This window comes from Actinomycetospora lutea, from assembly GCF_028737205.1.
Lineage (GTDB): Bacteria > Actinomycetota > Actinomycetes > Mycobacteriales > Pseudonocardiaceae > Actinomycetospora > Actinomycetospora lutea.
This window is the reverse complement of sequence record NZ_JAQZAL010000008.1, coordinates 1-55831: the sequence shown is the minus strand read 5'-3', so window position 1 is coordinate 55831 and position 55831 is coordinate 1. Positions and strand designations below refer to the sequence as shown.

Here is a 55831-nt window from a genome sequence, read left to right as displayed (position 1 = left end):
CCGACACCGCCGCCCGCCGGCCGCGCCTCGTGCTCGGCGCCGTCGACGTGCGCAGCGGCGCGTTCCGGGCGTTCGACAGCCGCCGCGACGTGATCACCGCCGACACCGTGCTCGCCTCGGCCGCGATCCCCACCCTGTTCCGCGCCGTCCACGTCGACGGCGGCGCCTACTGGGACGGGCTGTTCTCGCAGAACCCGCCGGTGGCCCCGCTGCTCGACGACGACCCCGACGAGCTGTGGGTCGTGCAGATCAACCCGACGCGGCGCGACGACGAGCCCCGCACCACCCTCGACATCGCCGACCGGCGCAACGAGCTCGCCGGCAACCTGTCCCTCTACCAGGAGCTCGCCTCGATCGAGAAGATCGACCAGCTCCTCGCGGCCGGCACGCTGACCGCGGCCAGCGGGTACCGGCAGGTCGCGGTCCGGGTGCTCGAGCTCTCGCGCTCGGTCGTCACCGGCCTGCTCGGCGCCGCGTCCAAGGTCAACCGCGACGTCGCGTTCCTGCGCGACCTGCGCCGCCGCGGCGGGGAGCAGGCCGACGTCTTCCTGGCGGGGCTGCGGTTCGAGCGCGCGTGGTCGTCGGACGTCGAGGAGCTGCGCGCGCTGCTCGCGGGCGCCCGGCTCGAGGTCGAGGCGCCGTTCGGCCGCGTGACCGACGACGTCGCGGTCCTGCTCGCGACCGCCGTGACCCGCGACGTGACGCGCAAGGAGCTGGTCGGCGAGGACGTCACCTGGCGGGTGGACGTGCGCGACGCCGGGCCGGCCCTCCTGTCCGCGTCGTTCGCCGGCGCACGCCTGGTCGCGCTGCACCTGGGCGCGGTGCCCGAGGACGAGCGGTGAGCGATCGCGCGGGGTCCGCGTGAGCCCCGAGGCCCTGATCCTCGGGCTGCTCAGCGCCGTGCGCGGGGTGACGCTCGCGATCGTCTACGCGCTCCTGCTCTCCGATCGCGCGCGGCGCCTGCTCGTCGCCTACGTCCTGGCCGGTGCCGTGGTCACCCTCGCCGTCGGGATCGTCGTGGTGACCTGGCTGCACACGAGCACCCGGGCGTCGGAGACCACCGCCGGGCGCCTGTGGGTCGACCTCGTGCTCGGTGTCGTCGCGGTGGTGTGGGCGATCCTGCGCCTCGCCGGGCGCCGGCTGCGGCTGCGCCGCCCCGGGCGGGGGCGGCGGGGGCGCCGCGAGCGCAGCACCGTCCTGCCCGAGGCCCTCGACCGCCGGCTGCGGGCGCCCACGGTGCCGATGGCGATCGCGGCCGGGTTCGTGACGAACCTGCCCGGGCTCTACTACCTGGCCGCGCTCGTCGCGATCCTGCAGACCCACCCGAGCGCGGTGGACGGGATCGCGCAGGTCACGGTGTACACGCTGCTGCGCTTCGCCGCGCCGGTCGCCGCCCTCGTCCTGCTGGTGCTGCGGCCCGACCGCACGCTCGAGCTCGTGCGGTCGGCGCACGCGTGGGGCCGGGCCAACTCCCGGGTGCTGCTCGGACTGCTCGTCGGCGCGGTGGGCCTCTACCTCGTGGGCAAGGCGCTCAACGGCCTCCTGGGGTGAGGCTGTCGCCGTCGGGCGGTGGGCCCGGTGGCTCGCGACCGACCAGGCGCTCGCGCCCGGGGAGGACTCCTGGCCGACCCTGCGGCACCTTGCCGTAGGGCCTAGCGCCGGTTCTGGAACCACCAGCGCAGGAGCACCACGAGCGCCGCGACCAGGCCGAGCAGCGCCACGATCGTGCCGAGCGTCCCGCCGGTGGGGTCGAGCGACGCGGCGGCCAGGGGGTCCACGGGTCCGAGGTTACGCCCGGTTCGTCCGGGTCGGCCCGCAGCGATCCGGCGGGGGAGCGGCGACCTATCGTGGGCGGCGTGCGGCTGACCCACTTCCGCCGGCTGATGGACGACGAGTTCGGTGCCGTGCGCGCCGGCTCCCTCTCCCGCGACCACGTGTTCGGTGGCCTCGGGGGACGCACCGTCGAGCAGGCCCTCGAGGACGGCGACGAGCCGCGCGACGTCTGGCGCGCGGTCTGCGTGGAGTTCGAGGTGCCGGTCGAGCGCCGGTGACGACGACCCGGTGACGACGACCCGGTGACGACGACCCGGTGACGACGACCCGACACGCCCGGGCCCGCCCGGGCTCCCCGATCGAACACGTGTTCGTCTACCCTGCTCCGTACGGTCGTCCTGCGACGTCAGCGTCGCCGCCGTCCGTCCACAACCGTTCCGTCCGTCCCCAGGGCGGCCGGCTCCGGCACCGCGATGTCGGACCCTCCGCCTACCGTCGGCGCCCGAGAGTCAGACCCCTGGCACCCCACGATCGAGCAAGGTGGCAATCCCATGGCACAGGCACCGGATCGCGACAAGGCGCTCGAGCTCGCCCTCGCCCAGATCGACAAGCAGTTCGGCAAGGGCTCGGTCATGCGCCTGGGCGACGAGGGCCGGGCGCCGGTCAACGTCATCCCCACCGGTTCGATCGCGCTCGACGTGGCGCTCGGGGTGGGCGGCCTGCCCCGCGGGCGCGTGGTGGAGATCTACGGCCCGGAGTCCTCGGGCAAGACGACGGTGACGCTGCACGCGGTCGCCAACGCCCAGGCCCAGGGCGGCATCGCGGCGTTCATCGACGCCGAGCACGCGCTCGACCCCGAGTACGCCAAAGCCCTCGGCGTCGACACCGACGCGCTGCTGGTCTCGCAGCCCGACACCGGCGAGCAGGCGCTCGAGATCATGGACATGCTGATCCGCTCGAACGCGCTGGACGTCATCGTGGTCGACTCGGTGGCCGCGCTCGTGCCGCGCGCCGAGATCGAGGGCGACATGGGCGACAGCCACGTCGGCCTGCAGGCCCGCCTGATGAGCCAGGCGCTGCGCAAGATCACCGGCGCGCTGCACGCCTCGGGCACCACGGCGATCTTCATCAACCAGCTGCGCGAGAAGGTCGGGGTCATGTTCGGCTCGCCGGAGACCACCACCGGTGGCAAGGCGCTGAAGTTCTACTCCTCGGTCCGGCTCGACATCCGCCGCATCGAGACGCTCAAGGACGGCGCCGACGCGGTCGGCAACCGCACGCGGGTCAAGGTCGTGAAGAACAAGGTGGCCCCGCCGTTCAAGCAGGCCGAGTTCGACATGATCTACGGACAGGGCATCTCCAAGGAGGGCTCGCTGATCGACATGGGCGTCGAGCAGGCGCTCGTGCGCAAGTCGGGCGCCTGGTACACCTACGAGGGCGACCAGCTGGGGCAGGGCAAGGAGAACGCCCGCAAGTTCCTCCGGGACAACCCCGACGTCGCGCTCGAGATCGAGAAGCGCATCAAGGAGAAGCTCGGCATCGGCCCCAAGCTCGACGCCGACGAGAGCGCCCCCGCCCCGGTCGACTTCTGAGCCGATGGCCGGTCACCAGGGGGGCGACCGCGAGGCCGATCCCCCCGCCGACCCCGAGTCGGTCGCGCGCACGATCTGCCTGAACCTGCTCACCACGCGCGCCCGCTCCCGCGCGGAGCTCGCCGTCTCCCTCGCCCGCAAGGGTGTCGAGGACGACGTCGCCCGCCGGGTGCTCGACCGGCTCGCCGCGGCCAAGCTCGTCGACGACGCCGCGTTCGCCGAGCAGTGGGTGTCGTCGCGGCACCGCCACCAGGGCCTGGGCAAGCGCGCGCTGGCCGGCGAGCTGCACCGCAAGGGCGTCGAGCGCGAGACGGCCACCACGGCGGTCGACGAGATCAGCCGCGACGACGAGCATGCGCGCGCCCGGGCCCTGGTCGACCGGCGCCTGCCCTCGCTCGCCCGCCACGACGACGCGGTGGCGGCGCGGCGGCTGGTCGGGATGCTCGCCCGCAAGGGCTACGACGCCGGCGTCGCGTACACGGTCGTCCGGGAGGCGCTGGCCGAGCGCCCGGTCCTGGAGGGGTCGGTTCCGGAGGGGTCGGTTCCGGAGGGTGAGGACGCCGCCGTGTCGGTCGACGACCTGCTGGCCGGCGCGGAGGCCGCCGCGGACGACCGCTGACGGTCGACGCCGGGCGGGCCCGCTGCGGCCCTCCGCGCCGCCGTGCGCTGCGCGGACGCCGGTGGTGGATCGGTCAGGAGGGGCGACGTGGCCATCGTCACGCCGCGGCACCGGGGTGACCCGGGCGACACGGGTGTTTGACGCGTCGTAGTGTGCGGCGCACCACAGAGCGTCGCGTCCGCGGGGATCCGCACCGTCGCCGGCCGGAGAGGCCGGCGCCGCGACCCCCGGCGCGAGCGCGTCACCGCAGGACGAGGACCACCCAGACGAGGACCGGTGCCGTGACCACCACACACGACTCCGGGACGTACCGGCCACCGGCGCCGGGACGACCCGACATCCGACAGCGCACCCTGCGCACCGACCGCTGGTGGCTGCCGCCGCTGGCGAACGCGCTGGGGCTCGCGACCTTCGTGGTCTACGCGACGATCCGGTCGCTGTGGGGCTCGGCGTACTACGTCGCCGAGTACCACTACCTGTCGCCGTTCTACTCGCCGTGCGTCAGCGCCTCGTGCATCCCTGAGGCCAGCCACCTGGGCCAGTGGTTCGGCGAGATGCCGTGGTTCCTGCCCTACGCGCTGGTGTCGCTGCCGTTCCTGCTCGGCTTCCGGCTCACGTGCTACTACTACCGCAAGTCGTACTACCGGGCGTTCTGGTCGTCCCCGCCGGCGTGCGCCGTGGCCGAGCCGCACAAGAAGTACACCGGCGAGACGCGGTTCCCGCTGATCCTGCAGAACGCGCACCGGTACTTCTTCTACGTCGCGTTCGCGATCTCGATCCTCAACACCTACGACATGCTCCTGGCCTTCCAGAGCACCGACCCGGCCACGGGACGGACGTCGTTCGGGCTGGGGCTCGGCACGCTCATCCTGCTGATCAACGTGATCGGCCTCTGGCTCTACACGCTGTCCTGCCACTCCTGTCGGCACATCACCGGCGGGCGCCTCAAGCACTTCTCGAAGCACCCGGTGCGCTACAAGGTCTGGACGGGCATCTCGAAGCTCAACACGCGCCACATGCTGTTCGCCTGGCTGACGATCGGGACGCTGATCCTCACGGACTTCTACGTCATGCTCGTGGCGAGCGGGACCATCTCCGACCTGCGGATCGTGAACTGATGACCGACCCCGGAACCACCACAGCATTCGAGGCGGCAGGCGAGGGCGCGACCGATGTCGCCGCCGTCACCCACCACACCTACGACGTCCTCGTCATCGGCGCCGGCGGCGCCGGGCTGCGGGCCGCCATCGAGGCCCGCCTGCGCGGCAAGCGGGTCGCGATCATCTGCAAGTCGCTGTTCGGCAAGGCCCACACGGTCATGGCCGAGGGCGGGATCGCCGCGTCCATGGGCAACGCGAACCCCCGCGACAACTGGGAGGTCCACTTCCGCGACACCATGCGCGGGGGGAAGTTCCTCAACAACTGGCGCATGGCCGAGCTGCACGCCAAGGAGGCGCCGCAGCGGGTCTGGGAGCTCGAGACCTACGGCGCGCTGTTCGACCGCACGCCCGACGGCAAGATCAGCCAGCGGAACTTCGGCGGGCACAACTTCCCGCGCCTGGCCCACGTGGGCGACCGCACGGGCCTGGAGCTGATCCGCACCCTGCAGCAGAAGATCGTCTCGCTGCAGCAGGAGGACTTCGCCCGCACCGGCGACTACGAGTCCGACCTGGCGGTCTTCCACGAGTACACGATCACCGAGCTGCTCAAGGACGGCGACCGGATCGCGGGCGCCTTCGGCTACCGGCGCCCCACCGGCGAGCTGGTCTGCTTCCACTCGGCGGCGGTGGTGCTCGCGACCGGGGGCGTCGGCAAGTCGTTCAAGGTCACGAGCAACTCGTGGGAGTACACCGGCGACGGTCACGCGCTGGCCATGCGCGCCGGCGCGAAGCTGCTGAACATGGAGTTCGTCCAGTTCCACCCCACGGGGATGGTCTGGCCGCCCAGCGTCAAGGGCATCCTCGTCACCGAGTCCGTGCGTGGCGACGGCGGCGTCCTCAAGAACTCCGAGGGCGAGCGCTTCATGTTCAACTACATCCCCGAGGTGTTCCGCGAGCAGTACGCCACGAGCGAGGACGAGGGCGACCGCTGGTACACCGACGCGGACAACAACCGGCGCCCGCCGGAGCTCCTGCCCCGTGACGAGGTCGCCCGCGCGATCAACAACGAGGTCAAGGAGGGCCGCGGCTCGCCGGCCGGCGGCGTCTACCTCGACGTCTCCAGCCGCATGCCCGCCGCCGAGATCACCCGGCGCCTGCCGTCGATGTACCACCAGTTCAAGGAGCTGGCCGACGTCGACATCACCGCCGGTCCGATGGAGGTCGGCCCGACCTGCCACTACGTCATGGGCGGGGTCGAGGTCGACCCCGACACGGCGGCCTCGGCGGTGCCCGGGCTCTTCGCCGCGGGCGAGGTCGCGGGTGGCATGCACGGCTCCAACCGGCTCGGCGGGAACTCGCTGTCCGACCTGCTGGTGTTCGGCTGTCGCGCCGGCGCCGGGGCGGCGGCCTACCTCGACGGCCTGGCCGAGGTGCCGACCGTGTCCGACGCGTCGGTCACGTCGGCCCGCGAGGACGTCGAGCGCCCGATCCACAACTCGGGCGGCGAGAACGCCTACACGGTGCACCAGGAACTGCAGCAGACGATGAACGACCTCGTCGGCATCATCCGCAAGGCCGACGAGATGGAGCTGGCGCTCAAGAAGCTCCACGAGCTCCGCGACCGGATCCCGCGCGTCGCGGTCGACGGGCGGCGGGCCTACAACCCGGGCTGGCACCTCGCGCTCGACCTGCGCAACATGCTCATGGTCAGCGAGTGCATCGCGATGGCCGCGCTCGAGCGGCAGGAGAGCCGCGGCGGCCACACCCGCGACGACTACCCGACGATGGACGAGAACTGGCGCCAGGAGCTGCTGGTCTGCTCCCTGCAGGACGGCCCCGATGGTCCGACCGTGCAGCTCGAGCACCAGGGCCAGCCCGCGATGCGCGAGGACCTGTTCGACCTCTTCGAGCTCGACGAGCTCAAGAAGTACTACACCGGCGACGAGCTGGGCGGACACCGCTCGGACGCGCCGCCCCGGCAGACGCGGGGCACCGAGGGCGCCGGAGACGAAGCGGAGCGGAGCTCCTCGACCACCGAGACCGGCGGCGACCCGGGCGGCGAGCTGACCGGAGGGGGAGCGTAGGCATGGGTTACCAGGCGAAGTTCAAGGTCTGGCGGGGAGACGCGGAGGGCGGCGACTTCGTCGACTACCGCGTCGACGTCGAGGAGGGCGAGGTCGTCCTCGACATCATGCACCGGCTCCAGGCCACGCAGGCCGGGGACATGGCCGTGCGCTGGAACTGCAAGGCCGGCAAGTGCGGGTCGTGCAGCGCCGAGGTCAACGGGCGTCCGCGCCTGATGTGCATGACCCGGATGTCGACGTTCGGCGAGGACGAGGAGATCTCGGTCGCGCCGATCCGGACGTTCCCGGTGATCCGCGACCTCGTCACCGACGTCGACTTCAACTACGCCAAGGCGCGCGAGGTCCCCGCCTTCGCGCCGCCCGAGGGCGTGGCGCCGGGCGAGTACCGGATGGCGCAGGCGGACGTCGAGCGCTCGCAGGAGTTCCGCAAGTGCATCGAGTGCTTCCTGTGCCAGAACGTCTGCCACGTGGTACGTGACCACGAGGAGAACAAGGAGCCGTTCTCCGGCCCGCGCTTCCTCATGCGCTACGCCGAGCTGGACATGCACCCGCTCGACGTGCGCAACCGCAAGGAGGACGCGCAGGAGGACGGGGGCCTCGGCTACTGCAACATCACCAAGTGCTGCACCGAGGTCTGCCCCGAGCACATCAAGATCACTGACAACGCGCTCATCCCGATGAAGGAGCGCGTCGTCGACCGGAAGTACGACCCGCTGGTCTGGCTCGGCAAGAAGATCTTCAAGCGGCAGGAGCTCGAGCAGCGCGGCGCCACCGGTGCCCAGTCGCTCGAGAACCCGGGCCCGGACAACGGCTCGGCGCTCGACGCCGACCGGATCGGCCCGGTCGGCACCAGCTGAGTGCCCCACGACGGACCCGTGTCCCGGGGACACGGGTCTGTCGTGTTCCGGGGGCCGGAGGGCGGGTCAGGAGCTCTCGGCGTCCTGGTCCGGCGCCGCGTCGTCCTCGCCGGGCTCGTCGGTCCCGTCGGTCTCGTCGGGTGGTGGCAGGCCCAGCGCCGCGCTCAGGGTGAGGAGCGCCGAGACCCCGCAGACGAACGCGAGGAACAGCGGCATGACCGTGGCCAGCCAGGGCCAGCCGTCGCTGGCGAGGTCGGCGCGCGTCGGGTCGTCGGGGTCGACGACGACGTCGACCACCGCGCCGACCCCGAGGTCCTCGCGGTGCGTGCTCACCGTGGCGGCGACGTCGCTGCCGGCGGGCACGACGACGAGGTCGTCGGCCATGCCCAGCTTCGTGTGCAGCTGGGCGTCGATCACGCGGGCCGAGACGACCTCGCCGCGCAGGGCCAGCACCGCGGCGTCCCACGTGGCGGTGCCCGCCTGCCAGAGCAGCCACAGGGTGAGGCCGACGAGCCCCAGCGTGGCCACGGACCACCACGCGCGCGATCGCGCCCGGGGCCGTTCCTCGACGTCGGCCACGGCGCCACCTCCCCCCGGTGATGCGTACGGAGAGTAGCAGAAACGTGGCGACGGTCACCCGGTGAGTCGCTGCTAGGAGTCACCCGCCGTGAGATCGCGGCGCATGGCGGCCCGCGGCCACCGGTCGAGCCCCCGCGCGGTCTCGGCGCGGCGGACCGCCCGCAGGCCCGGCCCCAGCTCGTCGTCGGCGAGCGTGCGGAAGCCCAGCCGGGCGTAGTACGGCCCGTTCCACGGCACGTCGACGTAGGTGGTCAGCGTGACCGCGGGGCGCCCGGCCGCCCGGGTGCGATCGACGAGGTGCTCCACGAGCCGCGCCCCGATCCCGCGGCGGGCGTGGGTGGGGTGCACCGAGACCTGGTCGAGGTGCGCCTCGCCGTCGACGACGTCGTCCATGAGGTAGGCGACGGGTCGGTCGTCCCCGTCGGCGGCGACCCACAGCCCGCCGCGCTCGGCGGCGCCGGCGAGCACCACCGACGAGGGCGGCGCGTCGTCGGCGACCGCGTCCATCCCGATGTCGCGGAACGGCTCGCCCGCGGCGTCCTCGATCGCGCGGAGCGCGGCGAACTCGTCGGCGCGGGCCGCCCGGATCGTGATCGGGTCAGGCATCGTCCGGGCGCTCGGTCGGCGCGACGGTCAGCACGGCCGGGTTGCGTCGTGTCCGGCGCTCCAGCCACGTCGCGAGCGCCGAGAGCAGCAGGCAGAGCGTGATGTAGATGACCGCGACGACCATCGCCACCGGGATCAGCGGCGAGCCCAGCGTGGCGTTCGAGCCCAGGAACTGGGCCTGGAACAGCAGCTCGGGGTAGGTGATGAGGAACCCGAGTGCGGAGTCCTTGAGCAGCACCACGAGCTGGCTGACGATCGCCGGGAGCATCGAGCGCACCGCCTGCGGCAGCAGCACGAAGCGCATGACGCCCGACTTGCGCAGCCCGAGGGCGTACGCGGCCTCCGACTGCCCGCGCGGCACCGCCAGCACGCCGGCCCGGAAGACCTCGGCGAGCACGGCCCCGTTGTAGAGCATCAGGCCGAGCACCACGGCGGCGTAGGTCGAGACCGTGATCCCGATCGACGGCATGCCGTAGTAGAAGAGGAACATCAGCACGACGAGCGGGACGGCCCGGAAGAGCTCGACGACCCAGGTCGAGACGGAGCGCAGCCACTTCTGGTCGGAGAGCCTGCCGAGGGCCAGCAGCGCGCCGAGCAGCAGGGCGAGCACGGCGCCGGACGCGAACGCCCGCAGCGTGTTGACCAGCCCGTCGAGCAGGGCGAGCTGGACGTTCTCGTAGAGGATCCACTCCCACGCGCGGGCGTCGAGCTGCCCGGTGGCCGCGAGCCGCCAGATGATCACGGCGACGAGGGCGGCGACGACGAGCAGCGTGACGACGCCGGCGGCGGTGTTGCGGGCCTTCGCGCGGGGCCCCGGGACGTCGAAGAGGACCGCGGTCGGGGCGCTCATCGGGCGACGCTCCAGCGCTTCTCGAGCCGGCGCTGCAGCACCGTCAGGGGGATGACGAGGATGATGAAGCCGAGCGCGACCCACAGGAGGGCCACGAGGGTCGACCCGCCCTGCTCGTTGACCGCGCGGTAGAACCCGCCGGCCTCGAACACCGAGAAGCCCGCGGCCACCGTGGTGTTCTTCAGCAGGGCGATCTGCACGCTCGTCAGCGGCGGCATCACCGAGCGCACCGCCTGCGGGAGCACGATGAGCGAGAGGGTCTGGGTGAAGCCGAGCCCGAGCGCCCGGGCGGCCTCGGCCTGGCCCGCGGAGACGGTGCTGATTCCGCCGCGCACCACCTCGCAGACGAACGCCGCCGTGTAGAGCGAGAGCCCGATGACGGCCAGCAGGAAGAACGGCAGGTAGAAGAAGAGCTTGGTGAACCCTAGGGCGAAGAAGAACAGCACCAGGGTCAGCGGGGTGTTGCGCAGCAGCGTCACGTAGCCCGTGCCGACCGCGCGCATGGCGGGGACCGGGCTGACCCGCATCGCCGCCAGCACCACGCCCAGGATCAGCGACGCGATCGCCGAGAGCACGAACAGCCCGATCGTGCCGCCGAAGCGCGTGAGGAACTCGGAGAGGTTGCCGAACAGGACGTCCATGGGGTCTCCCCTCGTGCGTGGTCCGGGCCGTCGGGACGACCCGGACCACGCACGTGCGCGGAGCACCTAGTAGCGCTCGATGGGCGGGGGCTGGGGCGCCGGGGTGCCGGAGCGACCCAGCGTCTCGTTGTAGAGCCGCGTCCAGGTGCCGTCGTTCTCGGCCTGCTGGAGGAGGTCGTTGACCTTGTTCCGTAGCGCGACGTCGTCGCGGTTCATGCCGATGCCGTACGGCTCCTCGGAGAAGGTCACGCCCACGACGCGCAGCTGGTCGGGGGTCTGCGCGGCGTAGCCCTGCAGGATCGCGTTGTCCGTGGTGACGGCGTCGACCTGGCCGCCGCGCAGGGCGTCGACGCACTGCGAGTAGTTCTGGAACTCGACCACGTTCTGGGTCAGGTTCTGCTCGCGGACGCGCTGGATCGGCGTCGAGCCGGTCGCCGAGCACACCCGCTTGCCCTGCAGGGTCTGCGGGCCGGTGATCGACTGGTCGTCGGCGCGGACGAGGAGGTCCTGGCCGGCGACGAAGTACGGGCCGGCGAAGCCCACGCGCTGCTTGCGGCTGTCGTTGATCGTGTACGTGCCGACGTAGAGGTCGACGTCGCCGCGGGAGATCGCGTCCTCACGGGCGGCCGACGGGATGACCCGGTACTCGATCTGCTCGGGGGCGAAGCCGAGGCCGGCGGCGACCATGCGCCCGATCTCGATGTCGAAGCCGGTGTACTGCCCGGTGGTCGGGTCCTGGATGCCCAGGCCCGGCTGGTCGTTCTTGACGCCGAGCACGAGGCGCCCGCGCTGCTGCATCGCGGCGAAGGTGGGCGAGCCGGGCACCTGCACGTTCTGGGCGACCGGTGACCCGGCGACCGGCTGGCCGCCGGGGCTGCCCTCGCGGCCGCACGCGGCGCCGAACGCCATCGCGAGCACCGCGAGGAGCACGCCGAGGGACCGGAGCGAGACGAGGCGTCTCATGGGACGGGCTCCTTCGGTAGTGGGCCGAACTAGTGGGTGAGGATCTTCCCGAGGAAGTCGCGGGCCCGTTCGGTGGCGGGCCGGGAGAAGAAGCTGTCGGGCGTGGTGTCCTCGACGATCTCGCCGTCGGCCATGAACACGACGCGGTGCGCGGCCCGGCGGGCGAACCCCATCTCGTGGGTCACCACGACCATCGTCATGCCGTCCTTCGCGAGCCCGCCCATGACGTCGATGACCTCGCCGACCATCTCCGGGTCGAGCGCCGAGGTCGGCTCGTCGAAGAGCATCACCTTCGGCTCCATCGCGAGCGCCCGGGCGATCGCCACGCGCTGCTGCTGGCCGCCGGAGAGCTGCGCGGGGTACTTCTCGGACTGGTTGCCGATGCCCACCCGGTCGAGCAGGCCGCGGGCCCGCTCCTGCGCCTCGGACTTCGACACCCCGCGCACGCGCATCGGCGCCAGCGTGACGTTGTCGAGGATCGTCATGTGGGCGAAGAGGTTGAACTGCTGGAACACCATACCGACGTCCGCGCGCAGCTTCGCGAGCTCGCTGCCCTCGGCGGGCAGCGGGACGCCGTCGATCTCGACGGTGCCGGTCTCGACCGGCTCCAGGCGGTTGATCGCCCGGCACAGGGTCGACTTGCCCGAGCCCGACGGGCCGAGGACGACGACCACCTCGCCGCGCGCGACCTCGAGGTCGATGTCCCGCAGGACGTGCAGGTCGCCGAAGTGCTTGTTGACACCGGTCATGCGCACCATCGGGGTGCCGGCCGACGGTCCTGACGGCTCGGCGGTCTCGTCGGCCATGCCACGCTCCTCCTCGTCGCTCCACCGGAAGGTGAACGGACCGTGCCAGCGCCCCGAACGGGGCGTCCACGCTCTTGAGGAAGACTTAGGGTTACCCCGCCACTCCGTCACGCGAGGGACATCGGCCGGGAGGAGGCACGGGTGCGGGTGCTCGTCGTGGAGGACGACGACCGCGTCGCCGCGGCCCTGCGCGCCGCCCTGTCCCGCCACGAGATGGAGGTCGAGCGGGTCAGCCACGGTCTCGCGGTGCTGCCGCACCTGCCCGGCACCGACGTCGTGCTGCTCGACCTCGGCCTGCCCGACGTCGACGGGCTCGAGGTGTGCCGGCGCATCCGGGAGGCCGGCGACGTCCCGGTGATCGTGGTCAGCGCCCGCGGCAGCGTCGACGAGCGCATCCTCGGCCTGCACCACGGCGCCGACGACTACCTGGTCAAGCCCTACGACGTCGGCGAGCTCGTCGCCCGCATCCACGCGGTGCGCCGGCGGCGGGGCAACGGCACCCCCGCCGCGTCCGACCCCGTGACGGAGCTCGGCGCGGGCGTCGTGCTCGACCGCGCGCGCCACACCCTCACCGTCGACGGCGGGGACGTGGCGCTCTCGCGCAAGGAGTTCGCCGTCCTCGCCCTGCTCGCCGACGCCGGCGGCGCGGTCTGCACGCGCGACCGCCTCGTCGCCGAGGTGTGGGGGCGCCGGTGGCCGGGCGCCGACCGCACCCTCGACGTCCACGTGGCCACGCTGCGGACGAAGCTCGGGCGCCCCGGGATGGTCGCGACGGTGCGCGGCGTGGGGTACCGGCTGGCCGCGGGCTCGGGGGCCTGACCATGCGCACGCGGCTGCTCGTCGTCTTCTCGGTGCTGGTCGGGATGCTGGTGCTGGGCCTCGGGCTGCCGCTCGCGGGCGCGTCGGCGTCGACCGCGACGTCGCGGCTGTTCGCCGACCGGCTGGGGGACACGACGCGGTTCGCGGCCATCGCGCAGCGGGCGGTCGGCGACGGGGACACGAGCGCGCTCGCCGCCGAGCTCGCCCGCTACGACGACGTCTACGGCATCACGGCGTTCGTCGTCGACCGCGAGGGCCGGGTCCTCGCGTCCTCGCGCGCCGAGGTGCCCGAGCCCGCCGCGCGCCGGGTGCAGCTCGCGCTCGCCGGTCAGCGCTCCGAGCCGCCGGACCCGGTGTGGCCGTGGGACACCGCGCCGCTGCTGCTCGCCGAGCCGGTGCTGGTCGGCGGCGAGGTCCGCGGCGCGGCGGTGACCATCTCGCCGATCGCGCCCGCGCGCGCCGAGACGCTGCGGGTGTGGGCGGCGCTGGCCGGGGCGGGCCTGGTGGCGCTGGCGATCGCGGCGGGGCTCGCGCTGCCGCTGGTGCGCTGGATCCTCGCCCCCGTGGAGGGCCTCGACGAGGGGACGGCGCAGGTGGCCGCGGCGGTGCGGGCCGGGCGCGCGCCGCGGCCGGTCGGCGACGGGCGCGGCCCGCCGGAGCTGCGCCGCCTGAGCCGGCACTTCGACCAGATGGCGGCCGGGGTGACCCACGCGCTCGAGTCGCAGCGCGCGTTCCTCGCGGACGCCGGCCACCAGCTGCGCAACCCGCTGACCGCGCTGCGCCTGCGCATGCAGAACGTCGGCGCCGCCCTCGCCGCGCCGGACGCGCGGATCGACCCCGACATGATGGCCGCGCTGCGCGAGGAGCACGGCGCGGCGCTCGAGGAGACCGACCGCCTCGCGGGCGTGCTCGACGCGCTGCTCGCGCTGGCGAAGGCGGAGGGCCGCCCAGCGCAGCCGGTGCCGATGCCCCTGGACCCGGTGCTCGACGACCGCGCGGACGCCTGGGGGGTGCTCGCCGAGCACGAGGGGCTCTCCCTGCGCCGCCGCGGCCCGGGCGGGCTCGTGGCCCGCTCCGACGTCGACTCGGTGGTCGCGGTCCTCGACGCGGTGCTGGACAACGCGCTCAAGTACGCCCCGCCGGGCACCGAGGTCGAGCTGTCGACCGCCCGCGTCGAGGGACACGTCGAGATCGGCGTGCGCGACCACGGCTGCGGCCTCGACCCCTCCGAGCTCGAGCGGGCGACCGACCGCTTCTGGCGCGCGCCGACCCAGCACGGGCGGGACGGCACCGGTATCGACGGCACCGGGCTCGGCCTGGCGATCGCCGCGCGGTCGGCCGAGCGGGCGGGCGGCGAGCTCGTGCTGCAGCTGCCCGAGGACGGCGGCCTGCGCGTCGTCCTGCGCCTGCCGCCGGCCGCGGCCCGCGACGCCGCGGGGGAGCGGGCGGACGCGGCGGCGGGGGAGGCCGGCGGCGAGGCGCGCGGCGAGGCAGGCGGCGAGACGGGCGGCGAGACGGGGAGCGAGACCGGCGGGGTGCCGGCTCAGACGCCCTTGAACGCCCGGTAGGCCGCCAGCGCGCCGGGGTGCAGGGCGACCGGCTGGGTGCCGATCGCCGTGCGCGGGTCGATGCTGCGCCCGGCGGGGTCGGCGAGCGCGAGGGCGTCGCGGCGCGCGAGCATCGAGGCCACGAGCGGCTCGCTGAGCGTCGCGGGCATGTCCGCGGTGACGAGCAGGACGTTGCGCACCGAGGTCGTGCTCACGGGGTCGGCGAGCCGGTAGGTGCCGGCCGGGACCGTGGTGACGTCGTAGACCGGGTAGCCGGTGCGCAGCCGGGCGGTCTCCTCGCCGAGGTCGAGCAGCCGGACCGGGCGTCGCCGCGCGAGCTGGTCCACGCCGGCGGTGGGCACGCCGCCGGACCAGAAGAACGCGTCGATCGCGCCGCGCTCGAGGGCCGCCAGGGAGTCGTCGAGGCCGAGCATCACCGCGTCCATGTCCCGCTCGGCGGTCAGCCCCACGGTGGCCAGCAGGCGGGGGGCGATGACGAGCACCCCGGAGTTGCGGGCGCCGACCGACACGCGACGTCCGCGCAGGTCGGCGAGGCGGCGGATCGGCGACTCGGCGGGCACGACCACGTGGATCGCGTCGTCGTGCACCCGGGCCAGCGCCTGCAGCGGGTGGCGCGGGCGGGCCCCGTCGACGGCACCGTCGACCGCCACGTCGGCGGCGCAGAACGCGACGCGCGCCCGCCCGGACACGAGCGTGCCGACGTTGTCGACGGAGCCCTCGCTGCCCAGCACGCCGGTGGGGACGCCGGGGTCGACGCCCCAGATGCCCGCCAGCGCGTCGCCGAGGCGCCGGTAGACGCCCTGCGGGCCGCCGGTGGCGACGACGACCGGCGTCGTGTCGGGCCGGGCGCACCCGGCCCCGAGCACGGCGACCGCGCCCAGCCCGGCGGCCAGCACCGTGCGGCGACGCAGGGCCGGGCTCATCCGCGCATCGTGCCAGGGCCCGGAGTGTCGAGGGGTGCGCGACGGGGACGACCCGGGCAGCATGCCCGCGTGCCCGACGACACGGCGAGCGCCGCGACGACCGACACCACGAGCGGTGAGCCGAGCCTCGTCCGGGCCATCGGCCCGAAGCTGCTCGTCTTCTTCATCATCGGCGACATCCTCGGCACGACGATCTACGCGCTGACCGGGACGGTGTCGGAGCGGGTCGGCGGCGCGCTGTGGCTGCCGTTCCTGCTGGCGTTCGTCGTCGCCTTCATGACCGCGTTCAGCTACCTGGAGCTGGTCGGCAAGTACCCGCGGGCCGCGGGGGCGGCCCTCTACACCCAGCAGGCGTTCCGGAAGCCGTTCCTGACCTTCCTCGTCGCCTTCACGGTCATGTGCTCGGGCATCACCTCGGCGGCCTCGGCCGCGCAGGCGTTCGGCGGCACCAACCTCGAGGCGATCGTCGGCGAGGTGCCCGGCTGGGTCACGCCGCTCGTGGTCGTGGCGTTCCTGCTGATGCTCGCCGTGATCAACTTCCGGGGCGTCGGCGAGTCGGTGCGCGTCAACCTGGTGCTCACGTCCATCGAGATCCTCGGTCTGCTGATCGTCATCGTGCTGGGCGCCTGGGCGGTGGTGAACGGGGCGGGCGACGCGTCGCGGCTGGGGGAGTTCGCCACCTCCGCGCCCGAGAGCTCGATCTTCTCCGAGCCCGCGGTGCTGCTCGCGATCTCGTCGGCCACCGCCCTCGCCTTCTTCGCGATGGTCGGCTTCGAGGACTCGGTGAACATGGCCGAGGAGACCGTCGACCCGCCGCGCACCTTCCCGCGCGCGATGCTGCTGGCCATGGGCATCACCGCGACGATCTACCTGGTCGTCGCGCTGCTGGCCTCGACGCTCGTGCCCACCGAGGAGCTGGCCGCCGCCGAGAGCGGGGCGCTGCTGCGGGTCGTCCAGACCGCGTCGCCGTCGTTCCCGGCCGTCGTGTTCGCGGCGATCACGCTGTTCGCGGTCACCAACACCGCGCTGATCAACATGATGATGGCCAGCCGGCTGCTCTACGGGATGGCGCGGGAGCGGATCATCCCGGACGCCTTCGCCAAGGTGCACCCGGGCCGGCGCACCCCGTGGCTCGCCATCATCGTCACCAGCGCGCTAGCGATCGTCCTGGTGCTGCTCCTCGAGATCTCCGAGCTGGGCAGCATGACCTCGCTGCTGCTGCTCGCGGTGTTCACCCTGGTCAACATCGCGGTGCTCGTGCTGCGGCGCGACGAGGTCGCCCACCGGCACTTCCGGGCCCCGACGGCGATCCCGGTGGTCGCCGCGGTGCTGTGCGCCTTCCTGGCGAGCCCCTTCTCCGGGCGCCCGCCCAAGGAGTACCTGTTCGCCGGGATCCTGCTGCTGCTCGGCGTCCTGCTGTGGGCGGTCAACCGCGCGACCACGGGACGGCGGGCGGACTTCGACGCGAGCACGCTCGGGAAGTGACGGGCGCCTACCCTGGGCGGTGATGACCGCAGGAGACGCAGCGGAGCGGAGCTCGACCATCGACACCGCCCCGACCTTCCACATCCGCACCCACGGGTGCCAGATGAACGTGCACGACTCCGAGCGCCTCGCGGGCGTGCTGGAGGAGGCCGGCTACGAGCACACCGACGACGCCGACGGCGCCGACCTGGTCGTGTTCAACACCTGCGCGGTGCGCGAGAACGCCGACAACAAGCTCTACGGCCAGCTCGGCAACCTCGCGCCGGAGAAGGCGCGGCGGCCCGGGATGCAGATCGCGGTCGGCGGTTGCCTCGCGCAGAAGGACCGCGACACGGTGGTGGCGAAGGCGCCGTGGGTCGACGTCGTGTTCGGCACCCACAACACGGGGTCGTTGCCGGCACTGCTCGAGCGCGCCCGGCACAACGGCGAGGCCCAGGTCGAGATCCTCGAGGCGCTCGAGACGTTCCCGTCGCACCTGCCTGCGCGCCGCGACTCGGCCCACTCCGGCTGGGTCTCGATCTCCGTGGGCTGCAACAACACGTGCACCTTCTGCATCGTGCCCTCGCTGCGCGGCAAGGAGGTCGACCGGCGGCCCGGCGAGATCCTCGCCGAGGTCGAGGCGCTCGTCGCCGAGGGCGTGCTCGAGGTGACGCTGCTCGGCCAGAACGTCAACGCCTATGGCGTCTCGTTCGACGACCGCGCCAGCGGGCGCACCGCATTCGCCGACCTCCTGCGCGCCTGCGGGCGCGTCGAGGGGCTCGAGCGCGTGCGGTTCACCAGCCCGCACCCCCGCGACTTCACCGCCGACGTCATCGCCGCGATGGCCGAGACGCCGAACGTCTGCCCCCAGCTGCACATGCCGCTGCAGTCCGGCTCCGACCGGGTGCTGCGGGCGATGCGCCGCTCGTACCGGGCCAAGCGCTACCTCGACATCGTGTCCGACGTGCGCGCCGCGATGCCGGACGCGGCGCTGACCACCGACATCATCGTCGGCTTCCCGGGGGAGACCGAGGAGGACTTCGCCGAGACGCTGCGGGTGGTCGAGGCGTCCCGGTTCAGCCAGGCCTTCACCTTCCAGTACTCGCCGCGCCCCGGCACGCCCGCCGCCTCGCTGCCCGACCAGGTGCCCAAAGCCGTCGTGCAGGAGCGCTACGACCGGCTGGTCGCGCTCCAGGAGGGGATCTCCCTGGAACAGAACCGGGCGCAGGTCGGGCGCGAGCTCGAACTGATCGTCTCCACCGGCGAGGGCCGCAAGGACACCGCGACCCGGCGGATGAGCGGGCGCGCCCGCGACGGGCGGCTCGTGCACTTCACGCCGACGGGCACCGCCGACGAGGTCCGGCCCGGTGACGTCGTCACCGTCCGCGCCACCTACGGCGCCCCGCACCACGTCGTCGCCGACGGCGACGTCCTGACCCACCGCCGCACGCGCGCCGGCGACGCCCACGCCGCGGGGGAGCGGCCCACGACGCCGCGCACCACCGGGCTCGGCCTGCCGACGCTCGGCCCGCCGGCCCCGGCGCCCGCGCCGGCGTCCGCGTGCGCCTCCTCCGATGGGTCGAGCCCCGCCGCGCTCCGTCTCCCGCCGACGCTGACGGAGGTCTGAGCCGTGACCGAATCCTCCACCGCCCCCGCGCCCTCGGGCCGCGTCGACTTCGGGCCCGGCGCGCTCGTCGCCGCCGTCGCGGTCCTCGTGCTCCTGCTCGCCGCGGTCCTGCCGTGGACCGGTCTCGGCGCCTCGGGGTGGGAGGTCGTCCTCGGTCGCCCCGGCGTCACGGGGCTCCCGCGGCTGTTCGGCACGCTCGCGGTGGTGTTCGGCGTGGTCGGCACCGCGGTCACGCTGCTCACCGGGCGCTGGCCCGCCGTGTTCGTCACGGCGGCCGGGTGCACGATCACGTCGGTGACCGGCCTCTGGGCGATCTGGTCGCAGAACACCAGCGCCGGCACCGGCCCGGGCGTCGGGCTCTGGCTCGCGCTGCTCGCGATGATCGTGCTCGCCGCCCGCTGGGCGAGCTACGCGTTCTCGCGCCGGTAGCGCGCGCTACCGGGTCGCCTCCTCGGCGGCCGCGAGCCACTCCCGCCACTGCGCCGCCTGGCGCTCGGCCTCCTGGGCGCGGCGGCGGTCGCCCGCGGCGTGCGCCTTGGCCGCCTGGGCCTCGAACTGCTCGACGCGGGCGCGGAACTGCCCGACGCGCGCCTCGGTCTCGGGGTCGGCGGCCTGCCAGCGGCGGTCGACCGCGCCGCGGACGCGGTCCTCGACCTCCTTGAGCCGTGCCGAGAACTCCCGCACCCGCTCGCGGGGCACCTTCCCGATCGCGTCCCAGCGCTCCTGCACGTCGCGCAGCGCGGCGCGGGCGGCGTCGACGTCGGCGAGGTCGATGCGCCCGGCCTCGGCGAGCAGCGCCTCCTTGGCGCGGGCGTTGTCGGAGAACTCGGCGTCGCGGGCCGAGAACGCCTCCGACCGGCGCGAGAAGAACGTGTCCTGGGCGCCCCGGAACCGCGCCCACAGGGCGTCGTCGGCGTCCTTGCTCGTGCGCCCGGCCGCCTTCCACTCGGCCATGAGCTCCTTGTAGCGCCCGGCCGTCGGCCCCCAGTCGCTGGACCCGGTGAGCGACTCGGCCTCGACGACGAGCTCCTCCTTGCGCGCCTTCGCCGCGGTGCGCGCCCGGTCGAGCTCGGCGAAGTGCGCGCCGCGGCGGCGGGCGAAGGTCTCGCGGGCGCGGGAGAAGCGCTTCCACAGCGCGTCGTCGGTCTTGCGGTCGATCCCCTTGATCGACTTCCACTCCTCGATCATCGCCTGGAAGCGGTCGCCGGCGTGCTTCCAGCGGGTGGTCTCCTCGGCGAGGGTCTCGGCCTCGGCGATGAGCGCCTCCTTGCGGGCGACCGCGTCGTCGCGGGCGCCCGCGCGGGCGGCGCGCTCGGACTCCTCGGCGCCCTCGGCGGCGGCGACCACCGCGTCGAGGCGGTGCCCGAGCCCCACGACGTCGCCGACGACGGCGGCGTCGACGAGGCGCTCGCGCAGGGTGGTGGCGCTGCGCAGGATCGCGCGCGCCTCGCCCCGGCCGCCGGTGAGGCGCCGGACGAGCAGGTCGACCTCGGTGCGCAGGTCGTCGAAGCGCACCGCGAAGTGGGCGAGACCCTCGACGGCGTCGCCCGCCTGCCAGGACCCGACCGCGCGCTCGCCGTCGGCCGTCGTGACCCACACGGTGCCGTCCTCGTCGACCCGACCCCAGCGGCCGGGGTCGGCCGCGGCCGACGCGACGGACGGGAACGTCGGCGCGCCCCCGGAGGGACCGGGGGTCGGCGCGGTCACGGGCGGGGCCGCCGGTGGGGCCGGGTGCGCCGGGACATCCGTGCCGTTGTCGGTGACGGCCCCGGGTGCGGCGTCGGTGGCGCCGTCGGGGCCCGCCCCGTCGACGGCCTCCGCAGCCTGCTCGTCGGTCATCGGCCCCGACACCTCCAGCTCCTACGGTTCGGGCATTCAAGCAGGTCCGCCGAGCGCGCAGGAACTCCCTGTCCGCTCCGACGGGCTCGCGCGCCACCCGGTCGCAGGTCTGGGATCCTGGGCGTGATGACCCGCCCGATCGGTCGAGCCCCCCTCTCGGCGTGCTCGCCTGTCCCCGGCCTCCCGCGCCCGATCGCCCTGGTCGGCCCCACGGCGACCGGCAAGTCCGACCTCGCGCTCGACCTCGCCGAGGAGCTGGCCCGGCGCGGGGCGGGCGCGGAGGTCGTCAACGCCGACGCGATGCAGCTCTACCGCGGCATGGACGTCGGCACCGCCAAGCTCCCGCCCGCCGCGCGCCGCGGGGTGCCGCACCACCTGCTCGACGTCCTCGAGGTCACCGACACGGCCACGGTGGCCGCCTACCAGCGCGACGCGCGCGCCGCGGTCGACGCGATCCGGGCGCGGGGCCGCGTGCCGCTGGTCGTGGGCGGATCGGGGCTCTACGTGCAGGCGGTCCTCGACGACCTCGCGTTCCCGGGCACCGACCCCGCCCTGCGCGCCCGCCTGGACGCCGAGCTCGCCGCGCTCGGGGCCCCGGCCATGCACGCCCGGCTCGCCGACCGCGACCCCGACGCCGCGCGGGGCATCCTCGCGAGCAACGGGCGGCGCATCGTGCGGGCGCTCGAGGTCGTCGAGCTGACCGGGCGCCCGTTCGCGGCGAGCCTGCCGGTACCGGGCACGCCGCGGCACGACGCGGTGCTGGTCGGGCTCGACCGCGACACCGAGGTCCTCGACGAGCGGATCGCCGCGCGCGTCGACGCGATGCTCGCGGGCGGGCTGGTCGACGAGGTGGCGGCGCTCGCGGCGCGCGGTCTGCGCGAGGGGGCGACCGCCGCGCGGGCCGTCGGCTACCGCGAGGTGCTCGAGCACCTCGACGGCACGATCGACCTCGACGAAGCGCGCCGGCGCACGGTCGTCGCCACCCGGCGGCTGGTGCGCCGCCAGCGCTCGTGGTTCCGCCGCGACGGACGCGTGCACTGGCTCGACGCGGCCGCGCCGGATCTGGTGGCGACGGTGCTGGGGCTCGCCGTTCCGAGCGACGGGCCCCTTCGGTCGATCTAGCGGGCGAGGGGGCGCCCTCCGCCAGGCGCGCGATGCGGCGCGGCGGGACGCACGAGCGCCCGTTCACCTCGCCCGGGCGCGGCCGGGCGTGGCGGGAAGATCACGGGCGACGCTGCCCACCTCGCCCGGCGCCGGGAGGTGGATGACGTGCTCCTGATCTCGCCTGCCGCCGCCCCGCCCTCCCGAGCGAAGGGGCCCTTCGGTCAACGCCGCCGGCGCGCTACCGCCGCGCGCCCAGCGACACCGTCGCGGCGTCGAGCGCGTCGGGACGGGCGTGGCGCCCGCCGTCCGTCGTCCCGGTCAGGGCGATGTCGCGGTGCTGCGGCCCCGTCGCCCCGCCCAGCGCCTCGACGTGCGGGTGGCCCTGCCACTGCACGACGAGCAGGTGCGGGCGCCCGGGGGTGGCGGCGTCGACGGTGTAGGCGCCGTCGTGCCCGGCGACGGCCCGCCCGAGCTGGCGCCCGTCGGCGTCGACGACGGTCAGCACCGCCTCCGCGGCGGGCTCGCCGTCGTGGCGCACCGTGCCCCGCAGGGTCGGGCGGCGCAGGCGGACGGTGTCGGCGCCGGTCGCCCCCGTCTCGGTCTCGATGACCGCGGGCAGGGCCGGCGAGCCCGTCTCCTCGATGTCGATCGTGTGCCGCAGCGGCACCTCGCGCAGGAACAGGATCGCGACCAGGGCGATCAGCGCCAGCGGCGCGGCGATGAGGAAGAGCAGGCCGATGGCGTCGCCGTAGGCGTTCTCGATGACCGTGCGGACCGGCGCCGGCAGGGTCGCCAGGTTCGGGATCTGCCCGCCCGAGACGCCGGTGGCCGGGATCCCCAGCGAGGCGAGCCCCGAGGTGATCGAGCTCGAGACCTGCGTGGTGAGCACCGCGCCGAGCGCGGCCACGCCGGCCGCACCGCCGAGCGAGCGGAAGAACGCGACCGTGGAGCTGGCGGCGCCCATCTCGCTCATCGCGACCTGGTTCTGCACCGCGAGCACGAGGTTCTGCTGGGTGGCGCCGACGCCGATGCCGACCATCGCCATGAACACCGCGAGCAGGGGGTAGGGGACGGTGGCGCTGACGAACAGGCCCTCGAGCAGCAGGCCGGCGGTGAGCAGCACCCCGCCGCCGACGAGGTAGGGCTTCCAGCGGCCGTAGCGGGTGATCAGCTGCCCGACGATCGTCGAGGCGAGGAAGAGCCCCGCGATCATCGGGAGCGTGAGCAGGCCGGCCTCGGTGGCCGTCGCGCCGCGGGCGAGCTGGAAGAACTGGGACAGGTAGACCGTCGAGCCGAACATCGCGACGCCGACGAACAGGCCGGCGACCGTGGCCAGGGCGACCGTGGGGTTGCGGAACAGGTGCAGCGGCACGATCGGCTCGCGGACCCGCGACTCCACGACGACGGCCAGGACCAGGGCGAGGACGCCGCCGCCGACCCAGGCGACCGAGGCCCACGAGCCCCAGGCGAACTGGTGCCCGGCCAGCGAGGTCCAGATCAGCAGCGCCGACACGCCGGCGGCGACGAGGACGGCGCCCAGGTAGTCGATGTGCACCTCGCGCTTGACCGTCGGCACGGTCAGCGTGCGCTGGAGGACGGCGAGCGCGACGACCGCGATCGGCACGGTGACGTAGAAGCACCAGCGCCAGCCGATGGTGTCGACGATGACGCCGCCGATGAGCGGGCCGCCGACCGTCGCCACGGCCATGATCGCGCCGAGGTAGCCGGAGTACCGCCCGCGCTCGCGCGGCGGGATGATCGCGGCGATCACGACCTGGGCCAGCGCCATCAGCCCGCCCATGCCCAGGCCCTGGACGACGCGGAAGCCGATCAGCGTCCCGGTGCTCGTGGTCAGGCCGCAGAGCATCGAGCCGACGATGAACATCGAGATCGCGATCTGGACGAGCAGCTTCTTCGAGAAGAGGTCGGCGAGCTTGCCCCAGATCGGGGTGGACGCCGTCATCGCCAGCAGCGACGCCGTGACCACCCACGTGTACTGCGCCTGGGTCCCGCCGAGGTCGGCGAGGATCCGGGGCAGCGCGTTGGACACGATCGTCGAGGAGAGGATCGCGACGAACAGGGCCATGAGCAGGCCCGAGAGGGCCACCAGCACGTGGCGGGTGGCGGGGGGTCCGTCGCCGTCGGTCAGGGCCGACGGCGTCGCCGGTGCGGACATCAGGGGTTCTCCGGGAGGGGAGCGCAGGGGTGGTGGGCGTGGGGTGGCGCGGCTCAGGGCGCCCGGGACAGACCGCCGGCGAGGAGGTCGATCACCTGGTCGACGACGGCGGCGAGGTCGCCGTGCTCGTCGGACTCGAGCCAGCGCGTGGTGGCCACGCGCATCGCCGCCATGACCGCGGCGGCGGTGACCGCGGGGTAGAGGTCCTGCGGGCTGCGGCCGGTGCGCTCGGCGATGATCGCGGTGAGGTGCGCCTCGGCGGCGACGTAGGCCGCGAGCTGCTGGGGCACCAGCGTCGGCTCCGACCGCACGAGACGGGCCTGGGCGATCCACTCCCGCGAGCGCGGGGCGTCGCCGACCATCTCGCGCATCACCGCGCGCACCGACTCGAGCACCGGCTCGCCGGCCGGACGCTCGGCGAGGCGCTCGCCCATGTCGCGGGCGCGCTCCACGTCGGCGGCGACGACCGCTTCCTCCTTCGACGAGAAGTAGTTGAAGAAGGTGCGCGGCGAGACGTCGGCGGCCTCGGCGATCTGCTCGACGGTCACGTCGGCGAGCCCGTGGGCCACCGCGAGCTCGAGAGCGGCGGCGCCGAGGGCGCGCCGCGTCCGGAGCTTCTTGCGCTCGCGCAGTCCCGTGGTCACGCAGTCCACGGTAGGCCGAACTTGCAGTCTCTGCAGATTTGCAGACCAGGAAGTTGTGCACATCACGCAGCAGGGCGGGCGTGGCTACCCTGGAGGGCGTGGAGTTCGTCAAGGGGCACGGGACCGAGAACGACTTCGTCGTGCTGCCCGACCCCGACGGCTCGATCGACCTGGACGCCGACGAGGCCCATCTGGTCCGCGCGCTGTGCCACCGGCGGCGCGGCCTCGGGGCCGACGGGGTCCTGCGCGTGGTGCGCACCGACGCGCCGGTCGCGGTCGCGGCGGGCGTCGACGCGTCCGAGGCCACCTGGTTCATGGACTACCGCAACGGCGACGGCTCGCTCGCGGAGATGTGCGGCAACGGGGTGCGGGTCTTCGCGCGCTACCTGCTCGACGCGGGTCTCGTCGCCCCCGGCACCCACCCCGTCGCCACCCGCGCGGGCACGCGCTGGGTCACGGTCGACCGCACGGGCCCGGTCACCGTCGACATGGGGCCCGCCGTCCTCGGACCCGACTCGGTCGCCGTCGTCGACGGGACCGAGCTCACCGGCGTGGCCGTCGACGTCGGGAACCCGCACCTGGCCTGCGTGACCACGGCCGACCTCGATCGCCTCGACCTCGCGCCGGCGCCCGCCTACGACCGGTCGCTGTTCCCCCACGGGGTGAACGTCGAGGTCCTCACGCCGCTGGCGAACGGGGCGGTGCGCCTGCGGGTGCACGAGCGCGGGTCGGGCGAGACCCGCTCGTGCGGCACAGGCACGGTGGCCGGTGCCGTCGCCGCGCTGCACGCCGCGGGCCGGCACACCGGCAGCGTCACCGTCCACACCCCGGGCGGCACGCTGCTCGTCGGCGCCGACGGCGCGACGACCACCCTCACCGGCCCGGCCGAGCTGGTCGCCCACGGCACCTGGGGGGCCGTGGTCCCGGCGCGTGTCTGACGCGCGCGGAGTGGTTTTCGCGTTGCCCCTCGTGGAACCATGGACGGCAACATGACAGAACCCGCACCGCAGGACCCCCGACCGTCGAGCCCCGCCCGCACCACGCGGCGCTCGAGCGACATCCGCCTCGACCCGCCGGCCGACCTCGCCGAGCCGCTGTCCGAGCCGCTGTCCGAGTCGCTGCCCGAGCCGACCGACGAGCCGACGGGTGGCGCCCTCGACCTCGAGGAGCGCACGTCGCTGCGGCGGGTCCCCGGGCTCACCGGATCGTCCACCGAGCTCACCGACGTCACCGAGGTCGAGTACCGGCAGCTGCGCCTCGAGCGCGTCGTGCTCATCGGCGTGTGGACCGAGGGCACGTCCCGGGAGGCCGAGGCGTCGCTGGTCGAGCTGGCCCGCCTCGCCGAGACCGCGGGCTCGGAGGTGCTCGACGGCCTCATCCAGCGCCGGCAGACGCCCGACCCCGGCACGTTCGTCGGGTCCGGCAAGGTCGTCGAGCTGCGCGAGACCGTGCAGGCCACGGGCGCCGACACGGTCATCTGCGACGGCGAGCTCTCGCCCGGCCAGCTGCGCAACCTCGAGGAGAAGCTCAAGGTCAAGGTCGTCGACCGCACCGCGCTGATCCTCGACATCTTCGCCCAGCACGCGCGCTCCAAGGAGGGCAAGGCGCAGGTCGAGCTGGCCCAGCTGCGCTACTTCCTCCCGCGCCTGCGCGGCTGGGGCGAGTCGCTGTCCCGGCAGGGCGGAGGCGCCGGCGGTGGTGGCGGTGCCGGCGGCGGCGGCGTCGGGACGCGCGGTCCGGGTGAGACCAAGCTCGAGACCGACCGCCGCCGCATCCACCGGCGCATCTCCAAGCTGCGCGGCGAGATCGAGGCCATGTCGACGGTCCGCGAGACCAAGCGCGGCGGGCGACGGCGCAACGCGGTGCCGTCGGTGGCGATCGCCGGCTACACCAACGCCGGCAAGTCCAGCCTGCTCAACGCCATCACCGACGCCGGCGTGCTCGTGCAGGACGCGCTGTTCGCGACCCTCGACCCCACCACGCGACGGTGGGAGACCGAGGACGGCCGCGACGTGACGCTCACCGACACCGTCGGGTTCGTGCGCCACCTGCCCCACCAGCTGGTCGACGCGTTCCGCTCGACGCTGGAGGAGGTCGCCGAGGCCGACCTGCTGCTCCACGTCGTCGACGGCTCCGACCCGTCGGCGCAGGACCAGATCGCCGCGGTGCGCGAGGTGATCGCGGATCTGGACGCGCCGGCGCCGCCCGAGCTGCTGGTGGTCAACAAGGTCGACGCCGCCGAGCCGATGGCGCTGGCGGAGCTGCGCGGGGCCCTGCCCGGCGCGGTGTTCGTGTCGGCGCGGACCGGCGAGGGGCTCGCGCGGCTGAAGGCCCGCCTCGCCGAGGGGCTGCCGCACCCCGACGTCGAGCTCGAGGTGCTGCTGCCCTACACGCAGGGGGCGCTCGTGGCCCGCGCCCACGGCGAGGGCGAGGTCCTCGCGGAGCGCCACTCGCCGGAGGGCACCGTGCTGCACGCCCGCGTCTCCGAGGAGCTCGCGGCGTCCCTGCGCGCCGCCGCCGTCGACCCGGCTCGCGTGCCCTGAGGTCCTCCGCGCTGGTCCTGGCGCTCGTGCTCGGCGTCGTCGTGCCCGGCCTCGTCGTGCCCGGCCTCGTCGTGCCCAGCCTCGTCGTGCCCGGCCTCGTCGTTCCCGGTGTGGCGTGGGCCGACCCGTCGGGGCGGTGCACCCTCGACGACCCCCGGCTCGCCGAGACCTCGGGGCTCGTCGTGGCACCCGACGGCGGCTACGAGGTGGTGAACGACGGCGGCAACCCGAGCACCGTGTACCGGCTCGACACCTCCTGCGCGGTCATCGGCCAGATCGAGGTGCCCGACCGGGGCCGCGACGTCGAGGACCTCACCCGCGACGCCGACGGGACGCTGTGGCTCGCCGACATCGGCGACAACGACCGGGAGCGCAGGACCGTGGCGATCCTGCGGGTCTCCTCCGGGGGCGACGAGACGATCACCCGGCTCACCTACCCCGACGGACCGCACGACGCCGAGTCGCTGCTGATGCCCGGCGACCGCCGCCCGGTGATCGTCACCAAGGAGCTCGGCGGGCGCAGCGGGGTCTACGTCGCCGACGAGCCGGTGGGCGAGGGCGGGACGGGCACGCTGCGGCGGGCCGGCGAGGTCGTGGTGCCCGGCGAGGCGATGACCACGCTGGGCTCCGGGGCCCACACGGGCGGCGCGATCTCCGCCGACGGCCGGGTCGTGGCCCTGCGGACCTACGCCGACGCCTGGCTCCACCCGGCGCCCGACGGCACCGCGACCGCCGACGACGTGGTGGCGGCCCTGCGCGCGACGCCGCTGCGCGTGCCGCTGCCGGGCGAGGTGCAGGGGGAGGCACTGGCGTTCGCGCCGGACGGGACGCTGCTCTCGACCGGCGAGACGCCGGAGGACGGCCCGCCGGCGCCGCTGCACGCCGTGCCGGGCGCGACGGCTCTGGTGGAGGGGTCGGCGTCGGCCTCGTCGACACCGGCCCCGGCCGTCGCCCCGACCTCCGAGCGCGCCGGGCTGCCGGAACCGCTGGCGAGCATCGGCGTGGTCCTCGCCGTCGCGGTGGGCGTCTTCGCGCTCGTCGCCGTCGTCGCGGTGGTGCGCCGGGCGGGTCTGACCCCGCAGCGAACGACGTGTCGGCGTGCCCACGGGGACGTCCTGCCGGGGGTCAGAGCCGGCGCAGCACCGCGACCACCTTGCCGAGCACGGTGGCGTCCTCGCCGGGGATCGGCTCGTAGTCGACGTTGTGCGGCATCAGCCAGACGCGGCCGTCCTTGCGCTTGAACGTCTTGACGGTGGCCTCGCCTTCGATCATCGCGGCCACGATCTCGCCGTTGTCGGCGACGGGCTGCTGGCGCACGACCACCCAGTCGCCGTCGGTGATGGCGGCGTCGACCATCGAGTCGCCGGCCACCCGCAGCAGGAACAGCGAGCCCTCGCCGACGAGCTCGCGGGGCAGGGGGAAGACGTCCTCGACGGCCTGCTCGGCGAGGATCGGCCCACCGGCGGCGATGCGTCCGACGACCGGCACGAAGGTCGGCGCGGGACGGTCGGCGCGGATCTCCTCGGTGTGGTCCGGGGCCTCGGCGCCGGCGGCCTCGAGCTCCTCGGGGAGGCGGACGTCGAGCGCGCGGGGCCGGTTGGGGTCGCGGCGCAGGTAGCCCTTCTTCTCCAGGGTGCGCATCTGGTGGGCCACCGAGGAGGTCGAGGTCAGCCCGACCGCGTCGCCGATCTCGCGGACGCTCGGCGGGTAGCCGTTGCGCTCCACGTGGTCGCGGATGACCTCGAGGACCTTGCGCTGGCGCGGCGTGAGGCCCGGTGACGCGTCGGCGTCCGCGGGCTCGGGGAAGGGGTGCACCCGGGCCGGCACGACGGCGTCGGCCACCTCGGCCACCCCGGGCCGTGCCCCCGACTCCTCGGGGCCGTCCGGGCCCTGGGGCGTGCGTGCCATGGCCGTGTCCTTTCCGACGTCGTCCGCGGCACCCGGGGAGGGCGCCGCGCCCCGCGCGGGTGACGGGGGGTTCGACGGCGAAGTTAGCGCCGAGCACCAGCGGGATCAAACACGTGTTCGAACGACACGCCGGGCGATCCGTCGACGTTGTCGGGGGTCGATGCTAGACATCGCACACGCGTTCGATCGAACGCGTGTGCGAGGCGAGGAGGTCGACATGTCCGTGGGGACGACCGGTCCGCGGGGCGGCTGCGACGTCGAGCCCGGCGAGGTGTCCGGCGGGGTGCCGGGTCCGCGTGCCGGGGAGGCGGCCCGGTCCGCGTCGCCCGATGGTGTGGTCGCCGGGCCGCCCGTCCGGCCGGCTCCTCGTCCCGCTGCACGGCCCCAGCCCGCCGGCACCCGCCCGGCGCGCCCCGAGGACGCGCGCGGGCCCGTCCGTCCGGCCGGCCGCCGCGGTCCGACGGCCCTGCCCCCGGTGCGGCCGCGGGTCGCCGGGGGCGGGGCGACGCCGGGGGAGCGCGATCAGCCCGCCGTCGTCGGGGTCGCGCCCGTCGTCCTGCGGCGCCGCCGCGTCGCCGCGGTCGCGGTCCTCGGTGTCCTGCTCGGCGCGCTGGTCGGCGTGCTGCTGGGCCTGGTCGTGCCGTCGGGCGAGCCGGCCGGTCCGGCCGCGCCGACGGGCACCACGGTGGCCGTGGTCGGGGCGGGCGAGTCGCTCACCGACGTCGCCGGCCGCGTCGCCCCGGGTGCCGACACCGGGGTCGTCGTCGCCCGGATCCGCGAGCTCAACGGCCTGGAGGGGTCCGCGGTCTCCGCCGGGCGCCCGCTCGTGGTGCCGGCCGGGTCGTGAGCCGGCCGGGCTGAGCGGGCTGTGAGCCGGCCGGGCGCGTCGCCCGGACACCCACTCGGGCACCGCGTGCCCCGCTGATCGTCCCGGCGGCCCGCTGATCCTGAGGCGACGTCCGCTCGGCGCCCCGGCGACGGGTGGGCGGCCGGGGAGTTGCATCGCGAGTCCGCGCGTCGCTACCGTCCCACCCCAACATCTAGTGGTTACACTGGTGTAGTTAGTCCACAGCTTGTGCACACTGGTGAAGGTCCTTCCACAAGGTCTTCCACCGGGACAACGGTGGTGCTCCACCGGCGGGGGCGCTCGATCCACGGGTCGGGCCCGGTCATCCCCAGTTCCGTCCCCAGGACGGCGGGAGATCGGGGCCGCGGCCACGGGGGTTGGGGACAACTCCGCCCGGGGTGCCGCGACGCGGGAGGGGGAGGTCGACATGCGGTGTCCGTTCTGCCGGCACGCCGATTCCCGCGTCGTCGACTCGCGCGAGGCCGACGAGGGGCAGGCGATCCGGCGGCGTCGGTCGTGCCCGTCGTGCGGCAAGCGCTTCACCACCGTCGAGGAACCGGTGCTCGCCGTGGTCAAGCGCAGCGGGGTCACCGAGCCGTTCAGCCGCGACAAGGTGGTGCGCGGCGTGGCCCGCGCCTGCCAGGGACGTCCGGTCGACACCGATGCGCTGGCCCAGCTGGCGCACCGGGTCGAGGAGACGATCCGGGGCGCGGGGAGCGCGGAGGTGCCCAGCCAGGAGGTCGGGATGGCCATCCTGGGGCCGCTGCGCGAGCTCGACAAGGTCGCGTACCTGCGGTTCGCCAGCGTGTACAGGAACTTCTCGTGCGTGGCCGACTTCGAGGCCGAGATCGCCGACCTGCGTGCCGCGGCACCGGCACGGGACGGGGATGTCGGGGGTCGGGGCGACACTGCGGGGGAGACCGGGGCCGGGGCGCGGGACGTGCCGGCAGCACGGGCCGGGGACTGACGTTCGGGGAAACAGGGGCGGGTCGGAGCGTGGGGAAGCGTCGCCGGACCGTCGTACGACGAACAGAGGGATGGCACCGATGACGGAGACCGTCGGCACCACGTCCGAGGAGTCCGGATCCGCCGCACCGCGGCGGGGCCTGACCATCGAGCGTGTCCACACGACCGCGGGGGTCCACCCCTACGACGACGTCGTGTGGGAACGCCGTGACGTGGTGATGACGAACTGGCGCGACGGCTCGATCAACTTCGAGCAGCGCGGCGTCGAGTTCCCGCAGTCCTGGTCGGTCAACGCCGTCAACATCGTCACCAGCAAGTACTTCCGCGGCGCGCAGGGCACCGACGCGCGCGAGTCGAGCCTGCGCCAGCTCATCGACCGCGTGGTGAGCACCTACACCGCAGCGGGCACGCGCCACGGCTACTTCGCGACGCCCGAGGACGCCGAGGTCTTCTCCCACGAGCTGACGTGGATGCTGCTGCACCAGTACTTCAGCTTCAACTCGCCGGTTTGGTTCAACGTCGGCACCACCTCGCCGCAGCAGGTCAGCGCCTGCTTCATCCTGTCGGTCGACGACACGATGGAGTCGATCCTCAACTGGTACCGCGAGGAAGGGCTGATCTTCAAGGGCGGCTCCGGCGCCGGCCTCAACCTCTCGCGCATCCGCTCGTCGAAGGAGCTGCTGTCCTCGGGCGGCACCGCCTCCGGGCCGGTCTCGTTCATGCGCGGCGCCGACGCCTCGGCCGGCACCATCAAGTCCGGCGGCGCCACGCGCCGCGCGGCCAAGATGGTCGTCCTCGACGTCGACCACCCCGACGTCGCCGAGTTCGTCGCCACCAAGCGCGACGAGGAGCGCAAGATCCGCGTGCTGCGCGACGCCGGGTTCGACATGGACCTCGGCGGCTCCGACATCACCTCGGTGCAGTACCAGAACGCCAACAACTCGGTGCGGGTCTCCGACGAGTTCATGCGCGCGGTGCAGTCGGGCACCGAGTTCGGCCTGCGGGCGCGCATGACCGGCGAGGTCATCGACACCGTCGACGCCAGGTCGCTGTTCCGCAGCATGGCCGAGGCCGCCTGGGAGTGCGCCGACCCGGGCCTGCAGTACGACGACACGATCAACGACTGGCACACCTCGCCGGAGTCGGGGCGCATCACCGCGTCCAACCCGTGCTCGGAGTACCTGCACCTGGACAACTCCAGCTGCAACCTCGCGTCGCTGAACCTCATGAAGTTCCTCGACGACGACAACACGTTCCGCGTCGACGACTTCGTGCGCTCGGTCGAGCTGGTCATCACCGCGATGGACATCTCGATCTGCTTCGCCGACTTCCCCACCGACGCGATCGGGGAGACCACGCGCGCCTTCCGCCAGCTGGGCATCGGCTACGCCAACCTCGGCGCGCTGCTCATGGCCACGGGCCGGGCCTACGACTCCGAGGGCGGCCGCGCGCTGGCGGCCTCGATCACCTCGCTGATGACCGGCACCGCGTACCGCCGCTCGGCGGAGCTCGCCGGCGCCGTCGCCCCCTACGACGGCTACGCCCGCAACGCCGACGCCCACCGCCGGGTCATGCGCAAGCACGCCGCGGCCAACGACGCGATCCGCACGGTGCACCGCGAGGACGCCCGCGTCCGCGACGCCGCCACGCTGCAGTGGCAGACGGGCCTCGAGGTCGGCGCCAGGAACGGCTGGCGCAACGCCCAGGCCAGCGTGCTCGCCCCCACCGGGACCATCGGCTTCATGATGGACTGCGACACCACCGGGGTGGAGCCGGACTTCTCGCTGGTCAAGTTCAAGAAGCTGGTCGGCGGCGGCTCGATGCAGATCGTCAACCAGACCATCCCGCGGGCGCTCGACCTCCTTGGCTACCCGGCCGAGCAGAGCGAGGCGATCGTCGAGTACATCGCCGAGCACGGCCACGTCATCGACGCCCCGGGCCTGCGTCCCGAGCACTACGAGGTGTTCGACTGCGCGATGGGCCAGCGCTCGATCGCGCCGATGGGTCACGTGCGGATGATGGCCGCGGTGCAGCCGTTCATCTCCGGCGCCATCTCCAAGACGGTCAACATGCCCGAGCAGGCCAGCGTCGAGGACGTCGAGGAGATCTACTTCGAGTCCTGGAAGCTGGGGCTCAAGGCGCTCGCGATCTACCGGGACAACTGCAAGGTCGGCCAGCCGCTGTCCACCGGCAAGAAGAGCACGGCCGAGAAGACCGCCGAGGCGGCGCCCGCGGTCACCGAGCAGCGCCCGGTCCGCAAGCGCCTGCCGAAGAAGCGTCCGAGCGAGACCGTGTCGTTCGCGGTGGCCGGCGCCGAGGGCTACATGACCGCGGGGTCGTACCCCGACGACGGCCTCGGCGAGATCTTCGTCAAGATGTCGAAGCAGGGCTCGACCCTCGCCGGTGTCATGGACGCCTTCTCGATGGCCATCTCGATCGCGCTGCAGTACGGCGTGCCGCTGGAGACCTACGTCTCCAAGTTCGTCAACATGCGCTTCGAGCCGGCCGGCATGACCGACGATCCGGACGTCCGCATGGCCACCAGCGTCGTCGACTACCTGTTCCGCCGGATCGCGCTCGACCACCTGCCTTACGAGAAGCGCGCCCAGCTGGGCATCTTCTCCGCGGACGAGCGCTCGGCCCAGGTCGCGGCCACCGACTACGGCACCACGGCTCCTGTGGCGCCGGTGGACGTCGAGGCGCTGCGCACGTCGGTCGACGTCGCGGCGCCCGAGGTCGACGCGAGCCCGGCGGCGAGGAAGGCCGACGTGTCGGTCGGCAGCTCCACCGAGCTGCTCGAGCTGCAGCAGGGCAAGGCGGCCGACGCGCCGCTCTGCCTGACCTGCGGCACGAAGATGCGGCCCGCCGGCTCCTGCTACGTCTGCGAGGGCTGCGGCTCCACCAGCGGCTGCAGCTGACGCAGCCGCCCCCCGGACCAGGTCCGCTCCCCACCCCGCGAGGGGCGTCCGGCGTCACCCGACGCCGGACGCCCCTCGCGGCGGGAACGGGGTGGCACGACCACGCCGTCGAGCAGCGAGGGACGCCCTCGCTGCCTGCCACGCAGCCAGGGACTCCCTCGCTGCGACCCGGGCGCGCGCTCAGTCCGCCGGCACCACCGTCGCCGAGAGCGCGCAGTGGTCCGAGAGCGGCGAGTGGTGCACGCGCGGTGCGGAGGCGGCGACGCCGCGCCCGAGCAGGTGGTCGATCTGGCGGCGCGGGCCGTCGGCGGGGAACGTGCGCCCGCGGACGAGCCCGCGCAGCCCGCTGCCGAGCCGGGCCCGGCGGACGCCGAGGTTGAGGTCGCCGGTGACGACGAGGGTGGTCTCGTCGCGCAGGCAGCGCACGAGGTGGCGCAGCTGGACGAGGTTCCAGCCCGGGATGAACGACAGGTGCGTGGTCACGACGCTGACCGGTCCGTGCGGGCCGGCGACGCGGGCCAGCAGCGCGGTCCGGGGCTCGTCGCGCACGACGACGAGGCGGCGGGGACGCCCGACCACGAGTGGCACGTCGCGGGGCAGCCGCGGCAGCGGCACCACGCGCCACTCTGTCACCGGGTGGCGCGACAGCAGGGCGACGCCGTAGGCCGGGGCGTCCGGGACGTCGATCTCGGTCCACGACCCGGGTACGCCGTGCAGGGTCGGCGCGAAGCGGTACTCGGCGGCGCCGAGCGCCTCGGCGGCGACCGCGGTCAGGTCCGCCCCGCCCGAGCGCGGCTGGGCCCGGTCGACCTCCTGCAGCCCGAGCACGTCGACGTCGAGGCCGCCGACGGCGTCGGCGAAGCGTCGCAGGTCGACGGGCCCGTCGGCGGTCGCGGCCCCGTGCAGCACGTTCCATGTCCCGAGTCGCACGAGCACCCGGGTTCCCCGGGTTCGTCGTCCGTCCACCCGGGGTAACGGACGTCCCATGAGCGAACCCGACGGTGCCGGTCGTCGCGAGGCGCTCAAGCGGGTCGCGGTCGCCCTGCGCGGCGGCGGGATCGGGTTCGCCTTGGCCGGGGGCTACGCCGGCTGGGCCCTCGGGGGCCCGGAGCCCGAGAACGACGTCGACTTCGTCGTCGCCGAGTCCGACGCCGACCGGGCCGCCGAGGTGCTCACCGAGGCCGGCCTGGACGTGCGGCAGCCGCCCGAGGACTGGCTGTTCAAGGTCTACAGCGACGGGGCGGTGGTCGACGTCCTGTTCCGGCTCGCGAGCGAGCCCGTCGACGCCGTCCTGCTCGCCCGGTCCGTCGAGCAGGAGGTGCTCTCGGTCCGGATGCCCGTCGTCGACGCCACCGACCTCATCATCGGCAAGCTCGCCGCCCTCAACGAGCACGCCTGCGACCTGTCCAAGGTGCTCCCGACCGCGCGCGCCCTCCGCGAGAAGATCGACTGGTCGCGCGCCGAGACGGCGACCGCGTGGAACGACATCGCGGTGGCGTGCCTGTTCCTGCTGCGCCGCCTGCGCGTGGTTCCCCTGGCCCCCGAGCCGTGACCGTGTTGGATGGCCCCGTGTCCGTGCTGCGCCGGGTCGTCGCCACCCGGTACGTCACCCCGCTGCGCGAGGGCGGGTCGCTGCCGGGCCTCGTCGAGGCCGACGACCTCGGCACCTACGTCGCCAAGTTCGTCGGTGCGGGGCAGGGCCCGAAGGCGCTGGTGGCCGAGGTGATCGCCGGCGAGCTGGCCCGGCGCCTCGGCCTGCGGGTGCCCGAGCTGGTGGTGCTCGAGCTCGACCCCGTGATCGCCCGAGCGGAGCCCGACTGGGAGGTCCAGGAGCTGCTCGCGCGCAGCGGCGGCGACAACCTCGGGATGGACTTCCTGCCCGGCGCCATCGGGTTCGACCCCGTCGCGCACCGGATCGAGGGGGTCGAGGCGTCGCGGGTGCTGTGGTTCGACGCGTTCGTCGAGAACGTCGACCGGTCGTGGCGCAACCCGAACCTGCTGCGGTGGCACCGGGACCTGTGGCTGATCGACCACGGCGCCTGCCTGTACTTCCACCACTCCTGGGCCCGCGCGGCGGCCGCCGTGGCCCGGCCCTACGACGCGGGCGACCACGTCCTGGCGCCCGCGGCCACCGCACGCGCCGAGGCCGACGCCGACCTCGCCGGGGGCATCGACCGGGGCCTGCTCACCGACGTCGTGTACCGCGTGCCGGACGTGTGGCTCGACGACCCGGCGTTCCGCTCGCCCGACGCCCTGCGGGAGGCCTACGTCGAGCACCTGCTCGCCCGCCTCGCCGCCCGCGAGACGTGGGTGCCGCGATGAGCGGGCGGGAGACGGCGCGAACAGGGGAGCACGCCGCGAGGGGAGCTCGATCCGAGGAACACCGCGACACCTTCGAGTACGCCCTGCTGCGCGTGGTGCCCGACATCGAGCGCGGCGAGCTCGTCAACGTCGGCGTCCTGCTCTACTGCCGCCACCGTGAGCACCTGGACGCCCGGACCGCCCTCGACATCGCCCGGGTCCGCGCGCTCGACCCGGCCATCGACCTCGACGCGCTGCGCGACGCCGTCGAGGCCTGGGAGCGCGCGGTGCGGGGGGAGGGGCCGGCTGCGGTGCTGTCCCCGGGCGAGCGGTTCCGCTGGCTGACCGCGCCGCGCAGCACGGTCCTGCAGCCCGGGCCGGTGCACACCGGGCTCACCGCGGACCCGGACGCGGAGATCGAGCGGCTCGTTGCGCGGCTGGTACGCGTCCTGTCCTGAATCGCTCCGTTGTTTTCCCCGGGGCGGCCAGGGGGGACTACGGCAGTTGGTCGGCAGTGCGCAACCCGTGGCGGTGAGCCGCGGCGCGCCGGCCACGACGGAGGAGGACGCGGTGGCCGACGAGGTCCGCTGGCTGGAGAGCGTGGGGTCCGGGGACGTCGAGGAGGTGGGCGGGAAGAACGCCTCCCTCGGCGAGATGATCGGGAACCTGGCCGGGAAGGGCATCCGGGTGCCCGGCGGGTTCGCGACCACGGCCACGGCCTACCGCTCGTTCCTCGGGGCGAACCACCTCGACGAGGAGATCGCGAGCATCCTCGGCGAGCTGGCCGACGGGAAGCGCGAGCTCGCCGACGCCGGCAAGGCGGTCCGCGACCTGTTCGACCGCGCCGAGTTCCCGGAGTCGACCGCCGAGGCGATCCGTGCGGCGTACGCCGAGCTGGGGGAGCGCTACGAGACGACCGACGTCGACGTCGCCGTGCGCAGCAGCGCCACCGCCGAGGACCTGCCCGACGCGAGCTTCGCCGGCCAGCAGGACACCTACCTCAACATCACCGGCGCGGACGCCCTGCTCGCCGCGTGCAAGGACTGCTACGCGTCGCTGTTCACCGACCGCGCGATCAGCTACCGCGTGGAGCAGGGCTTCGAGCACACCGACGTCGCCCTGTCGATCGGCATCCAGAAGATGGTGCGCTCCGACCTCGGCTGCGCCGGGGTCATGTTCACGATCGACTCCGACACGGGCTTCCCCGACACCGCGATCATCAACGCCGGGTGGGGCCTGGGCGAGAACGTCGTCGGCGGCGAGGTCACGCCCGACCAGTACACGGTCTACAAGCCCTTCCTCGACCACGAGGAGCTCGTCCCGATCCTCGCGAAGACGATCGGGGCCAAGGAGCGCAAGCTCGTCTACACCGATTCCGGCGACGAGCCGACGGCGAACGAGGAGACCACCGACGAGGAGCGCCGCGCGGTCGTCCTGACCGACGAGGAGATCCTCGCGCTCGCCCGCTGGGGCGCGGTGATCGAGGCCCACTACGAGCGCCCGATGGACGTCGAGTGGGCCAAGGACGGGCGCAGCGGCGAGCTGTTCGTCGTCCAGGCGCGCCCGGAGACCGTGCAGTCGCGGGCCGGGGCCGGGACGCTGTCCACCTTCAGCCTCACCGAGTCCGGCGAGGTGCTCGTCTCGGGCCTCGCGATCGGGCAGGCGATCGCCGCCGGCGAGGTGCAGGTGATCGCGTCGGCCGACGACGTCGACAGCTTCACCGACGGCAAGGTCCTCGTCACCGAGATGACCGACCCGGACTGGGTGCCGATCATGCGGCGCGCGGCCGGCATCGTCACCGACCGCGGCGGGCGCACCTCGCACGCCGCCATCGTCAGCCGCGAGCTGGGCGTCCCCGCGATCGTGGGCACCGGGGACGCGACCGAGAAGCTCGCCGAGGGCCGCGAGGTGACGATCTCCTGCGTCGAGGGCGACGAGGGGCACGTCTACGACGGCCTGCTCGCCTACGAGGAGCGCGAGCTCGACCTCGAGTCGGTGCCGCAGCCGCGCACGCGCGTCATGATGAACATCGGCAGCCCGGCGGCCGCCATGCAGTGGTGGCGCCTGCCCGCGCACGGGATCGGGCTCGCGCGCATGGAGTACCTGGTCAACAACGTCATCCAGGCCCACCCGCTGGCGCTGCTGCACCTCAACGAGGTGGAGGACGCGGAGGCGAAGGCGCAGATCGAGGAGCTCACTGCCGGCTGGGAGGACAAGGGCGAGTACTTCGTCGACCACCTCGCCCGCGGCATCGCGACCATCGCCGCGTCGCAGTACCCGGAGCCGGTCGTGGTGCGGCTGTCGGACTTCAAGACCAACGAGTACGCGGGGCTGCTCGGCGGGACGCAGTTCGAGCCCGAGGAGGAGAACCCGATGCTCGGCTGGCGCGGGGCGTCGCGGTACTACAGCGACGACTACAAGGAGGCGTTCGCGCTCGAGTGCCGCGCGCTGGACCGGGTCCGGACACGGATGGGCTTCACCAACGTCATCGTCATGGTCCCGTTCTGCCGCACCCCCGAGGAGGCCGACCGGGTGCTGGAGACGATGGCCGAGTACGGCCTCGAGCGCGGGCGCGACGAGCTGCAGGTCTACGTCATGGCGGAGATCCCGTCGAACGTGCTGCAGGCCGACGAGTTCGCCGACCGGTTCGACGGCTTCTCGATCGGGTCCAACGACCTCACCCAGCTCACCCTGGGCATCGGCCGCGACGACGACCGGCTGACCCACCTGTTCGACGAGCGCAGCCCCGCGGTCAAGAAGATGATCACGATGCTGCTCGAGGCGGCGCACGCCAAGGACCGCTACGTCGGCATCTGCGGCCAGGGCCCGAGCGACCACCCCGACCTCGCCGAGTTCCTGGTCGAGCAGGGCATCGACTCGATGTCGCTGAACCCCGACAGCGTGCTCACCGTGATCGAGCGCGTCGCGGAGGCGGAGCGCCGGTGACCCGGGCGGCGCTGCTCGCGCTGCTCGTGCTGCTCGCCGGGTGCGGATCGGCGCCGTCGGGGCCCACGTCGGCGACCGTGGCCCCGGCGCCGTGCTCGCCCGCCGTCGCGATCACCGGGTTCTCCGACGTCCTCCACGGCCGCGAGTACGGCGCGCGCCGGACGTGGCCGGTCGCCGGGCTCTCCGGGCTCGCCGTCGACCGCGACGGCGCGCTGCTGGCCCTCTCCGACCGCTCGGTGCTGTTCACGCTCGACCCGCGCACCCGCGCGCCGACGAACGCCGTGCCTCTGGCCGACGAGAGGGGCGCGGCCCTGGACGCCGAGGGCCTCGCGGTCGACGCCGACGGGTCGCGGCTGGTCGCCTCCGAGCGCGAGACCGCGGTGCGGCGGTTCGACCCGTCGGGCCGGGTCGAGCAGCGCCTCGACGTCCCGGCCGACGTCGCCGCCCGGGTCCGTTCCAACGCCGGCCTCGAGGGTGTCGCCGTGCTCGCCCCGGGCGGCCCGGTCGTCGCCGCGATGGAGGGCGCGCTCGACGGCGACGACCCGGAGGAGCGGCGCTTCGTCACCTGGTCGGGGAGCGCGCCGGGCCCGGGCTGGTCCTACCGTCCCGACCCCGGTCTCGACGTCTCCGAGATCGCCGCGACCGGGGACGGGCGCCTGCTGGTGGTCGAGCGCGCGTACACCGCCGGCGTCGGCAACACCGTGCACCTCGCGCTGGCCGACCCGGCCCGCGCCGGCGGCGGGGAGCTCCCGCGGACCCTGCTCGCCGACCTCGGCGCCTGCCCGGGCCTCGGGGCCACCACGCGGCAGGACCAGGTGAACCCGCTGCTCGACAACGTCGAGGGCATGACCGTGCTCGGCCGCACCGTCGACGGCGCGCTGCGGGTCCTGCTCGTCAGCGACGACAACGAGGACGCCGACCAGACGACCCGGCTGTACGACGTCCTCGTGCGCCTGCCGCCGGGCTGAATCGTGCGATCCGCGACATCGGCCGTGCGGAGCGCGCCACCGGGGTGGAGGGTGGCGCGGTGACCGCCGACGCTCCCTCCCGCCCCGTCCGCGCGCTCGTCCTCGGCGGCGGCGGCCTCGCCGGCATCGCGTGGGAGGTGGGCGTGCTCGTCGGTCTGGCCGAGGGCGGCGTCGACCTCGGCCTCGCCGACCGGGTCGTCGGCACCTCCGCCGGGGCCGTCGTCGGCACCCTGCTGACCACGGGCGTGGACCTCGCCGCCGTGCACGAGGAGCACCTCTCGGGGGAGGCCGGCACCACCGCGCCGCCGGCGAACCTCGACATGGAGGCCCTCGGCGCCGAGCTCGCCGCCGCGATGGACGGCGCCCGCGACGCGGGGGAGATGCGCGCCCGGCTCGGCGCGTGGGCGCTCGCGGCCGACACGCCCCCGGAGGCCGAGCGGCTCGCGGTGATCGACGCCCGCCTGCCCGTGAAGGAGTGGCCCGGGACCGACCTGCGCATCTCCGCCGTCGACGCGGAGACCGGCCACCTCGCGGTCTTCACCCGCGAGACCCGGGTCCGGCTCGTCGACGCGGTCGCCGCGAGCTGCGCCGTGCCCGGCGTCTGGCCGCCGATGACCGCCGGGCGGCGCCGCTACATCGACGGCGGCGTCGCGTCGGTCGTGCACGTGGCGCGCGCCGACGACGACGGCTTCGATCTCGTCGGCCCGGCCGACCGGCTCGTCGTCGTCGCCCCGCTCGACCCGCCGCCGGGCGGCCCGTTCCGGTCGGTGGCCCAGGAGATCGAGCACCGGCAGGAGCAGCACCCCGACACCGAGGCGGTCGCGGTCCTGGCCGACGAGACCGCGGTGGCGGCGTTCGGCACCAACGTGCTCGACCCGGCCACGATGCCGGCGTCGGCGAAGGCCGGACGGGAGCAGGGGCGCGCGCGGGCCGCCGAGGTCGCGCGGGCCTGGGCATGAGCGCCCCGACGACCACCGCGACGGCGGTGCGCCGCGGCGGCGCCCTCGCCGCGTTCGCGGTGCTCCTGCTCGCGGCCAACCTGCGCCCGCCGGTGGTCGGTGTCGCGCCGCTGGTCGACCAGGCGCGCGACGCGCTCGGCGTCTCCAGCGGCGTCGCCGGTCTGCTGACCAGCCTCCCCGTGCTCTGCTTCGGCCTGCTCGCGCCCGTCGCGCCGCGGCTGGCCCGGCGCTGGGGCCTCGAGCGGCTGCTCGTCGCGGCGCTGGTGGTGCTCGCGCTCGGGATCGCGCTGCGGCTGGTCTCCTCGCTCGCGGTGATCCTGGTCGGCAGCGTGCTCGTCGGCACCGCCATCGCCGTCGGCAACGTGTCGCTGCCGACGCTGGTCAAGCGCGACTTCCCGCACCGCACCGGCGCGATGACCGGCGCGTACTCGATGGTGCTGACCGGCGGCGGCGCGGTGGCGGCCGCCGTCACGGTCCCGCTGCAGCGGGTCACCGGCCTCGACTGGAGCGACACCCTCGGCCTGTGGGGGCTGCTCACCGTCGTGACCCTGGTCGTGTGGCTGCCGCGGGCGCGGCGGCGCACGGTGCCCCCGCCGCCCGCCCGGGAAGGGCAGACGCTGCGCAGCGCCCTGCTGCGCGACCCGCTCGCCTGGCAGGTCACGCTGTTCATGGGCCTGCAGTCGCTGCAGTTCTACGCGATGTCGGCCTGGATCCCGACGATCTTCGTCGACGCCGGGAGGACGCCGGCCGAGGGCGGCCTGCTCCTGTCGCTCGCCGGCTTCGTCGGCCTCGTGTTCTCGGCGACGGCGCCCTCGTTCGCCATGCGGCGCCCGTCCCAGAGCACCGTGGTGGTGACGACGAGCCTGTTCTACGTCGTGGGCTACGTGGGGCTGCTCGCCGCGCCCAGCTCGCTGGCCGCGCTGTGGATGGTGGTGCTCGGCGTCGCGCAGGGGTCGAACATCGCGCTCGGGCTCCTCCTCATCACGCTGCGCTCGCCCGACACCGAGCACACCGCCGAGCTCTCGGCGATGGCCCAGGGCGTCGGCTACACCCTCGCCGCGGTCGGGCCGTTCGCCCTCGGCGCCCTGCACGACGCGACCGGCGGGTGGACGGTGCCGCTGGTCGTGATGCTGGTGCTCGTCGTGCCGCTGCTCGTCGTGGGCTGGGGCGCGGGGCGGGACCGGCACGTGCTCAGCGCAGCACCGACAGGAGCACCCGCGCCGTCCCCTCCGGGTCGGTGACCATCGCGTCGTGGCCGGTCTCGAGGGTCGCGACGCCGCGCCAGCTCGCGTCCCCGCGGGCGGCGGCCGCGATGCCGGCGAAGGCGTCGTGGCCGGGCTTGTCCGTGCAGTGGACGTACCAGCGGTCGAGCGCCGGGACCGGGAGGTCGGGCAGCGGGTCGTCGGGCACGCGGCGGGGCTGGGGCGTGAGCCGCGGACCCACCCAGGCGCGCAGGTCCTCGTCCCGGATCGCCCACCCGTCCATCGCGGTGTCGGGGTCCAGCACGATCCGGTCCTCGGCGTCCACCCGGCTCAGGAAGAACTCCCGGCGGGCCGGCGACATCAGGTCACGCCGACGCTGACCGGGGTCGGCGACCGCGCCCACCTGCGCGCAGGCGCGCGGCGACCGGACGCCACACCCAGCCGCCGTGCCATCCGCCGTGCACCAGCACCACCACGCCCACCGGCCCATGGAAGCCCGTGCGCCGGTCACCGCCAAGGGGTCGTTCAGCCGATGAGCGCCGCGAGGCCGTCGAGCACCCGGGCGAGCCCGAAGCGCCAGGCGCGGTCGGGGTCGCGCGCGGACTGCTGGGCGGCGCCGGCCGCGGCGCCGACGCGGACCGCGCGGGGGAAGCGCCCGGGGTCGAGCACCTGCTCGAGCACCGGGGCGCGCGCCGCCCACCACGCCCCGGCGTCGCCGGTGTCGGCGGTGTGCTGCTCGACGAGCGCGGCGGCCCGCGTGACGTCGAGCAGGAAGGTCAGCGCGGCGTCGCGGTCGACGTCGTCGAGCCCGGCGAGGGTGGCGAGCTCGTCGAACGCCGCGAGCTCGTGCTCGTACTTGGCGGTCTCGCCGGGCCCGAGCACCGGGCGGCCCGGGTCGACACGCGCCGCCCAGGGGTGGGCGCGGTGGAGGGCGAGGTTCTCCTCGGCGACGGCGGTGAGGCGCTCGCGCCACCCGAGGCCCGAGGTGTCCCGGCGGGGCATGGCGGCGTAGGCGGCGTCGACGACGAGGGCGGCGAGCTCCTCGCGCCCGGGCACGTAGGTGTAGAGCGTCATGGGGGCGACGCCGAGCTCGCGGGCCAGCGCCCGCACCGACAGCCCCGCGAGCCCGTCCGGGCCGCCCGCGTCGGCGAGCGCCGTCGCGCGGGCCACGACGTCGTCCAGGTCGAGCCCGCGCCGGGGTCCGCGGGTGCCGGCGGGCTGCTCGACCCGCCAGAGCAGGGCGAGCGTCCGTGCCGGGTCGGTGGCCACGGCGGCGATCCTGGCACATCTTCTCTGTACGGAGTACGTTGTACAGCGTACGGAGAGAAGGGGGTACCCATGAAGATCACCGCATCGGCGGTCTCGCTCAACGTCGCCGACCCCGGCGCCTCGGCGGCGTTCCTCGTCGACCACTTCGGGTTCGGGCAGGTCATGGCGGCCGACGGGTTCGCGTCCCTGGCCCGCGAGGACGCCGGCGTGTCCGTGGTGTTCCTGCGGACGGGGCTCGGGTCGCTGCCGGCTGACCAGCGCGACGAGCACGCCGCCGGGCTGATCCTCGCGTTCGTCGTCGACGACCTCGAGGGCGAGCTGGCCCGCCTCGAGCGCGAGGGCGTGACGATCACGATGCCGCTGACCGCGGAGCCCTGGGGCGAGCGCGCGTTCCAGGTGCGCGACCCGAACCGCGTGATCGTGCAGCTCGTGGACTGGGAGGGCGAGGTGGCGCCCGAGTACCGCTGAGGGGCCCGTCAGGATGGGGGCGTGGAGATCGTCCTGTCCGCCGTGCGTCCCGACTCGCCCGCCGGTCTGACCGCCCTGCGGGCCTATGCCGGGGAGCTCGCCGCCCGGTGGCCCGAGAAGGCGCCGGAGCCGACGTGGTCGGAGGAGTTCCTCGCCGACGACCCGATGGCGCTCGCCCCGCCGTCGGGCGTGTTCGTCGTCGCCACGCGGGGCGATTGGGTCGTCGGGTGCGCGGGGCTGCGTCTCGAGGGTGCCGACGTCCCGCCGGGGGCCGGGGAGATCAAGCGCATGTGGGTCGACCCGACGGTCCGCGGCCAGGGCCTGGGCCGGCGGCTGCTCGCGCACCTGACCGACCTGGCCCGGGAGGCCGGGCTGCGCCGCCTGGTGCTCGACACCGCCGAGGACCTGGTGGCGGCCCGCGCGCTCTACGTCCGCGAGGGCTTCGTCGAGACCGAGCCCTACAACGCCAACCCCTACGCCCACCACTGGTTCACCCGCGACCTCTGGTGAGCCCTATGTGAGCGGAATTCCCGGCTACAGCCGGGAATTCCGCTCACGTACTCAGCCCACCTGGCGCCAGCAGAACTCGAAGACGAGCGCCCACTGGAAGGCGCGCTGGGCGTTGTCGGCCGCGCCGCCGTGGCCGCCCTCGATGTTCTCGTAGTACTCGACGCGGTGGCCCTGCTCGCGCATCCGCGCCACGGCCTTGCGCGCGTGCGCGGGGTGCACGCGGTCGTCGCGCGTCGAGGTCGTCACGAGCACCGGCGGGTAGGACGCGTCGGCGGAGAGGTTCTGGTACGGCGAGTACTGCGAGATCCACCCCCACTCGGTGGGGTCGTCGGGGTCGCCGTACTCGGCCATCCACGACGCCCCGGCGAGCAGCAGGTGGAACCGCCGCATGTCGAACAGCGGCACCATCACCACGATCGCGCCGAAGAGCTCCGGGTAGCGCGTGAGCATCACGCCCATGAGCAGCCCGCCGTTGCTGCCGCCGTGGATCGCGAGCCGGGACGCCGTGGTGATCCCGCGGGCAGTGAGGTCGCGCGCCACGGCGGCGAAGTCCTCGTAGGCGCGGTGCCGGTGCTCGCCCAGGGCCGCGGTGTGCCAGGTGGGCCCGTACTCGCCGCCACCGCGGATGTTGGCGACGACGTAGGTGCCGCCGCGGGCGAGCCAGGCGCGCCCGACGAGCCCGCTATAGCCCGGGGTCAGCGCGATCTCGAAGCCGCCGTAGCCGGTCATCAGCGTCGGGCCGGGGGTGTCGGACACCCGGCCGACCACGAAGTACGGGATGCGCGTGCCGTCGTCGGATGTGGCGAAGAACTGGCGGACCTCGAGCCCGGTCGCGTCGAAGCGCGCCGGCGCCGTGCGCAGCACCTCCGGCTCGGGGTCCCTGTCGAGCCCCAGCTCGCCGCGCAGGAACGTCGAGGGCTGCGTGTAGCCGTCGGTGTCGAGGAAGTACTCGTCGCTCTGGTCGGGGTCGACGCCGACCAGGTCGACCGACCCGAGGTCCGGGCCCGCGGGCAGCTCCCGGCGCGCCCAGTCGCGCGAGGGCGTGAGCACCTCGAGGCGGGTGACGACGTCGGTGAGCACCGAGAGCACGAGGTGGTTCCTCGTCCAGGCGTGGGAGCTCAGCGAGCGGCTCGCGGTCGGCTCGAACAGCACGCGGGCGGTGCGGTCGCCCGCGAGGTAGGCCTCGAAGTCGAAGCACAGCAGCGCACCGGCGGGGTACTCGGCGCCGTCGACCGACCAGGGCGAGCGCGTCCGCACGAGCAGCCACTCGCGCTCGACGTCGGTGTCGGCGTCCGGCGGGACGTCGATGAGCTCCCGGGTGCCGTCGGGGCGGAGCAGGAACTCCTCGGTGGTGTGGAAGTCGGGGCTGCGCCCGACGAAGTCGCGCTCGAAGCCCGGCGTGTGGTCGTGCCCGGCGAACGCCGAGACGTCGGTCTCCGCGGCCTCGAACACGATCTCGGCCTCGGCGACGGGCTGCCCGCGCCGCCACCGGCGCATGACCCGGGGGTAGCCCGACGTCGTCTGCGATCCGGGCCCGAGGTCGGTGCCGACGAACACGGTGTCCTCGTCGATCCAGCTCACCCGGCTCTTGGCCTCGGGCAGCGTGAAGCCGTCGGCGACCCAGCCCTTCGTGGGCAGGTCGAACTCGCGCACGACGGTCGCGTCGGCACCCCCGCGGGAGAGCTGCACCAGCGCGCGCGAGTAGTCGGGGTAGCGCACGCCCGCGCCGGCCCACACCCAGTTCTCGTCCTCGGTGGCCGCGAGCGCGTCGACGTCGAGCAGCAGCTCCCACTCGGGGTCGCCGGACCGGTAGCTCGCGAGCGTCGTGCGTCGCCAGAGCCCGCGGGGGTGCTCGGCGTCCTGCCAGAAGTTGTAGAGCAGCTCGCCGCGGCGGCGGACGTACGGGATGCGGTCGTCGGCGTCGAGGATCGCGCGCAGGTCGTCGCGCAGCTCGGCGAACCGCTCCGAGGCCGTCAGGACCGCCAGCGACTCGTCGTTGCGTTCCTTCACCCAGGCCAGCGCCTCGTCGCCGGTGACGTCCTCGAGCCAGAGGTAGGGGTCGTCGGTGACCGGGGGAGTCGTCGGGGAGCTCACCGGACCATCCTCACCCATCACCGGAGGACCCGGCCCGCGGGTGATCTCACGCCCGCGTGACCGGGTTCTCGGCCGGACCCCGGGGGCCGACCGTGTGACGCGACGTGTCGCCTGCGTCGCCGGCCGGTGAGGGTCACCCGGCCGGGTCCGCGTCGTCGTCCCGGCCCGCGGTCTCCTCGCCCGCGAGCAGCAGGTAGAGGCGCCGGCGGGTGTCGTCGAGCAGGCGGACCGCCTCGGCGACCTGCTCGTCCCGGCCGACCTGGGCGACCTGCGCCACGGCGCCGGCCAGCCCCGCCCCGGCCTCGCGCAGGGCGCTGAAGCCGTCCTCGGCGGCGGCGGTGTTCCACACGGCGTCGAGCTCCTCGCGGTGCTCGTCGACGTGGGTGCGGCCGGCGTCGGTCAGGTGGATCACCGAGCGGCCCTCGGCCTTCTCGGTGCGCACCAGGCCCTCGTCGGCGAGCTGGGAGACGGTCGGGTAGACCGATCCCGGGCTCGGTCGCCAGGACCCGCCGGAGCGCTCGCCGATCTCCTGGATGATCTGGTAGCCGTGCATCGGCTCCTCGGCGAGCAGGGCCAGCACCGCCGTGCGCACGTCACCGCGCGCCCGGCGTCCGCGGTGTCCGCCGCGCGGGCCGCCCGGGCCACCGCCCGGACCGCCGAAGGGGCCGAAGCCACCGGGTCCTCCCGGGCCGAAGCCGCCGGGCCGGCCGAACGGGCCACCCCGCCGTCCTCGACGGAACCGGCCGCGCGGGCCGCCGGGGTGCTCGCCGAACATCGCCTCTCGGCCGAAGCCGGGGTGGCGGCGCGGGCCGTGCCCGTGCCGGCCGTGGCCCTCGTGATCGGGGCCTTCTCCGAGATCCCGGCGTGCGCCGGGGCTGTCGTTCGTCATGTCGCTCCTCCTTCTGCGTTCGTTCGCGACACGTCAACGATATATCGCACCTGCGAGCAGTGCAAGCAGCCGGCCGAGGAGGTCCGGAGCTCAGTGCCGGGCGGCGCGCTCCACGGTCGTCCGCAGGGCCGCGAGGAGAGCGCGGGCCGAGTCCAGGCTCAGCTCCACGGCGACCCGGGCGCCCGGGCCGCGCTCGGGGTTCAGGAAATCGATGTTGACGGTGTGCTCGTCGGGCGCGTGGACGGGGTGGTCGTAGTAGACGGTCGCCGTCCGCAGCGGGAACCAGCCCTCGGGCCCCTTGCCGCTGGACTGCGCGAGGTCGAGCTTCTCGGTGCTGTAGGTGCACATGGTCAGGCCCCCGGGGTGGCGAGGTGGCGCGCGAGGAAGTCGCGGATCTTCTCCCAGCCGTCGACGGCGGCGGCGACGCGGTAGGCCGGGCGGTCGACCGAGAAGAACGCGTGCCCCGCGTCGTCGTAGCGGTGGAACTCGTAGGTCTTGCCGTGCTCCTGGAGCAGCTTCTCCAGCTCGTCGACATGGTCGGGGGAGGGGTAGGAGTCCTCGTTGCCGAAGAGACCGAGCAGCGGGGCCTGCAGGTCACCGATCCGGTCGGCCAGCGGGGAGACCTGCAGCGGGAAGCCCTCGGGCGGCGTGCCGACGACGAACGCGCCGTAGCAGTCGACGGCCGCCTGGATGTCGACCTCCATGCCCGCGAGGACCGCCTGGCGCCCGCCGGAGCAGAAGCCGATCGCCCCGACCCGCCCGTTGGCGGTGGGCAGCGAGCGCAGCCAGCGCGCCGCGCCCGCGGCGTCGCCGACGAACCGCTCGTCGGGCACCCCGCCCTGCGCGCGGGCGGTGGCCGCGGCGTCGTCGGGGTCGGCGCCGGGGGCCTCGCGCATGTAGAGGTTCGGGCAGATCGCGTGGTAGCCCATCGTCGCGAACCGCCGGGTGATCTCCTTGGTCGCGGCGTCGTAGCCCGGCATGTGGTGGATGACGATCATCCCGCCGCGGGACCCGCCGTCCATCGGCCGCGCGGTGTAGGCCTCGATCTCGTCGTCCGCGTGCCCGCGGATCCCGATCGTCTCGGCCAGGATCGCGTCGTGCTGCATGCTCCGACCTCCGCTCCTCGATGGTGGTGCGGTCGATCAGAGCACCCGGGCCGCGGCGCGGCTCACCGAGGCGTGGTTCGGGTCGGTCGGCGTGGCTCGGGGTGTGTCGGCGTGGCGGCCACGCCGGCGTCGGACGCCGGGGGAGCCCCCGCGATCACGGCGAGGCGCGCCGCCAGCGCGCCGGGCCGTCGCGGTAGAGGTCGCCGCCGTGGAGGTCGTTGACGACGAGTGCCGGGAACTCGCGCACCTCGAGGCGGTGCACGGCCTCGGCGCCGAGGTCGGGGTAGGCGATCACCTCGGCCGACACGACGCACTGCGACAGGAGCGCCGCGGTGCCCTCGATCGCGCCGAAGTAGACGCAGCCGTGCTCGAGCATCGCCTCCTTGACGACCTCCGAGCGCCGGCCCTTCCCGATCATGCCGCGCAGGCCGCGCTCGACGAGCAGCGGCGACCAGGCGTCCATCCGGGACGCGGTGGTCGGTCCGGCCGCGCCGATCGCGTGGCCGGGGCGGGCGGGGGTGGGGCCGACGAAGTAGAGCGTCTCGCCGGCCGGGTCGAACGGGAGCCGCCCGCCGCCCTCGACGGCCTCGGCGAAGCGGGCGTGCGCCGCGTCCCGGCCGGTGACCAGGGGACCGGACAGGAGCACCGAGTCGCCGCTGCGCAGTTCCCGGATCGCCTCGGCGTCGAGGGGCAGCGCGAGTGCTGTCACAGGGTCACCGTCCGCACGCGGTGGGAGTGGCAGTCGAGGTTGACCGCGACGGGGAAGGCGGCGATGTGCGTCGGGTAGGCCTCGACGTGCACGGCCACCGTCGTCACCGTGCCGCCGAAGCCCGCCGGCCCGATGCCCGTCGCGTTGATCGTCTCGACCAGCTCGGCCTCCAGCTCCGCCAGCTTCGGGTCCGGGGACGGCGAGCCGGTCGGCTCGCGGGTGAGCGCCTTCTTCGCGAGCACCGCCGCGCGGTCGAACGTGCCGCCCATCCCGATCCCGACCGTCACCGGCGGGGACGCGCTCGGCCCCGCCGCCTCGATCGTCTCGACGACGAAGCGCCGCATGCCCTCGGCCCCGGCGGCCGGGGTGAGCATCCGCAGCGCCGACATGTTGTCGCAGCCCGCGCCCTTGACCAGCAGCGTCAGGCGCACGCCGTCGCCCTCGACCAGGTCGTAGTGGACCATCGCCGGGGTGTTGTCGCCGGTGTTGGTCCGGTCGACCGGCGAGCGGACCAGCGACGCGCGCAGGTAGCCCTCGCGGTAGCCCTCGGCCACGCCCCGGTCGAGCGCCGCGGCGAGCGAGCCGCCGGTGAAGTGCACGTCCTGGCCGATCTCGAGGAAGCACACGGCGTAGCCGGTGTCCTGGCAGAACGCGATCTGCTCGCGCGCCGACACCTCCGCGTTCGCGAGCAGCCGGTCGAGCACCTCCTGCCCGATCGGGGACCGCTCGGTCGCCCGCGCCCGGCGCAGCGCGTCGACGTGGTCACCCCGGAGCTCGTGGTTGGCCTCGACGCACAGCCGCCGCACGGTGTCGGCCACCTCGTCGACCGGTATCTCCCGCACGTCGCACGGCTTACCGCACGAGGGCGCAGGACGCATGTGCAACGGGGTGTTCGGGTAGGCGGGGGGACACCCCGAGAACCGACCCGCGACCCCCGCGGGACCTGAGGAGGAACACCGGATGGACCTGTCGCGCACCCGAGAGATCTTCGAGCGGCCGGGCCCGTTCGCGACGGTCTACCTGGAGGCCGTGCAGGCCGGGGAGAACTCGGCCAAGCAGGTCGAGCTGCGCTGGAGGGACCTGCAGAAGCAGCTCAAGGACGCCGGCGCGGACGACAAGACGCTCGCGGCGCTCGACGACGAGCTGGGCGGCGAGCGCTCCGGCTCGATCACCGGCGTGGGCCGCGTCCTGGTGGCGTCCGCCGACGGCGTGCTCTTCGACGACGAGGTCGAGGCCGTCGACGCGGCCGGAGACCTCGCCGTGTGGTCGCCGCTGCCCGAGCTGGGCCGGTACTACCGCAGCCAGACCGGCTCGGTCCGCGTGCTGCTGGCCGTGGTCGACCAGACCGGCGGCGACCTGTACCAGGTGATCGCCGACAACAGCGAGGGCGCCCGCGAGCTCGACGAGGAGACCGTCAAGGGCCAGGCCATCGAGAAGGTCCACAAGGCGCGTGGGGGCGGCGTCGGCAACCGCACGCGCCAGAACCGGCACGAGATGGCGTCGTACGAGAACGCCGACGAGGTCGTCAAGGGCATCCGCAGCGCGGTCAAGCAGTTCCGCCCCGAGGTGATCGCCCTCGCCGGCGAGATCCAGGGCCGCTCCGCGGTCCGCAACGAGCTGCCCGGCGACCTCGCCGACATCACCCGCGAGATCGAGGCCGGCAGCCGCGCCGCGGGGGCGTCGGAGGACGCGCTCGAGAGCGAGCTGCTCACGGTCGCCGGCGTGGTCGCCACCGAGCGCGAGTCCCGCGTGCGCCAGCGGTTCGAGGAGGGCAAGGGCCACGCCAACGCGGTCGAGGGCCTCGAGCCGGTCCTCGAGGCCGCCCGCACCGGCGCGGTCGACACGCTGCTGCTGGTCGACGGCCAGGAGGTGCCGGGCGAGCTCTACGTCGGCTCGTCGCCGGAGCAGATCTCCACCGACCCGGCCAACCTGAAGGAGCTCTCCGACACCGAGCCGGTCGCCCGGCCCGCCGAGCAGGTGCTCCTGCGCGCCGTCGGCGCCCTTGGCGGCGACGTGCAGGTCCTCGGCGGCGGCGCCGAGCTCCAGGACGGCGTCGGCGCGAACCTCCGCTTCCCGACCGGCAGCTGAGCCGACCCCGCACGACACGAACGCGCCGTTCGCTGCACCCGAGGCAGCGAACGGCGCGTTCGCTGCGTTCGGGGCACCTCAGAGCAGCGCAGCCAGCTCGCGGGCCGCGGTGCGGGCGTCGTCGAGGGTCACGTACGGCGCCGCGAAGCCGAAGCGCAGCAGGTCCGGCGGGCGCGCGTCGACGACGACGCCGCGCCGGGCCAGGGCCGCGCAGAGCCCGTCGGCGTCGCGCACGCGCACCGCGACGTGCCCGCCGCGCCGGTCGTGCTCGCGCGGGGTGACGACGTCCGCGCCGGCGGGCAGCGCGGCGAGGAACGCGTCACCGAGCGCCAGGGACGCGGCGCGGACGCCCGCGAGGTCGACGTCGTCGAACACACCCAGCGCCCCGTCCAGCGCGAGCATCGAGAGCATCGGCGGGGTCCCGACGCGCAGCCGCCCCACGCCCGGGGCCGGCGTCCACGCCTCGGTCATGGCGAACGGGTCGGCGTGCCCGGCCCAGCCGGTGAGCGGCGGGTCGAGGACGTCGTGGTGGCGCGCCGCGACGTAGGCGAACGCCGGCGCCCCCGGGCCGCCGTTGAGGTACTTGTAGGTGCACCCCACGGCGAGGTCGACGCCGAGCGCGTCGAGCTCGACGGGCATCACGCCCACCGCGTGCGAGAGGTCGACGAGCACCACCGCGCCGGCCTCGTGGGCCCGAGCGACGATCGCGGCGAGGTCCCAGCGTTCCCCGGTCCGGAAGTCGACCGCCGGCACGGCGACCACGGCGGTGTCGGCGTCCGGCGCCATCCCGTCGGGGGCGGCGGTGTGCAGCCTCAGCCCGGTCAGGCGGGCGACGGACGCGGCAAGGTAGCGGTCGGTCGGGAAGTGCCCGCCGTCGGAGAGCAGCACGCCGCGCCCCGGCCGCAGCCGCGCGGCGGCGATCAGCGCGCCGAAGAGCTGCACCGACGTCGAGTCGCCGACGACGACCTGGCCCGGCGCCGCCCCGACCAGCGCGCCGACCCGGTCGCCCAGGCTCTGCGGGGTCGCCCACCAGCCGCAGTCCTCCCAGCCGGCGACCCCGACCGCCGCCCACTGCTCGTCGACGGCGGACAGCAGCGCCTCGCGCGCGGCGTGGGGCTGCGCACCCAGGGAGTTGCCGGCGAGGTAGACGGCGTCGCCCCCGTCCGGCGCCCGCGGCAGGACGAAGGCGGCCCGGGCCCAGCCGGGACGCGGAACATCGAGGGGAGCACGCCGATCGGGGAGCCGGGCCATCGACGCCGGCTCAGGCGAACTGTTCGAGCGCACGGATCTTGTTCGTCGCGTCGAGGGCGGCGACCTTGTAGGCCTCGGACAGCGTCGGGTAGTTCAGGACGGCGTCGACGAGGTAGTCGACGGTCCCGCCGCACCCCATGATCGCCTGGCCGATGTGCACGAGCTCGGTGGCCGACGTGCCGAACACGTGCACCCCGAGCAGGGCGTGCGTGTCCGGCGAGACCAGCAGCTTGAGCATGCCGTAGTCGTCGCCGACGATCTGGCCGCGCGCGAGCTCGCGGTAGCGCGAGATGCCGACCTCGTAGGGGATCGCCTTCTCGGTCAGCTCGGCCTCGGTCGCCCCGCAGTAGCTGACCTCGGGGATCGTGTAGATCCCGTACGGCGACACCTCGGCCATGGAGTGCGCGGGCTCGTCGAACGCGTGGTAGGCGGCCTGGCGGCCCTGCTCCATCGACGTCGCGGCGAGCGCGGGGAAGCCGATGACGTCGCCCACGGCGTAGATGTGCGGGACGGCGGTGCGGAAGTGGTCGTCGACCTTGATGCGCCCGCGGCCGTCGGTCTCGAGCCCGGCCCGCTCCACCTGGAGGTCATCGGTGACGCCCTGGCGACCGGCCGAGTACATCACCGTCTCGGCCGGGATTTTCTTGCCGGAGACGAGCGTGGTGACCGTGCCGCGCTCGGACACCGAGACCCCGGAGACCTCCTCGCCGAACCGGAAGGTGACCGCGAGGTCGCGCAGGTGGAACTTGAGCGACTCGACGACCTCGGCGTCGCAGAAGTCGAGCATCTGCGGGCGCCGCTCGACGACGGTGACCCGCGTGCCGAGGGCGGCGAACATCGAGGCGTACTCGATGCCGATCACGCCGGCGCCGACGACGACCATGCTCGCCGGGATGTGCTCCATGGTGAGGATGCCGTCGGAGTCGAGGACGCGGCGGTCGTCGAACTCGACCTGGGGCGGGCGCGCCGGCCGGGTGCCGGTGGCGATGACGATGCGGTCGGCGGTGACGACCTGGTGCTCGCCGCGGCGTTCACCGGTGACCTCGACCGCGTGGTCGTCCACGAAGCGCGCGGCGCCGGCGAGCAGGTCGACCCGGTTGCGCTGCAGCTGCGCCCGGATCACCTCCTCCTCGCGCCCGATGACGAAGTGGGTGCGGGCGAGCAGGTCCTGGACGGTGATGTCCTGCTTGACCCGGTAGCTCTCGCCGTAGAGCCCCCGCATGGCGTAGCCGGTGAGGTAGAGGACGGCCTCGCGCAGCGTCTTCGACGGGATCGTGCCGGTCTGCGTGCAGACGCCGCCGATCATGCCGCGGCGCTCGACGACCGCGACGCGCTTGCCGAGCTTGGCCGCCGCGATCGCCGCCTTCTGGCCACCGGGCCCCGAGCCGATCACCACGAGGTCGTAGTCACGGCGTGGTCCGGGGCCGGTCGAGGTCGCGGTCGAGGGCTCAGCGGGGGGATCCACCGGGTGCACGTGCTCACCCTCGCCGTCACCGCCCACCCCGGCAAGCGAACAGTCGCCGGCGAGGTTGTCCACAGGCCCGCACATCCACCGGATCCGCGGGAACCGCGGCTGCGTCCGAACCGGTGTGAGCACCGAGCACCCTCCGACCACCCGACCCACCGACCCCCTGCGGCTGCGCCTGCGCGATCCCGGCGAGCTCGTGGCCGCGGTGCCCCACCTGCTCGGGTTCCGGCCCGTCGACTCGCTGGTCCTCGTCGCCGTCCACGGCCCGGGAGACGCGGCGGAGCGGAGCTCGACCCGTGATCCGGCCCGCAGCCGGCGCCTCGGGGTCGTCGCCCGCGTCGACCTCCCGGCTCCCGACGACCTTGCCGCGGTCGTCGACGGGTGCGCCGCGCGCGTCGCGGCGACCGCGCCGGACGAGGTGATCGCGATCGTCGTCGGCGGCGCCGGCAGCACCGACCCGCCCCGCCGGGACGTCGCCGACGCCGCCCGCGGGGCGTTCGCCGGCCACGGCGTCGAGGTCCCGACGCGGCTGTGGGTGCCCCGCATCGCCGGGGGAGCGCCCTGGTGCTGCTACCCGCCGTGCGACTGCCGCGGCACGGTCGGGCCGACCGACGACTCGCCGCTGGCGGCCGCCGCGGCGTGGCTCGGCCAGGTCACCTACGGCTCGCGGGCGGAGCTGGAGGCCTCGCTCGCCCCGGGGCCGCCCCTCCCGCGCCTCGCCGCGCTGATCCGCGCCGAGCTCGAGGCGGCGGCCGTCGACCGCGAGCTCGGCGGGCCGGCGGCCGCGCGCCGCGACCTCGGCGCGGTCACCGCCGCGCGCGACGAGGTGGCGAGCGGGCGGGTGCTCACCGACACCGAGATCGCGCGCGTGGCCGTGGCCCTGGGCGACCCGGCGGTCCGCGACGTCGCCATCGGCTGGGCGCTCGACCCCGACGAGGCCCTGGCGGCGGCCGCCGAGCAGCTGTGGACGCTGCTGGTCCGGGCGCTGCCCGCGCCGGAGGTCGCCGAGCCCGCCGTGCTGCTCGCCTGCGCGCAGCTCGTGCGGGGCGGTTCGGCGCTGGTCGGCGTCGCCCTCGAGCGTGCCCTGCGGGCCGACCCGGCGCACCGCCTCGCCGGGCTGGTCGGGGCCCTGCTCGCCTCGGGCGCGGGGCCGGACGCGGTGCGCTCGATCGTCCGTGACGCGAGCGCCGAGGCGGCGCATCGCCTGGAGGGACGGGCCGGGTGAGCGGTCGGTAGCGTGGCGCAGCGTTGAATTTCGGGGATCTTGCGGTGAGGTGGGTGGGTTCGCCTCGCGGTGAGGAGTGCCTCTGTGGTGTCGTCGATCTCTGTCACCCTGTGCGCCGAGGTCCCCGAGCTCGGTGAGTCCCCGGGCGCCTTGAGCTGGTCGATGGTCGAGGCGTGGGCGGTGGCGATGCGTGAGGAGGTCCCGGCCGCGGCACTGGCGGCGTCGTTGGAGCAGGTCCAGGACCAGCTCATCGACCGTGTGTGTGGCCCGCGCTGGCTGCCGGTGCGGGGCCTGCCCGCCCCGTTCGCGTGTCCGGGCTGCGGGGTGATGCAGGACTTCGCCCGCAAGGGCAGACGCACCCGCCCGCGCCGCATCGACACCTCGGTGGGGGTGGTGCGCCTGCAACTGGCCAATGTGGGCTGCCGTGACTGCGGGCGAGTGTTCGCACCGCTGCTGCTGATGCTCGACCTCACGGGGCGCCGCCGCACCGACCGGCTCGCGGTGGACCTGGCCGAGCTGGCCAGCCAGATGTCGTTCGCCCGCGCCGGCGCGGTGGCCCGCC

53 protein-coding genes and 2 pseudogenes (1 of these 55 cut by a window edge) are annotated in these 55831 nt (G+C 74.4%); 32 read left to right on the top strand and 23 right to left on the bottom strand.

The window, feature by feature from the left end; all coding sequences use genetic code 11:
* Together PHK61_RS10755 and PHK61_RS10750 are read left to right on the top strand one after the other, a co-directional pair.
* A protein-coding gene (locus PHK61_RS10755) for a patatin-like phospholipase family protein (protein WP_274280970.1) crosses the window boundary here: on the top strand, window positions 1-842 show its 3' portion. Its footprint begins 406 nt before the window's first position; only the last 842 of its 1248 coding nucleotides appear in the window; the start codon falls outside the window, past its left edge; the stop codon is at window positions 840-842.
* 19 nt (window positions 843-861) lie between these two features.
* The gene (locus PHK61_RS10750; protein WP_274280969.1) at window positions 862-1551 is read left to right on the top strand and encodes a GAP family protein; all 690 of its coding nucleotides are present in this window, start codon (window positions 862-864) and stop codon (window positions 1549-1551) included.
* A gap of 101 nt (window positions 1552-1652) precedes the next feature.
* Here PHK61_RS10750 and PHK61_RS10745 read toward each other — a convergent pair whose 3' ends face one another.
* Window positions 1653-1778, bottom strand: a complete 126-nt coding sequence (locus PHK61_RS10745; protein ID WP_274280968.1) for a hypothetical protein — start codon at window positions 1776-1778, stop codon at window positions 1653-1655.
* Window positions 1779-1856: 78 nt separating this feature from the next.
* Between PHK61_RS10745 and PHK61_RS10740 the strand changes: the two genes are divergently transcribed.
* From PHK61_RS10740 to PHK61_RS10715, 6 genes and pseudogenes are all read left to right on the top strand, one after another.
* Window positions 1857-2051 (top strand): DUF3046 domain-containing protein, encoded by a 195-nt coding sequence (locus tag PHK61_RS10740; RefSeq protein WP_274280967.1) that lies wholly within the window; start codon window positions 1857-1859, stop codon window positions 2049-2051.
* Between the two features lie 273 nt (window positions 2052-2324).
* Window positions 2325-3365, top strand: coding sequence for a recombinase RecA (gene recA, locus PHK61_RS10735; protein WP_274280966.1), 1041 nt, complete (start codon window positions 2325-2327; stop codon window positions 3363-3365).
* Window positions 3366-3369: 4 nt separating this feature from the next.
* Window positions 3370-3984 (top strand): regulatory protein RecX, encoded by a 615-nt coding sequence (locus PHK61_RS10730; RefSeq protein WP_274280965.1) that lies wholly within the window; start codon window positions 3370-3372, stop codon window positions 3982-3984.
* Between the two features lie 281 nt (window positions 3985-4265).
* Complete coding sequence (locus tag PHK61_RS10725) at window positions 4266-5102, top strand: hypothetical protein (RefSeq protein WP_274280964.1); 837 nt, start codon at window positions 4266-4268, stop codon at window positions 5100-5102.
* Window positions 5102-7033, top strand: a pseudogene (locus tag PHK61_RS10720) (fumarate reductase/succinate dehydrogenase flavoprotein subunit); the annotation flags it as partial. The gene PHK61_RS10725 and the pseudogene PHK61_RS10720, both read left to right, overlap by 1 nt.
* A 137-nt stretch (window positions 7034-7170) precedes the next feature.
* Complete coding sequence (locus PHK61_RS10715) at window positions 7171-8025, top strand: succinate dehydrogenase/fumarate reductase iron-sulfur subunit (protein WP_274280962.1); 855 nt, start codon at window positions 7171-7173, stop codon at window positions 8023-8025.
* A 66-nt stretch (window positions 8026-8091) separates the two neighbouring features.
* Here PHK61_RS10715 and PHK61_RS10710 read toward each other — a convergent pair whose 3' ends face one another.
* The 6 genes from PHK61_RS10710 to PHK61_RS10685 form a co-directional block, all read right to left on the bottom strand.
* Complete coding sequence (locus PHK61_RS10710; protein ID WP_274280961.1) at window positions 8092-8604, bottom strand: DUF3592 domain-containing protein; 513 nt, start codon at window positions 8602-8604, stop codon at window positions 8092-8094.
* 72 nt (window positions 8605-8676) lie between these two features.
* Entirely contained in the window at window positions 8677-9210 is a 534-nt protein-coding gene (locus PHK61_RS10705; protein WP_274280960.1) for a GNAT family N-acetyltransferase, read from the bottom strand.
* A complete protein-coding gene (locus PHK61_RS10700) occupies window positions 9203-10060 on the bottom strand; it encodes an amino acid ABC transporter permease (protein WP_274280959.1) in 858 nt (285 codons plus the stop codon). The genes PHK61_RS10705 and PHK61_RS10700 overlap by 8 nt, the downstream gene beginning before the upstream one ends.
* Complete coding sequence (locus PHK61_RS10695) at window positions 10057-10701, bottom strand: amino acid ABC transporter permease (RefSeq protein ID WP_274280958.1); 645 nt, start codon at window positions 10699-10701, stop codon at window positions 10057-10059. Before PHK61_RS10695 ends, PHK61_RS10700 begins: the two co-directional genes overlap by 4 nt.
* Before the next feature lie 66 nt (window positions 10702-10767).
* Window positions 10768-11664, bottom strand: coding sequence for a glutamate ABC transporter substrate-binding protein (locus tag PHK61_RS10690; protein ID WP_274280957.1), 897 nt, complete (start codon window positions 11662-11664; stop codon window positions 10768-10770).
* A gap of 29 nt (window positions 11665-11693) precedes the next feature.
* A complete protein-coding gene (locus tag PHK61_RS10685; protein WP_274281101.1) occupies window positions 11694-12422 on the bottom strand; it encodes an amino acid ABC transporter ATP-binding protein in 729 nt (242 codons plus the stop codon).
* 189 nt (window positions 12423-12611) lie between these two features.
* Between PHK61_RS10685 and PHK61_RS10680 the strand changes: the two genes are divergently transcribed.
* Window positions 12612-13289, top strand: coding sequence for a response regulator transcription factor (locus PHK61_RS10680; protein WP_274280956.1), 678 nt, complete (start codon window positions 12612-12614; stop codon window positions 13287-13289).
* A 2-nt stretch (window positions 13290-13291) separates the two neighbouring features.
* Entirely contained in the window at window positions 13292-14857 is a 1566-nt protein-coding gene (locus PHK61_RS10675; protein WP_274280955.1) for a sensor histidine kinase, read from the top strand.
* Here PHK61_RS10675 and PHK61_RS10670 read toward each other — a convergent pair.
* Entirely contained in the window at window positions 14833-15780 is a 948-nt protein-coding gene (locus PHK61_RS10670; protein ID WP_274280954.1) for a TAXI family TRAP transporter solute-binding subunit, read from the bottom strand. The genes PHK61_RS10675 and PHK61_RS10670 overlap by 25 nt on opposite strands.
* Before the next feature lie 69 nt (window positions 15781-15849).
* Between PHK61_RS10670 and PHK61_RS10665 the strand changes: the two genes are divergently transcribed.
* From PHK61_RS10665 to PHK61_RS10655, 3 genes are read left to right on the top strand one after another with little or no spacing between them, the layout of a single operon-like run.
* Window positions 15850-17265 (top strand): APC family permease, encoded by a 1416-nt coding sequence (locus PHK61_RS10665; RefSeq protein WP_274280953.1) that lies wholly within the window; start codon window positions 15850-15852, stop codon window positions 17263-17265.
* Between the two features lie 22 nt (window positions 17266-17287).
* The gene (miaB, locus tag PHK61_RS10660; RefSeq protein WP_274280952.1) at window positions 17288-18871 is read left to right on the top strand and encodes a tRNA (N6-isopentenyl adenosine(37)-C2)-methylthiotransferase MiaB; all 1584 of its coding nucleotides are present in this window, start codon (window positions 17288-17290) and stop codon (window positions 18869-18871) included.
* Window positions 18872-18874: 3 nt separating this feature from the next.
* Window positions 18875-19300 carry an Rv2732c family membrane protein gene (locus PHK61_RS10655; protein WP_274280951.1) on the top strand — a complete coding sequence of 142 codons (426 nt, stop codon included), beginning with the start codon at window positions 18875-18877 and terminating at the stop codon, window positions 19298-19300.
* Window positions 19301-19306: 6 nt separating this feature from the next.
* On the opposite strand, the gene PHK61_RS10650 is transcribed toward PHK61_RS10655, so the two are convergent.
* Window positions 19307-20710: a DUF349 domain-containing protein gene (locus tag PHK61_RS10650; protein ID WP_274280950.1), complete on the bottom strand. Its 1404-nt coding sequence runs from the start codon at window positions 20708-20710 to the stop codon at window positions 19307-19309.
* A 126-nt stretch (window positions 20711-20836) separates the two neighbouring features.
* Between PHK61_RS10650 and miaA the strand changes: the two genes are divergently transcribed.
* A complete protein-coding gene (miaA, locus tag PHK61_RS10645; protein ID WP_274280949.1) occupies window positions 20837-21832 on the top strand; it encodes a tRNA (adenosine(37)-N6)-dimethylallyltransferase MiaA in 996 nt (331 codons plus the stop codon).
* A 220-nt stretch (window positions 21833-22052) separates the two neighbouring features.
* Here the strand turns inward: miaA and PHK61_RS10640 are convergent, their stop codons facing one another.
* Window positions 22053-23990, bottom strand: a complete 1938-nt coding sequence (locus PHK61_RS10640; RefSeq protein ID WP_274280948.1) for an MDR family MFS transporter — start codon at window positions 23988-23990, stop codon at window positions 22053-22055.
* A 53-nt stretch (window positions 23991-24043) separates the two neighbouring features.
* The gene (locus PHK61_RS10635; RefSeq protein WP_274280947.1) at window positions 24044-24634 is read right to left on the bottom strand and encodes a TetR/AcrR family transcriptional regulator; all 591 of its coding nucleotides are present in this window, start codon (window positions 24632-24634) and stop codon (window positions 24044-24046) included.
* A gap of 89 nt (window positions 24635-24723) precedes the next feature.
* On the opposite strand from PHK61_RS10635, the gene dapF reads away from it, so the two are divergent.
* The 3 genes from dapF to PHK61_RS10620 are packed head-to-tail and all read left to right on the top strand — an operon-like array spanning window position 24724 to window position 28418.
* On the top strand, window positions 24724-25572 hold the full coding sequence (gene dapF, locus PHK61_RS10630) for a diaminopimelate epimerase (RefSeq protein WP_274281100.1): 849 nt from the start codon (window positions 24724-24726) through the stop codon (window positions 25570-25572).
* A gap of 51 nt (window positions 25573-25623) precedes the next feature.
* A complete protein-coding gene (hflX, locus tag PHK61_RS10625) occupies window positions 25624-27177 on the top strand; it encodes a GTPase HflX (protein ID WP_274280946.1) in 1554 nt (517 codons plus the stop codon).
* 26 nt (window positions 27178-27203) lie between these two features.
* Window positions 27204-28418, top strand: coding sequence for an NHL repeat-containing protein (locus PHK61_RS10620; protein WP_274280945.1), 1215 nt, complete (start codon window positions 27204-27206; stop codon window positions 28416-28418).
* On the opposite strand, the gene lexA is transcribed toward PHK61_RS10620, so the two are convergent.
* Complete coding sequence (gene lexA, locus PHK61_RS10615; RefSeq protein WP_274280944.1) at window positions 28303-29085, bottom strand: transcriptional repressor LexA; 783 nt, start codon at window positions 29083-29085, stop codon at window positions 28303-28305. The genes PHK61_RS10620 and lexA overlap by 116 nt on opposite strands.
* 217 nt (window positions 29086-29302) lie before the next feature.
* Between lexA and PHK61_RS10610 the strand changes: the two genes are divergently transcribed.
* From PHK61_RS10610 to PHK61_RS10600, 3 genes are all read left to right on the top strand, one after another.
* Window positions 29303-29932 carry a LysM peptidoglycan-binding domain-containing protein gene (locus PHK61_RS10610; protein ID WP_274280943.1) on the top strand — a complete coding sequence of 210 codons (630 nt, stop codon included), beginning with the start codon at window positions 29303-29305 and terminating at the stop codon, window positions 29930-29932.
* Window positions 29933-30359: 427 nt separating this feature from the next.
* Entirely contained in the window at window positions 30360-30899 is a 540-nt protein-coding gene (gene nrdR, locus PHK61_RS10605) for a transcriptional regulator NrdR (RefSeq protein ID WP_274280942.1), read from the top strand.
* A 79-nt stretch (window positions 30900-30978) separates the two neighbouring features.
* Window positions 30979-33816, top strand: a complete 2838-nt coding sequence (locus PHK61_RS10600; protein WP_274280941.1) for a vitamin B12-dependent ribonucleotide reductase — start codon at window positions 30979-30981, stop codon at window positions 33814-33816.
* Between the two features lie 180 nt (window positions 33817-33996).
* Here the strand turns inward: PHK61_RS10600 and PHK61_RS10595 are convergent, their stop codons facing one another.
* Window positions 33997-34752, bottom strand: a complete 756-nt coding sequence (locus PHK61_RS10595; protein ID WP_274280940.1) for an endonuclease/exonuclease/phosphatase family protein — start codon at window positions 34750-34752, stop codon at window positions 33997-33999.
* 49 nt (window positions 34753-34801) lie between these two features.
* Here PHK61_RS10595 and PHK61_RS10590 point away from each other — a divergent pair, with 49 nt between their 5' ends.
* The 7 genes from PHK61_RS10590 to PHK61_RS10560 all read left to right on the top strand — a co-directional run bounded on the left by PHK61_RS10590 (window position 34802) and on the right by PHK61_RS10560 (window position 42231).
* Window positions 34802-35368 carry a nucleotidyltransferase family protein gene (locus PHK61_RS10590; protein ID WP_274280939.1) on the top strand — a complete coding sequence of 189 codons (567 nt, stop codon included), beginning with the start codon at window positions 34802-34804 and terminating at the stop codon, window positions 35366-35368.
* 17 nt (window positions 35369-35385) lie between these two features.
* Window positions 35386-36138 carry a HipA family kinase gene (locus tag PHK61_RS10585; protein WP_274280938.1) on the top strand — a complete coding sequence of 251 codons (753 nt, stop codon included), beginning with the start codon at window positions 35386-35388 and terminating at the stop codon, window positions 36136-36138.
* Window positions 36135-36575, top strand: a complete 441-nt coding sequence (locus PHK61_RS10580; protein WP_274280937.1) for a DUF3037 domain-containing protein — start codon at window positions 36135-36137, stop codon at window positions 36573-36575. Before PHK61_RS10585 ends, PHK61_RS10580 begins: the two co-directional genes overlap by 4 nt.
* Window positions 36576-36687: 112 nt before the next feature.
* Window positions 36688-39063, top strand: a complete 2376-nt coding sequence (gene ppsA, locus PHK61_RS10575) for a phosphoenolpyruvate synthase (RefSeq protein ID WP_274280936.1) — start codon at window positions 36688-36690, stop codon at window positions 39061-39063.
* Window positions 39060-40031: an esterase-like activity of phytase family protein gene (locus PHK61_RS10570; RefSeq protein ID WP_274280935.1), complete on the top strand. Its 972-nt coding sequence runs from the start codon at window positions 39060-39062 to the stop codon at window positions 40029-40031. Before ppsA ends, PHK61_RS10570 begins: the two co-directional genes overlap by 4 nt.
* Window positions 40032-40090: 59 nt before the next feature.
* Complete coding sequence (locus tag PHK61_RS10565) at window positions 40091-40990, top strand: patatin-like phospholipase family protein (protein ID WP_274280934.1); 900 nt, start codon at window positions 40091-40093, stop codon at window positions 40988-40990.
* Entirely contained in the window at window positions 40987-42231 is a 1245-nt protein-coding gene (locus PHK61_RS10560; RefSeq protein ID WP_274280933.1) for a CynX/NimT family MFS transporter, read from the top strand. Before PHK61_RS10565 ends, PHK61_RS10560 begins: the two co-directional genes overlap by 4 nt.
* Here the strand turns inward: PHK61_RS10560 and PHK61_RS10555 are convergent.
* Together PHK61_RS10555 and PHK61_RS10550 are read right to left on the bottom strand one after the other, a co-directional pair.
* Window positions 42182-42553, bottom strand: a complete 372-nt coding sequence (locus tag PHK61_RS10555; RefSeq protein ID WP_274280932.1) for a hypothetical protein — start codon at window positions 42551-42553, stop codon at window positions 42182-42184. The genes PHK61_RS10560 and PHK61_RS10555 overlap by 50 nt on opposite strands.
* Window positions 42554-42717: 164 nt before the next feature.
* The gene (locus PHK61_RS10550; protein ID WP_274280931.1) at window positions 42718-43461 is read right to left on the bottom strand and encodes a TetR/AcrR family transcriptional regulator C-terminal domain-containing protein; all 744 of its coding nucleotides are present in this window, start codon (window positions 43459-43461) and stop codon (window positions 42718-42720) included.
* 69 nt (window positions 43462-43530) lie between these two features.
* Between PHK61_RS10550 and PHK61_RS10545 the strand changes: the two genes are divergently transcribed.
* Together PHK61_RS10545 and PHK61_RS10540 are read left to right on the top strand one after the other, a co-directional pair.
* Window positions 43531-43929, top strand: a complete 399-nt coding sequence (locus PHK61_RS10545; RefSeq protein ID WP_274280930.1) for a VOC family protein — start codon at window positions 43531-43533, stop codon at window positions 43927-43929.
* A gap of 21 nt (window positions 43930-43950) precedes the next feature.
* Window positions 43951-44439, top strand: a complete 489-nt coding sequence (locus PHK61_RS10540; RefSeq protein ID WP_274280929.1) for a GNAT family N-acetyltransferase — start codon at window positions 43951-43953, stop codon at window positions 44437-44439.
* Window positions 44440-44490: 51 nt separating this feature from the next.
* Here the strand turns inward: PHK61_RS10540 and PHK61_RS10535 are convergent, their stop codons facing one another.
* From PHK61_RS10535 to PHK61_RS10510, 6 genes are all read right to left on the bottom strand, one after another.
* The gene (locus tag PHK61_RS10535) at window positions 44491-46551 is read right to left on the bottom strand and encodes a prolyl oligopeptidase family serine peptidase (protein ID WP_420791384.1); all 2061 of its coding nucleotides are present in this window, start codon (window positions 46549-46551) and stop codon (window positions 44491-44493) included.
* A 115-nt stretch (window positions 46552-46666) separates the two neighbouring features.
* Window positions 46667-47422, bottom strand: coding sequence for a PadR family transcriptional regulator (locus tag PHK61_RS10530; protein WP_274280927.1), 756 nt, complete (start codon window positions 47420-47422; stop codon window positions 46667-46669).
* Window positions 47423-47512: 90 nt separating this feature from the next.
* Window positions 47513-47770 (bottom strand): DUF6295 family protein, encoded by a 258-nt coding sequence (locus PHK61_RS10525; RefSeq protein ID WP_274280926.1) that lies wholly within the window; start codon window positions 47768-47770, stop codon window positions 47513-47515.
* 2 nt (window positions 47771-47772) lie between these two features.
* Complete coding sequence (locus PHK61_RS10520) at window positions 47773-48528, bottom strand: dienelactone hydrolase family protein (protein ID WP_274280925.1); 756 nt, start codon at window positions 48526-48528, stop codon at window positions 47773-47775.
* Between the two features lie 154 nt (window positions 48529-48682).
* The gene (locus tag PHK61_RS10515) at window positions 48683-49237 is read right to left on the bottom strand and encodes a fumarate hydratase C-terminal domain-containing protein (RefSeq protein WP_274280924.1); all 555 of its coding nucleotides are present in this window, start codon (window positions 49235-49237) and stop codon (window positions 48683-48685) included.
* A complete protein-coding gene (locus tag PHK61_RS10510) occupies window positions 49234-50079 on the bottom strand; it encodes a fumarate hydratase (protein WP_274280923.1) in 846 nt (281 codons plus the stop codon). Before PHK61_RS10510 ends, PHK61_RS10515 begins: the two co-directional genes overlap by 4 nt.
* A 118-nt stretch (window positions 50080-50197) precedes the next feature.
* On the opposite strand from PHK61_RS10510, the gene PHK61_RS10505 reads away from it, so the two are divergent.
* Window positions 50198-51325, top strand: coding sequence for a baeRF2 domain-containing protein (locus PHK61_RS10505; protein ID WP_274280922.1), 1128 nt, complete (start codon window positions 50198-50200; stop codon window positions 51323-51325).
* A 78-nt stretch (window positions 51326-51403) separates the two neighbouring features.
* On the opposite strand, the gene PHK61_RS10500 is transcribed toward PHK61_RS10505, so the two are convergent.
* Together PHK61_RS10500 and sthA are read right to left on the bottom strand one after the other, a co-directional pair.
* Entirely contained in the window at window positions 51404-52576 is a 1173-nt protein-coding gene (locus PHK61_RS10500; RefSeq protein WP_274280921.1) for an aminotransferase class V-fold PLP-dependent enzyme, read from the bottom strand.
* 10 nt (window positions 52577-52586) lie between these two features.
* Window positions 52587-54041, bottom strand: coding sequence for a Si-specific NAD(P)(+) transhydrogenase (gene sthA, locus PHK61_RS10495; RefSeq protein WP_274280920.1), 1455 nt, complete (start codon window positions 54039-54041; stop codon window positions 52587-52589).
* A 124-nt stretch (window positions 54042-54165) separates the two neighbouring features.
* Here sthA and PHK61_RS10490 point away from each other — a divergent pair, with 124 nt between their 5' ends.
* Together PHK61_RS10490 and PHK61_RS10485 are read left to right on the top strand one after the other, a co-directional pair.
* The gene (locus PHK61_RS10490; RefSeq protein WP_274280919.1) at window positions 54166-55269 is read left to right on the top strand and encodes a DUF4192 domain-containing protein; all 1104 of its coding nucleotides are present in this window, start codon (window positions 54166-54168) and stop codon (window positions 55267-55269) included.
* Between the two features lie 87 nt (window positions 55270-55356).
* Window positions 55357-55831, top strand: a pseudogene (locus tag PHK61_RS10485) (ISH6 family transposase); the annotation flags it as partial.

Excerpts from the sequence above, each read along its gene's own strand:
- recA (WP_274280966.1), top strand. The coding sequence starts at position 2,325 with ATGGCACAGGCACCGGATCGCGACAAGGCGCTCGAGCTCGCCCTCGCC.
- PHK61_RS10730 (WP_274280965.1), top strand. The coding sequence starts at position 3,370 with ATGGCCGGTCACCAGGGGGGCGACCGCGAGGCCGATCCCCCCGCCGAC.
- PHK61_RS10715 (WP_274280962.1), top strand. The coding sequence starts at position 7,171 with ATGGGTTACCAGGCGAAGTTCAAGGTCTGGCGGGGAGACGCGGAGGGC.
- PHK61_RS10705 (WP_274280960.1), bottom strand. The coding sequence starts at position 9,210 with ATGCCTGACCCGATCACGATCCGGGCGGCCCGCGCCGACGAGTTCGCC.
- PHK61_RS10700 (WP_274280959.1), bottom strand. The coding sequence starts at position 10,060 with ATGAGCGCCCCGACCGCGGTCCTCTTCGACGTCCCGGGGCCCCGCGCG.
- PHK61_RS10695 (WP_274280958.1), bottom strand. The coding sequence starts at position 10,701 with ATGGACGTCCTGTTCGGCAACCTCTCCGAGTTCCTCACGCGCTTCGGC.
- PHK61_RS10690 (WP_274280957.1), bottom strand. The coding sequence starts at position 11,664 with ATGAGACGCCTCGTCTCGCTCCGGTCCCTCGGCGTGCTCCTCGCGGTG.
- PHK61_RS10685 (WP_274281101.1), bottom strand. The coding sequence starts at position 12,422 with ATGGTGCGCATGACCGGTGTCAACAAGCACTTCGGCGACCTGCACGTC.
- PHK61_RS10675 (WP_274280955.1), top strand. The coding sequence starts at position 13,292 with ATGCGCACGCGGCTGCTCGTCGTCTTCTCGGTGCTGGTCGGGATGCTG.
- PHK61_RS10670 (WP_274280954.1), bottom strand. The coding sequence starts at position 15,780 with ATGAGCCCGGCCCTGCGTCGCCGCACGGTGCTGGCCGCCGGGCTGGGC.
- miaB (WP_274280952.1), top strand. The coding sequence starts at position 17,288 with ATGACCGCAGGAGACGCAGCGGAGCGGAGCTCGACCATCGACACCGCC.
- PHK61_RS10650 (WP_274280950.1), bottom strand. The coding sequence starts at position 20,710 with ATGACCGACGAGCAGGCTGCGGAGGCCGTCGACGGGGCGGGCCCCGAC.
- miaA (WP_274280949.1), top strand. The coding sequence starts at position 20,837 with ATGACCCGCCCGATCGGTCGAGCCCCCCTCTCGGCGTGCTCGCCTGTC.
- PHK61_RS10640 (WP_274280948.1), bottom strand. The coding sequence starts at position 23,990 with ATGTCCGCACCGGCGACGCCGTCGGCCCTGACCGACGGCGACGGACCC.
- hflX (WP_274280946.1), top strand. The coding sequence starts at position 25,624 with ATGACAGAACCCGCACCGCAGGACCCCCGACCGTCGAGCCCCGCCCGC.
- lexA (WP_274280944.1), bottom strand. The coding sequence starts at position 29,085 with ATGGCACGCACGCCCCAGGGCCCGGACGGCCCCGAGGAGTCGGGGGCA.
- PHK61_RS10610 (WP_274280943.1), top strand. The coding sequence starts at position 29,303 with ATGTCCGTGGGGACGACCGGTCCGCGGGGCGGCTGCGACGTCGAGCCC.
- nrdR (WP_274280942.1), top strand. The coding sequence starts at position 30,360 with ATGCGGTGTCCGTTCTGCCGGCACGCCGATTCCCGCGTCGTCGACTCG.
- PHK61_RS10600 (WP_274280941.1), top strand. The coding sequence starts at position 30,979 with ATGACGGAGACCGTCGGCACCACGTCCGAGGAGTCCGGATCCGCCGCA.
- PHK61_RS10590 (WP_274280939.1), top strand. The coding sequence starts at position 34,802 with ATGAGCGAACCCGACGGTGCCGGTCGTCGCGAGGCGCTCAAGCGGGTC.
- PHK61_RS10580 (WP_274280937.1), top strand. The coding sequence starts at position 36,135 with ATGAGCGGGCGGGAGACGGCGCGAACAGGGGAGCACGCCGCGAGGGGA.
- PHK61_RS10560 (WP_274280933.1), top strand. The coding sequence starts at position 40,987 with ATGAGCGCCCCGACGACCACCGCGACGGCGGTGCGCCGCGGCGGCGCC.
- PHK61_RS10555 (WP_274280932.1), bottom strand. The coding sequence starts at position 42,553 with ATGTCGCCGGCCCGCCGGGAGTTCTTCCTGAGCCGGGTGGACGCCGAG.
- PHK61_RS10545 (WP_274280930.1), top strand. The coding sequence starts at position 43,531 with ATGAAGATCACCGCATCGGCGGTCTCGCTCAACGTCGCCGACCCCGGC.
- PHK61_RS10535 (WP_420791384.1), bottom strand. The coding sequence starts at position 46,551 with ATGGGTGAGGATGGTCCGGTGAGCTCCCCGACGACTCCCCCGGTCACC.
- PHK61_RS10530 (WP_274280927.1), bottom strand. The coding sequence starts at position 47,422 with ATGACGAACGACAGCCCCGGCGCACGCCGGGATCTCGGAGAAGGCCCC.
- PHK61_RS10525 (WP_274280926.1), bottom strand. The coding sequence starts at position 47,770 with ATGTGCACCTACAGCACCGAGAAGCTCGACCTCGCGCAGTCCAGCGGC.
- PHK61_RS10520 (WP_274280925.1), bottom strand. The coding sequence starts at position 48,528 with ATGCAGCACGACGCGATCCTGGCCGAGACGATCGGGATCCGCGGGCAC.
- PHK61_RS10505 (WP_274280922.1), top strand. The coding sequence starts at position 50,198 with ATGGACCTGTCGCGCACCCGAGAGATCTTCGAGCGGCCGGGCCCGTTC.
- PHK61_RS10500 (WP_274280921.1), bottom strand. The coding sequence starts at position 52,576 with ATGGCCCGGCTCCCCGATCGGCGTGCTCCCCTCGATGTTCCGCGTCCC.